Here is a 55,847-nt window from a genome sequence, read left to right as displayed (position 1 = left end):
CCATTGAATCTCTTCAAAAACCTATCAATCGTGGTTTCATGATAAGGGTCGTGAGGTAGGTAAAACAAATCAGTTCTTGCAGTATTTATTTTTGAAATATTCTCACATAGAGCTGGGTGTCTTTTAATTATCTCTCGCACCAACTCATCCACCTCCATAGAGAGGGCGGTTTGGAGTTGGCTTTATCGAGTGAGCGTGAGCGCTGTCAGGGTTGCTCAACTGGCAAACCGTATGTCGGGCAGTGTTCGCAGTGCCTTGAACTGAGACCCTGTACGATCAGGGTATATTTGCGCGCCCTTGTGGAGGTATTCCTGCAGTATCACCATGAATTGTTTTAAATATCACTCGTAATACATTGATTTTTAGGATCAGGTTTCGAGCAATTTACGTTGTAAATATATTTGATATGAAAATTTTATGTTCTTATATAACGATTCATTGAAACGAATTAGTTTAATTCCATTATTCATATCGTTTTTATTGCATTAGGTTCTCCAATACCTCTCGAAATCGTTGATATCATTCCTGCGAAATGACGAATCCATTTCACTTTAGACGATACGCCGTGTCTGCGGATCGGTCGCCAACCAATCTGATATGTAATCGATCGGTACGCCGTCCATTTTCAACCGACACGCCAAATAGTTATTAAGGTAAAGTGCGGAGCTCCGATATATAAAGAAATAGATATATTTATTCATCAGGAAAGCGTAATATTTGTTGCGGCTCTTTTCGTATCATATAGTCATTAATCTTCTTCATCATTATGACTATCTTCGCATTACCCATGCTGGTTCTAGTTAGAATATTTTTCCAACTCGTAACGACAAAAATTAAGAAAGACGAGAAGAAAGTGACCGTGAGGCATGATGTGAGGTAAAAAAGCCGAAGAGCGTGAATTTCTTTACCCCATTTCGTGAACATTAGGCCACCCAAAAAGGCCATGCCAATAGCGCTAAAGGGGAGAAGACTTTTAGCATATATTAGTATCGCAATTCTGATTGCTTTCCCAAGGTTGACAGGAAGTCGCCCCAGACCTGCCAAACCACACACAATATAAGAAAGAATAATTGGTATGAATATGAAGGATAAGCCAATCAAGATAATATATAATTCAGTTTTTACGTCTATGAAAAAAAGTCAATATCAGTAAAAAATAATGTCCGTACACAGAAGCTGGTTTTCCATCCTCTGCAATCCACGACAAAGTCTCTGAAAGAACTAGAAAAAATGCAACCGTATAAAAAGTCATAAAATAAGTGTATACGGTGAATTTTATGGTCTTTGGGCACAAATCGGAAAAGAATTTTATCATGTACGCTATCATACCCAAAACAAAGACCAATACGACGACGCAGTATGGGAAATACACGTAATTAGAAAACTCGCTCTTCATTTAAAGTCCAATTACTTATAGTGAATGGTATTTATCAAATATATTTTATTCCTTACATTACTTCAGGCACATTTGCATGTCAAAATCTTTTTTGGTCACCCGCAAGTGAAAGTTAGTAAAATTTTATCCAGTCTTTTTGCACCATATTTTATCTAAGTTTCAGTTGAATTATCTGCACCCCCGCACACTAAAGCCGGTCTCGGATGCCACTACTTGATGTTATTCAACACCGGGAGCAGATACGTCGGAACTTCAGGAGGACGACAGGGTTGGGGGGTGACCTTTTCCTAACCCTTCCCGTCTCTTGCTGCTTCCAGTCCAAGCTTGATCAGGCGGCGGATGGCTTCGCCTCGGCTACGGATGCGGCTTTCAAAAGACCAGTCATCGATCTCCCTCACTTCCGAGGGGGTCATCATTGTGGTGACGCGTTCTGACTTCAGTTCTTCTGCCATGCAGTAAAACATAAACGATCGACGTCTACACCACAATCCTTGCAAATATTTATAAACTTGTGCCAGTTTATACAGCCAGATCGAGAGATTGAGCCCTCCCGACCTGGCCTAACCTCCAGCAAGGACTTACCCCCATGCCAAAGGCTGACGCCTCCTCTAGCACAACTCGACGTGCTGTTCTCTCCCTTCTTGCCGCCCTGCCCCTTGTCGGGCCTAACGGCGCCCTCTCACCGTCGGCAAAGGCATCCGACAGCGCCGATGCCGTGCTGCTGGCCCAAATCGCGCAGGCCAGCGCCACCTCTCAGCTCCTGCAGGACCACGAGGATGAGCTGAATGATGAGGAGTATCTCGCCCTCACCTGTCATTTCGACGCTCAGTTGGAAGCTTTGACCGAGATCAGGGCGGTCACGTCTGAGGGGCTCGACGCCAAAGCGCGTTTCATCCGGCTCTATCTACCGCCCTATCTGCATAATGCCGAAGCCGATGAGAACAGCCCCCAGATACGCCTCCTGTTCGGTTTCTTCGAAGACGCCAGCCTCTTCGCCCAGCGGAACATTACTTAGGCGGAATACCGAACGCTGTTTTCATCAGCGGCGTTCGCTTATGGCTGTGGCACCGGCCGCAGCCATTAAGGACTAGCCAATCCATAAGCGGGAAACGCACGCAGCTTCTCTCTAGAGGCGCGTGCAGGGAATATCGGCGGAGTGATGATGACCTGAGACCCCTTTCGGGCAGGCAATTTTCAGCTCGTCGCCCTCAGGGTAACGCCACGGCCAGGAAGCCTAAAGATAGAAATCCCCACACCCGACACACCGCCCCTGACGCACCATAAGAGGCACCCTGCCCGTCACACAGCGCGACGCAGCGCTAAATGACACTTCATTTATAAAAATTTTCTGCTCAGCGGAGTGAGAGAGCTGTCTCCACGTCTCGCATCGATACCGCTTTTCTTAAAAAATCCGCAAGAATATGAAATCTTTATTGGCTTAACCTTTCAGCAAACCATTGCGCCGATTGTTAAAGCCGAAGCGTGTTTTCATTGAATAATTTTGACCTTCCAGGCCACGTATCGATGGCGCATTATAATTGAGGAATTAAGCGTGATGAAACATATCCCGGTCACAGGGAAATTCCTGGCCGTCCTCGCGCTTTTTGCTGTCTTCGTGATCGTCACCGCCGTCTTCGTCACAGGCAAGATGCGTGCGATCGATACCACCTATTCCGATCTGACCGATCGTCAGAGCGCTGCCGGTGTCTTTATGACGAGAGGCAGCCGCGCCCTCTCAGACGCAAGTGCCAGCATCGGCGATTTATTGATGTCACGGACCGACGAGGGCAATCAGAAGGCTCTGAAGGACCTGGCGGATAATCGCACCGAATTCACTCAGTTGTTCGATAAAAGCGCCTCGCTGCTTCCCACCCACACGACACAATACGCGGCGCTGGAGAAAAAGGGATTACAGGTGCTCGATCAGACCTGTGCCGAGACGCTCAAGCTTGCCGATAGCACAGACGACAAGACGCTTGTGAGAGCCCAGAATCTCTATCTCACCGTCTGCCGACCGTCCATTGCCGCGTATGAAACCGAAATTCGCACCGTGATCAATGATCTCCTGAAAGAGACCAAAACGATCAACGACGCCACAACAGACGTCACCAACAGCACGATCCACACGACCTGGGCGCTGATCCTTGCCGGCCTTCTGATCGTTGCCACGGGTGCCTTTTTTGCTGTGCAGGCCTGGATCTCCAAGCCTCTTACCGCCCTCGCCTCGACCATGTCCGGCATTGCGGGGGGTGATTTCGCCCGCGTTGTGATCGGCGATGACCGTCGGGACGAGATCGGCACCATTGCCCGCGTCGCGCTGATCTTTAAAGCCACCGGTGCCGAAAAGCTCGCTCTCGAGGCTGAAGCGGCACGGCAACGCGAAGCTGCCGATCTGGCTCGTGAGCGGGACGAACAGGCGCAAAAGGCGCTCCTGGCCAAGCAGGCGCAGGTCGTCGAAGCCCTTGCGACAGGTCTCGAGCGTCTGTCCAACGGCGATCTGGTTTTTCGTCTGAACGATCCGCTTGCCGTGAATTACGAGAAGCTGCGGACCGACTTCAACGCCGCCATGGACAGGCTTCAGGAAACGATTGGCGTCATTGCCGACACGACCTCGAACATCCGGACCGCGACAGTCGAGATCTCGACCGCGTCTGACGACCTCTCACGCCGGACCGAGCAGCAGGCCGCGAGCCTGGAGGAAAGCGCGACCGCGCTTGACGAAATCACCGCGACGGCACGCAAGACCGCCGAGGGCGCCAACCACGCCCGCACTGTGGTGACGAGCGCCAAGGATGTGGCCGATCAGTCGAGCATCGTGGTCGGCCGTGCTGTCGAAGCGATGAGTGGCATCGAGCAGTCATCCAAACAGATCAATCGGATTATCGGCGTGATCGATGAGATTGCGTTCCAGACGAATTTGCTGGCGCTCAACGCCAGTGTCGAAGCCGCGCGAGCGGGAGACGCGGGAAGAGGCTTCTCCGTCGTCGCATCGGAAGTGCGGACCCTGGCCCAGCGCTCGGCTGACGCCGCCAGTGAGATCAAGGGCCTGATTGCCGCCTCGACCGAACATGTCGGCCACGGCGTCGGCCTGGTTGCGGAAACCGGTGAGTCACTGCAGCGCATCGCGTCTCAGGTTGTCGAAATCAACTCAATCATCAGCGTCATCGCCGCCTCGGCTCAGGGGCAGTCCGCCGGGCTCAGTGAGGTGAACACGGCCATCAACCATATGGACAAGGTAACCCAGCAAAACGCCGCCATGGTCGAACAGTCTACTGCGGCCAGCAAGAGCCTCGCACAGGAGACAGAAGAACTCGCAAACCGCATTGCTCGCTTCCGAATTAGCTGAGGCTCACTAAAAAACGTGTTTGGTCGGAAGCAGGTCATAAAGACGTTAGACGGCGCTGGATGAGGTAGAAAGGCCGCCTCAAAGGTAGCCGGTCAATGGAGTTCTAATCATCCCTCCCCCACCGCGCACGGCTGCGCTAGAGCCTGACGGCAGATACTCCACTACGCACTGTCAAAGTGCCCTGAACGACTGCTGACTTCAGCGTGTTGCAGGCGAAATGCACGTGCATTTTGCTGCGGGGCGCGTCGACTGCCAGACCAATACTTGGAGTATATAACTCGTAGGCCACATACTTTCATTGTTCGCGTTCCCATCGGCGCCTAAGATCAAGATTGAATAATAGTGGGATAGAGCATGACCTCTGATGTCTGGACGCAGCCAATCTCGTTTGAGACCCTTCAATTCTCCAAACGACTGGAGCCTTTGGCGCCCAGACTTATGGAAGACTTGCGCAAAGTCGAAACACTGAATGTTTCAGATTTTACGGAAGCTGAGGTTCGTGCCTTCGTCATTGATCCGATCATCAACGCTCTCGGCTATGCAAAGGGCACGAACTTCTCGGTCGATTTAGAGCGCAAGATTGAATTCCTCGGGAGAAAGAAGTTTCCTGACTACAAACTCAATCTCTGGCAAGAAGATTTTTGGTTGATCGAGGCCAAGCGCCCACGAGACAGCAAGGAATTTGGATATAAAGATCTTGCTCAGGCAATTGAATACGCCTGCCATCCAAATATCAACGCCGCCCTCGTTGTCCTCTGCGATGGCATCAAGATTGAGGTCTTTGATCGTGAGATAAGCGTGACCGAGCCTGTTATTCGTTTACCCCGAGAAAGAGTGGCCTCTGAATTCGATAAGCTTCGATATCTACTTGAACCGTGGCAAATATGGTTTTTCCAGAAGCGACGCATCGCACGACTACTCGACAGGGTTTTCGACCATGAATTCAACATGCATCGTGTCGAAGAGTTCAGAAAGTTAATAGGCGCACGTTTGGCTGGCAAACGTATGCTTATCTTAGATAATTTTAGGAAGCAGATATCTTCTGACAGTCAAGATGAACGAGACGCAATCAACGACGCGTCGCTTGAAGACCTGGTCGAAATCCATATGTTCCAGCAACATAGTGTCGTCACAACCAACACGCTTGTGACGACCTTGGCTAGACGAAGTATTCCGTACCCTTTCGAAGTCTTACTCCAAGTCTTTCCTAATGAGGTGCGTGATGTGTCAGATATCTACGTCGGCCACGCGCTTGCCTACTTGATGGAATTGGACCGACAGGGCCTAGAGAAGATTCCCGTCGTGCCGATTTGGTTGGATGCTGGTTCTGGTACGAACACCGATTTGAAAGGCGTAATCGAGAGGTTCATTGGACTTTGCCTCTCATACTTCGAAGACGATGAACCCAGGCGGTTGATCCTTCTCGCGGCCACGGCCTATCGGCGCGTCTTCAAGGTTCTGCTGATGCTAGATGAAACACTATGGGCTGTGGCCGAGGCTCGCCATTTCATTCTACGCTTTGAAACGCCCGAGCTTACGTGGAGGCAAATCGTAAGCTCGCCTACTGGGCACGCCCTCGGTATGCTCAACGCATCTACGATTACGGCTACTTCTCGTTTTGTAACGGGCCTTCAGTCAGGTGGCGGTGCGTTCAAAGTAGAAATCGCAAAGCTGCAATTACAGCAAATCTGGGACATGGAGAAAAAACTTCTCGCAAAAATTCCTGATTACCCGAAGATCAGAGACGAGCGAAACCTCGATGAAATGCTTCCAACAGAATGTTGCTCTGTTGATTTTGATTATTTAGGTCATTTAATTCTTTGTCTTTTGCCTCCTTTCCCAAAATGGGAACGATATATCTTGGATAATCACCTTACAGAGGTTACTAATCTTGCTAAATTACAATCTTGGTCAGCAAAACAGCTATTGGGTATTGAGATTAGTGACGAGCTCCAACCGCTAGATGACGAATTTCTTGCAAACCGATTTTTCCTCGGTGACGTGGAAACGCTTCGGTTCTTACGCGCCAAATATACTGGGAAAATAGTGACCTAAGTTGTTTTGATTTCGAAGTCTCGCGGAAAAATCAAAATTTCGGCACGCAGCCCAATGACCAGGGTGGACATTCAATACCGGTTTCGTCCTAAATTACCAAAGCCGCGCCGTTGAATCTTAAGGACCGGAAGATAAGTTGCTTAGGCCTGCGCGAACGACGGTGTCCGCCATAACCGGACACTCCTGATACCCGACTATCAGCTACCCGCCCATTTAGGGACAAGGAGCCCCATTGCGGGTTCCTAGGAAACCAGCCTGCTCCGGGAGCGCTTGTATTTTCAGATGGTAAAAGACGCTGGATAGGTGGAAAACCCTACAGCAGATCCCTCACACCAGGCTGTGTGCCTTTAATTATATTACTCATCCCGAAATAGTACCGCGATGAGGCACATCATCGACATAGCGATCAAGGGAAGATATTCGCACCAAAACTCTCTTTTTTGTCGATCTAATGTGAGGACTGAGTCGATTACCGTCGCGCCACGTATCTCAGATGTCACCTATATCTTGCTCGGGTCTTATTTGGCTGTACAAATGGAAGCCGCCTGAGATTTCCTCGCCCGGCATATAGATATGCTTCAGAGTTTGTCAGCGTTCCCCTTGGAGCTTATGCGTCTCGCCGAGAGTATCGATACTCTCTATCACGTAATAACTGCGCTCGTGAGGGTGACAACGCCAGCAAGAGTCCGGCGATGTTAGAAAACCATTTAAGCAGAGGGTGAGGGTAAATTCACTTTTTCTAACGCTTTTCTTCTCTTGCTGCTTCCAGTCCGATCTGAATCAGACGGCGCGCGGCTTCTGCTCTCGTTGGCAAATCGGGCTGTCCTCGCCGCCATTGATCAATCTCATCACCAAGTTCCGGAGGGAGGCGCAATTCGAATCTGGAGGGTTTTCTTTCCATGAGTCGTAACTACGCCAGCTACGTAGGAACCGTCAATTTCATTGACTTACCCCGTACGTACCGTATGCTACGTATCGACCGAGCGGAGAGTTCCAGCTCCACCGCTCGGCCTAACCTCCAGCAAGGACATACCTCCATGCCAAAGGCTGACGCCTCCTCTAGCACAACTCGACGTGCTGTCCTCTCCCTTCTTGCCGCCCTGCCCCTTGTCGCGCCGCACGGCACACCTTCATCGTCGGCAAAGGCGTCCGACGACACCGATGCCGCGCTGCTGGCTCGCCTCACGCAGGCCAGCGCCACCTCTCAGCTTCTGCAGGACCACGCGGATGAGCTGAATGATGAGGAGTATCTCGCCCTCACCTGTCATTTCGACGCTCAATTAGCAGCCCTGGCCGAGATCAGGGCCGTCACCCCCGAGGGGCTCGACGCCAAGGCGCGTTTCATCCAGCTCTATCTGCCGCCCTATCTGCATAATGCCGAGGCCGACGAAAACAGCCCCCAGATACGCCTCCTGTTCAGCTTCTTCGAAGACGCTACCCGCTTCGCACAACAACGCATCACCTAAGCGAAACTGTTTTCGCGCTCTTCTCGGAGAGCGCGAAAATAAGTGCGGAAAAACACCTTCGCACGGCTCTTCACCCGTTAAAGAATGTCGGTCGGCGGAGCGTCGCTCCTCCTACCGCGCCGCACGTGCGTCAGGCTGACTGCGTCGGAGGCATTGCCTCCGTCTCACGTGGGGCTAGGCTCATGGGGCCTCACCATCCTTCATCGTGCCAAGGCTCTCCTCCGGCTTCAGCAACCTGTCCAGCACCCGCATCTGCGCGCGCAGATCGCGGCACCGCAAATAATGGCGGATGACGCCCACCAGATGCCAGGTCAGAAACGCCCCCAGCACCGCCAGAACCACGACAACCCTCACGGCCCCCTCGGTCATGCCGCGTCACCTGTCTGAGATACGGACCGCAGCAGACCAGAGGCACAGCGCAGGCCAAGCACCGCGTCAATCGAGCCGGAGACGCGCTCAAGGTCTCTCAACCGCAGGCGTGGCGTCGTCCTGATCGGAAACAGGCCGAACGTCAGGTCGGCTACGAGGCGCATTTCGTCAAGAAGGGCCGGAAGCGTGGTTTCGGCACTGCCATGCCGCGCGACGGGCATAATCCACGCCTTTTGTAAGGGTGCCATCAAGCGTCTCCCTCTTTCCAAGAGGCGTGCAAAATGTGCCTTCAAAGCACATGGGGTCAAGCATGGATGTGCCTATAGGGCACAAAACCTCTCGCTCGGGTCCGGTTTTCGCTGGATCGTGACCATAGGCTGATGGATCTGAGGTTTGCGTTCGCTTTTTGTTCCGAATTCCTTCGCGCAGGAACGCTGAGAGACCCGAAACGAAAAGACCCTACGCCGTGCCGCTATCGATGCCGTCGGTGGGTTTTCCAAGCTTGGTCATGAGAAGATCGAGCGCATCGCGCTCGTCAGCAGACATCGCACGCCATGCCCTGATCAGCCCGATCTCGGTGCTGTCCTCAATCACGCTACAACCCGATTTTGCGACTGGAGCACGCACCCCAAACCGCAGAAAATCGAGGGAAACGCCGTAGAAATCGGCCAGAGCGCACATCTTCTTCCAGGTCGTCGGAAGACTCTTGCTCTCCATTTTGGACAGATAGGAACGCTCAATGCCGGTCGCTGCGGATACGTCGGCCTGACCGAGCCCGGCCTTGTCGCGCAACCTTCTCAGACGAGTGCCCATATCTTCTTCCATGGAAAGATTTTGCCAGATCGTTCAATTCTATGTGTGATCTGAGGGCACTTTTCAACGTGCCGCCGTTTTAAGTCAGCCCGGCAGGCTGGCCTTGTGGGCTGACAATCGGTCTCCGGACTTAGCGTCACTGAAGGTCGGCACATGATATATTTTGTCACGAATCCGATACCAAGCTAGGCTCGTGCTTCAGAATGTGATGGAGCCGTCATGACACTGTCCCGTGGACATCTCTTCTTCGCCGCTCTGTTTGCGGTGCAGATCTCACAAGAGTTCGCAAAGGCCTCCAGAGGCGACACCTTTCTCGGCCATCACGCCCATATCGCCGCCTATGTCGCAGCGCTTTGCGGGTGCGCCATCCTCTATCTGGTCGATTTCTCTACGCGAGGGCTCAAAGCCCGACGACACCGCCTCTGATCCTGATCCCGAACCCGCTCCACGGGCAAGATATCGGGCGACACTCATCGATCATCGGAGGAGAAATGAACGAGACCAGGCTGGATATCTTCAACGGCGCGTTCTTTGGAATTTTGTTCTTCCAGCTGATCGAGCCGCTCACTGCGCCAGGACACTGGCTGGCCTCTTTTCCCTACGGCGCAGTCTTCATCGGCGCATCGGGGGATGGCTGATTGTGACGGCCCTCAATCTCACTCTGACTGGACTGGAATATCTGGGGAAAAAGCCCGGCAGCGAGAGGTCAGAGGCTGACGGGCGCAGGCCTTAGCGTCTCAGTGTTGCAGTGCAGGTTCTTCCTTGAACGCTTGCGCCTGCTCCATAAGCCAAAGCGCAAGCCACTGCTGCCACTGGGAGAGCGTCGTCGCAGGCAGAGTGTGCAGTTGAATGCGAAGGGACATTCTCGCCGCAGCATCCCATTCTGCGTCCGACGCGAAGGAAATGTCATCGTCTTCAGCAACTCTGGGGCGGGGCACCGCGTATTCTAGTTCAACCTGAAATAGATCAAGCCCCGCTTTGGAAATCGAAAGACTTTCAATGTGTAGTCTGGGTTCATTAAGGGTCATCAAATTCATCCTGTGATGAAGGAGGTGGGCGTGTGGCGAAGGGTCGAACTTCGTCGCACGTTAAATATTACTACTCGGTTGTTTGGAGTTGCGGCCGACGGTTGTCGCCTATCAATACAGAAAATTTCCCTCAGCTATGAGAGAACAAGGTGATCGATACGAGAATTACTCAATATTGCAAGAGCAAAACCCAATACCGTACCGATATCGCGAAGTTTTAACGAATTAATCATCAATCCGGATCCGATTTCATCTAATACTCAAAAAAATATTCCAAACGGCATACATTGTCGAAATCCACTGTTATCTCTGAATCGATCAGCGCGATGAGCTTTGGAAGCGATTTGAGTACAGACGAGAAAAAATTATATTTTGTTTCCTCATCACAATAGATTCTTAAATATTGAACGCCGTGCCACTCAGGATCTCTACAGCCTGCCGCACAGTGTTGTCATGGGATCAGCTGAAGACAGACTCACGACCACTTGTTCCAGTTGCGTCTGTTTCGAGCGGGCCTTCTCGGCGAAGGAGGCCGCTTTCAAGGCGTTCTATCCTATAGCGCGGCGATTGTTCGAGTTCCAAGATGTTGAAATTGTCTCTGCACGGGCAGACGGCCCATCATCGCTACAGCTTTTGCGTGATCTTGATCGGCCGTGTCGTGCGGGCAGCACCGACGCCACGTATCACGCAGCACTCAATAAAGTTGATTTGAGCATTACGGGCGTACCCAAAGAAGCTTGATGTGTCAGACCCGGTGGCTAAAGAGCCTATGTCCCTCCATCGGCTCCGGAGCGAAGTAACCCATCGCCCCGGACCCGGTCGCTCTTCAACAAGGTCAGAGACGACCCTCTACTGTGAAACCAAAGGCGCGAGGCTGCCCAACCTGCGCCTGAAGACCGGCCCAGTTCGTCCGACCGCTATACAGGATATGCTCGTTGGTAAGGTTCTTGCTGTAGAATCGAATGGCGTAATGACGTGTCCGATAGCCGATATTGGCATTGAGAACATTATAGTCCCCCCCAACGACCCCCGTTCCACTCTCGACCTGAGACGAATAGCTCCCAACCCGGTTGAAATTGGCGCCCATAAACAGCCCGTTGTGGAAGCGTTTCTCCACACCGATATTCAGCGTCGCTGACGGCGCGTTGCTGAATTTTTTGCCAACAACGGACTGATACGCTGCAGGGGCGTCCAGGATCTTCGTATCCAGAAGGCCCAACCCACCGAAGAACTCCAGGGTCTTCGTCACGTGATAGATCGCTTCAAGTTCGAGACCGAGGCTGCGACCATGGGGAATGTTGACGAACGTATAGTTCAGAAGATCCTGATAGCCGTGATAGTCGTTATAAAAGAGGTTCGTGTTAAGGCTGAGCTTGCGATGCAGAAGCTCCGTATGGCCGCCTAGCTCATAGGTCGTCACGGTCTCCTTGCCGTATTGGTAATATGTGCCCTTATCCCAGTCGATCGCGCCGCCGCCCGGGTTATACCCCCGTCTGACCGTGAAGCTGGCGCTCGTCACGGGTGTGAACGTGTAACTCAGTCCGCCCTTGGGCAAAAACATCGTCGTTCCCGCGTTGAGAGCGACCTTACCCCATGACATGGCAACGTTTCGCTGCTGTTCTTCACGCTCACGCGTGCACCCGCAATCAGGTTCAGCCCCGCAATAAGATGCAGCGTTCCATCCACGTATCCCGCATATGTCCTTTCTGAATCAGGGCCGTTGACGCCCATGTCGGACCGAATATTCTGATCGCGATTGAAGTAGTAAAATCCGGCAACGCCGTTGAACCGACTATGCTCTGGCGCCAGAACCAGACGATCTTCCACCGTATTGTTCTGTTCCGTCAGCCTGAGATGTCCAAGGCTGTTTGCGCTGCCCAGATAATCGGACTGTGTGAACGCTGCATCATACCAGACATGCCCGTAAGTCAGCTCATTGGTCAGCGCAGAAGAAATCTTGTAACTCGCCCGCAGGCTCGCCTGATCGATGCTGGAATCAGACACGCGCGTGTTCATATCCGGGTTATCGAAGCGATATCGAAAAAGATCAGGGCCGTTTGCGGTATAGAGATATTCACCATGCTGCTCGCGATGCCAGCCCATCAGTGTCACGCTTAGCCTGGGTAAAACCTTTGGCGTCCACAGCAATTTACCACGTACGGAAGTCTGGCTGATCTCGGACGGGTCAAAAGGCCACCCTTTGCCGGGATAACGAATATAACTGTCGCCCCGCGTTCCATCGGCTGTCAGGCGAAAGGCAAGTTCATCCTTGATGATTGGCCCCGACACCATCCCCGCGAAGACACCCTTGCTTCCGGCACTCTCATATCCACCACGGACCGCAGCATCCCAGTACTGGGTCGGCGCCTTCGAGTTCAGGGTGATGGCGCCACCAATGGCATTTCGTCCCTGGGTCGTGGCCTGAGGACCCCGCAGAACACTGACCTGATCCATATCCAGGTGCCTGCATCGACATAGCGCTGACCGAAATAGGTCTCGGGCAGACCGTCAATAATCGTCGCTGTCCGAGGGCGACTTCCGGACATCAGGCTAAAAATACCACCAGCTGCCCCGGATCCCGTCATACCGCGGATTGTCGGAATGTCCGCCGCATTGCCGATCATGTTGGGAACACGGTTCACCACATCGTAAAGCGAGCGGTAGTCACTGGCGTCGAGATGACGCAGAACAGTCACGGCAGAGTTTGTATTCTGCAGGCGATCAAGCGTCTGGCCAACAACAACGATACGCTCGATTGACTCACCGTTATTCAACTTGCCCTTCTTGACCTTGTCATCCTTGGAAATTTTCGCCTGCGGATGCGGCTTTAAGGTGCCTTCCGAAGCGACTTCTGACGGCGCGGCAAGTGCGTTCGTAGTCCAGAGAGCGTCCCCGGCACTCCCTGCAAGCGCTGTAAAGGCGTAGAGGAAAAGACACCGCACTCTGAGTGCGGAAGGTTCTGGTCGCGACATTGATGATACTTTTCTCGATGAGCGTCGATGTTTGCGCTTGTTTGTTGATAACGATTCTCAGTTGCATTATCAATACGAATCAAGCGCTCCCGCTCTCATTTCCTAACCGCGAGGATCACGTCGCTGCGTACTCTATTTACCTTGTGCACGGACCGCGTTCGTGGGGAGAGGCACTATGCTGCGTCTCTCGCCGGAAACCTCCTCAACGGTGTTCCCTCGACCCGCTAATCAAATTTCCTCTTTTTTCGGCAGAAAACGCGACTTTGATACGTGCCCAGGACAGTCCGGACCGACCTGATGGAGGGAAAACATGGCTCGTTTGACGCGCAGGCGCCTCTTATTGGGGGGCGTCGGACTAACCGGCGGTTTGGCAACCGTGATGAGAGGACCATCAGCAAGTGCGCAGAACGGCTTTATGAGCGCTTCGGCACCTGAGGGCCCGACGCGGCGTACTCACGCCAGGCCCGGTATTCAGGGTGTTACCACGCTTTGCGAAGTCACAGGGGGCGGTCAGAAAGTTTTCGGCGTTGCAATCGAGTATGACACGTCGATCGATCCCAGAAGCATCACGCCCGAAACATTCGCGCTGAGTGTCGTTCCTGCGGCGAAAGGCTTTTTTCCCGGCATGCCGCAGGAGCCGGACAAGAATGCTTCCGATCAGAAAGCTAGTCCCCGCGCGGTGGTCGCGACCTATACCAACGCCACGTCGACGATGCGCGCCGATGCCAGAAGCGTTCAGGGCCGCTTTGTCATTGCAGAATTCGCTCGCGACCCCGATCTGAGCCTGCCGACAACCGACAGCGATAAGATTGAGGTTGTCCAAAAATTCGCCCTTCGCACCGATACTGGAGCGGCTTATCCACCAAGTCCCAAATCATGGACAAACACCGAAGGAAAACGCACGCATGTGTCCATACGCGGCGTCGATGCCTGGGAGCAGAATCATTGGTGGTGGGACGATGAACGCGCCACTTATCTCGAATACAGTATTTTCCTTCCCAAATCCTTCCTCGAACCCGGCGGGGAGAAAAAAGCCTACCCGCTCCTGCTCGCCGTCACCCATTCGGGAACCAGTCCGGACGGTACCTGTGCCCAGACACTGACCGAGCAATGCATCGCGACGATCTGGAGCTTGCCCGAGAACCAGGCAAAGCATGAATGTGTCATCGTGACCCCGCGCTACGAACGCACCACGATGAATGATTATTGGGAACATACGAACGACGTCGAAAACACATATCGACTTGTCCAGTCCCTCATCGACGGTCATTGGAATTTCGGCAACCCGAACCGTGCCGACCGCAAGGACAAGACGCTCAGGATCGATCGTAACCGCATCTATTGCACAGGCTGGTCCATGGGAGGCATGACCTCACTCTGGCTTATGGCAAAACACCCCGACACTTTTGCCGGTGGACTGGTCATTGCAGGGCAGGAGAGACCTGCCGATATGATATCTCTCGCCCATCAGAACGTGCTCATCATCACCGGAAGCGAGGATGACAAGGCAACCCCCTGGAACGAGAAATGCGTTCCGGTCTGGCAAAAAGCGGGCGGCAAGGTCACGCGCCCAACCGAGCTTCTGGACCCCGCGACGATCTTCCCGATCGACCAACAGCAGGCCTTGTCGCACAAGATCAACGACTATCTCGGTCAGGGTGGCAACATCACGTTTCTGACTTTTGACGGGGTCGATCATCTGGGATCGTGTCGAAAGTTTTTCTACATCGAAGCAGCACGCGACTGGCTGTTTCGTCAGCGAAAGATCTGACACGGAAAAAATCGTCGCTTCCCGACATCGGAAATGAGATCTGGGCCATTCTTCGCTCTTTCACGAGCTCCTGCTCCCTCAGGGAAATGTTCGATACTTCCCTGACAGCAAACGATCTACGCAGCGAAATATTCTGATCAGACCTCAAGGGAACCGCTTATTCGTTGACGTAGATCAAGTTCATGAGCACAAGGGCGTGATCGAACCCAGAATGCCCGCCAAGGCGCAACTCATCTCATGCGCCGGAGGCGCTTGCTTATCATGACCACGACGTTTGACGATCTCGCGCTCGCGCCCACAATCCTGCAGGCGCTCAACGAAGCGGGATACAAGACACCGACGCCCATTCAGGCGCAATCGATCCCTCTGCTTCTGCAGGGGCGTGATTTGCTGGGTATGGCCCAGACGGGAACCGGCAAAACTGCGTCCTTCGCACTGCCGTTGCTTCACCGTCTCGCAGCCGATCCCCGCCCTGCCCCCAAAAACGGTGCGCGCGTGCTCGTGCTGGCACGACGCGCGAGCTGGTCAGCCAGATCGCGGACGGGTTCGAGACCTTCGGCCGTCACCTCAACTTCAACGTCACCACGATCTTCGGCGGTGTCAGCCAGTTTCATCAGGTCAACGCGCTGAAGGAAGGCGTCGATATCATCGTCGCGGCACCGGGCCGTCTGCTCGACCTGATCGAACAGGGCGCGTGTGATCTTTCCACGCTCGAAGCGCTGGTTCTCGACGAAGCCGACCAGATGCTGGACATGGGTTTCGCCAAGCCCATCGAGAAGATCGTCGCCACGACCCCCGCATCCCGTCACACGATCCTTTTCTCGGCCACGATGCCGAAATCCATCGCCGCTCTGGTCGACAGCCTGCTAACTGATCCGGAGAAAGTAGAGATTGCTCCTCCGTCGACCACGGTCGATCGTATCGAGCAAACGGTCATGTTCATGGACGCAGCAAACAAGAAGGCGGCTCTGCTCTCCCTGCTCAACGCTCCGGATGTCGGACAGGCCGTCGTGTTCACGCTTCAGAAGAACATCGCCAACGAAGTCTGCGCGCATATTACAGAGGCTGGCATCACGGCCGAGGCGCTGCACGGTAACAAATCCCAAGGTCAGCGCGAACGCTCACTTGAAGCGTTTCGCGAAGGTCGGGCACGTGTCCTTGTCGCCACCGATATCGCCGCACGTGGCATTGACGTCGATACGGTCACTCATGTCGTCAATCACGATCTTCCGAGCCTTCCTGAAGCCTATGTTCATCGCATCGGTCGCACTGGACGTGCCGGCCGCAGCGGTCAGGCCATCACCCTTTGCGATGCCGAACAGCGCGCCTGGCTGCACGATGTGGAACGCACCATTGGCCGTACGCTGACAGTGCATGAAGATCATGAATGGCATTGTGAAAAAGCACGCCATTCCACAGCGCGCGCGCCCGTTCTTGGCGGCGGTCCCGCAAAGAAGATCAAGGAGCCCAAGGTACGCGAGCGTAAGGTCTGGACCGACGAAGAGAAAGCAGCCGCTCGAGCTGCCGCCCTCGCTGCCCGTGACAATTGAGACTCCGGGTCAGGCGAGCTTGAAGCCTGACCCCATCACCTCGCCTCCCACGCCAGTTACCCCTTAGACGCGACGAACCCTGATGGCTTGCTAGAAGAACTCGATAATGCCCTCGATTTCGAGGTCGAGCTCCGACCTACAAATGTCAGCTCGCATGAAAACAACATTCGTCTCTGCCAGAGCAAAGGCGTTCAGGACAGCAGGCCTGACGTAGTTAAGATCCAAGACGTCTCGATAATAGACTTTCAAAGATTGAATGCTCCATCGTTCGAATTCGTGTTCAGAACGAGCGCGATCGATGATGATTTCAATGTTGTCTTTGGTATTGTCTATCTGCGTCTGCAAATCAGAGACTATCGATTCATGGCCTATAATACTTGCCGTGCCAGAAACATAGAGGATCGCTCGGTCTCGCTGGTGAAGCATTGTAGCACGGGCGAATGACGGTGAACGCGGGCCGTATTGGGTGGGGTATCGAAATGCTGGTATTTGACGGGGATTTTCCAGATTAACCGTCAATGCTTCTTTATGGGCAATCAGAAAAACAGCTAGACCTCCGTCACCGAACCCTATCGCAGTCGCCGCAGGCAGATCGTCAAGAGAATAGCCAAAGTCGCTAAAGGCAATCGCTCGTCCCTGACTGAAATCGCGATATCGCTCCAGACCTTGACTATTTGCTTCGTTTATTTTTCCGATGTAATTCCAAATGCGATATATCGACCTGTAGCCTTGAGCTTCCACGAGCCGCAGAACACCCTCGTAAAGTGCCTGCACCGAATCAGTCAGAATATCCCGATCTTCGAGGTAGGCAGCGATAAAAAGATTGTCGCCGTCTGATGTCCAGGCTCCGTTCGCAAAACGTCCGGATTTTTTGTTGACGGAGTCCGATCGCAAATCACTGCGCCAATATTCAGTGCAATGATTGCCCTGAGACGGAATCGAAAAGACAAGAACGTCATCTTCCAGATTGATGTAGGAATTTTCCGACGAGTACTTGACCAGAGCAAGACAAGGACTCTCCTTAGGGTCACCGAGATTATAATGCGGTAGCAAGACATGATTGGCTGACTGCCACGGCACAGGATGCCCCTTGTCATCGATCATCGGCGATACTCCCTTGCTCGTTCTTGCTGAATAGAACGAGATCGATACATTATATCCCACAGATCATAAACGCGCGAGTATCTTACCACAGCGCAGTACGTCATCGTGATAACGGAAATGGTAAATCCGGTTCACTGTTATTTATGACGAAAGGGACTTTCCTCTTTTTTTGTCAATTCAGTCACTACCGACTTTGCTTGTTCTCTACAGTCATGCCCTATATCCAACGCGGCGTATGAACCAGCTCTTTCGCTTAATTTCGCTCTAGGCTCAGCATCACGAATGAATCTTCTCCGATCTATCCCGCTTTGAACCCGTAAAAATAGCCCACTCGAGCGCTCGTATCGGCCTATCTCATTGTCAACTTGGAGGGATCGAAGAAGCTTTTGTTTATGCAGCTGGATGATGATTGCAGAGTTCCGATGTGTTGATTGGCCGTACTCTGGCCTGATGTCCCCTTGCGCCTGCTTCGCGCACAAATAAGTGTCTTTCGACTGCTACGCTTCAGCACAGATGCGTTTCAGAAATAGGAAACGACGGATTTCATAGTCGATCTCGGTCAGTCAAATCCCTTTCGTGGCCCGAATGACTCCCATTGTTCGGATGAACAGTCACGTTTGTGATTTCTGATCGGCAAAGACGTGCTCAACGCGAGATCGGATTACCGTCTTCACTGTGGTGGAGCGCCGGATGTGGGTTTGAAATGGGGCAGCTTCCTTTAAACCTATAAGCTCTGTTCGGTCTTGATGGGATCTGCGGCGGCTGCGATGCAGCTCTTTGAGAAGGGGGAAGCGGCGGTTTTCTCGTAACGGGTGGCAATGGCCTACGCTCTTTGAGGCGAGCCCATGGATTTTCCACCAGGTGACGATTTTGATAGGCCTATTTGGGGCACGAAAGGGACGGCTCATTTTGTTTGGTCGGAATGACTGGCCGCGAGCCTTTGCTCCACAAATCTTCACGAAACCGGTTTGAGGCATATCCCCGGTCACAGACGACACAGCGCGGCGCAGTCGGCGATGCGTCCAGGAGAGCTATGGCAGACGGCAGTTCGTGCGCCTGCCCCGGGGTCAGGGTAAATGACAGGGCTTTTCCGCGCCCATTGGCCGCTGCGCAGACCTTGCTGCCAAAGCCTCCGCGCGAACGGTCAATTGCCCGACAATTGCTCCAGTTTTTTCGCCCCCCCCTTTTTGACGGGCCCTGCCGCCTTGTGATGCGCCTTGATGTTCGTGCCGTCGAGAAAGACCATGCCCAAGGCTGGATCCCGGTCTTTCACCTGCTCCAAGAGTGCCTCCCACACACCGAGCTTCGCCCAGCGAATGAACAGTTAAGCTGCGGTCCATCAGGGGCCGAACTCCGAAGAAAGAGATCGCCATTTCGCGCCGTTCTGGTGACGCCAGAGCATCGCCGATACCGTCAGGCGCAGGTTGCGTGGCGGTGTTGTTTTGCCTTTGGGTCGCTCCGCCTCGATCAAAGGCTCCCAAACCCGCCACGTATCATCAGAAATCACAGACTGCATCATGCTCATCATAAAAAGCTATGCAGACCTACTGCATCTTCAAGACCTAATAGGCCCTAGTCTGCCAGCCGTGCTGCATAGCAATCCAACAGATGATAGCTCCTGATCTGTTCAAACCGCAGATCAGAAACCATCGTGGTAGACGACTATCAGCACCCCAACGCTCAGAAATCGAACGCCAGGCATCTCAACCGATGGTTCTTCGATTCCTCTAGGTCATTCCATATGAGTGAGGGTCAATGAGAAATTGCCATCCGCTACCAGCCTATCTTTAATTCTCAACGCAGCAGAGAACAATTCTTTTTTCTCCTCATGGTACCTAGAAAGAACGAAAGAATAACGCCCTATAATAAGCAAATAAATTATTGAAATATATTCAAAAGTGTCACTTCCATTTTTATAAGGAGTTTTACCTACTAAGTTTAGTGTCAAGCTTTCCCATTCTTGGAATGAATCTGCAGTTGCATCAACGTTTCCACCAGACTGTTGGTTCTGAAAACAAATAAAATTTTGAGATCCTTGTACTTTTATACCGAAATATGGCCCGTTTTTCACTAGTTCTACAGGCATAATAGCATTATGAACGTCGTCATAACGGACACGTAGAGGTAAAATATTATCGCTATCCGCAGATATGAAATAAACGCTCTCATCGTCTCGAATTTTTAATTCTACAAGATACGCCTTTTTATATTTTTTATCAGAGCATGATTTTAAATAACCACTCCTAGGATCACAATGCACTTCAGTACCGTGAATCGTGGTCATGCTGTAAAAAATTTATGTTCATTCCTATATTTTTTGGGTAAAATCCCATATTAGGAATAGATGTTGAATTTCTTTGGACACAAAATAAGTCAAGTATACTTTCAGAAACAGAATCTACATCGCCCAGAGTTTTGGTTTCTAAATAATTGTGGTCAGGGAAATCAGAATTTCGGATATCTGATATATTGTAATACTCTATTCTTGATTTATTAACTCTATCCATAAGTAGAAAATTAAGAGAGGGTTTGCCTTTTAAATTTATAGCGATTCCTTGTGGAGAGTTCGTAAAGATACTAGTATGAAATGAAGAACCAAGAATTCCAGAAACTATATTTTCATCTCGATATAAAGAAATTTGATCGAATAGTGACAAATTCTGAGGGTGAATAATTTTCACATTTTTCTTTGACAGTTTTTCTTCAAAAGCGGCTTCATTATCTAACTTGATTGTACCGCACATTAATTTCGATCGGGATAAGTAGATATTTTCTTTCTTCATTTTCAGGCTTGATTTTTCATAAGCCTTATCTCCAATCTCATTGCAAAAACGAGCGAAGACGCTCGAACAATGATTATCCTCACCAAAAGAAGGGAAAGGTATCGTCAGCTCTCTAATAACAGAGGGTTCTGATGGTATAATAAAATCTTTCTTTTCGAGATCTAGTAAACCCAAAAAGTCACGAAGCCAGGAACATGAAAAGATATTATCAATAGAAATGTCGCTATGTAACAATATTGGCCTTCCGTTCCTTATTTCTTTTAGGCACCATACTCGCGACAGGAACTCCGTAATGAAGTGTCCGTATTGATAATTTATAAACCCGGTATAAACTGCGGAATCAATTATATTGGTGCAGTTTGCATTCTTTATATTAGAAATAACTGGCTGACCTTTTGACTCCAATGGATTTTGCCAAAAAAAGGCACATTGATTTATCAAAAGGCCATCTCGCGAAAAAACACCGTAAGAATGATCTAGATGTCTAGTAACGGGAACATACAGGGCATCTCTTAAGGTAATCACATCGGGTTCATCATGGAAAATTTTTCCGGAACTCGAGTTGATAGGTGTTGAGTATAGAGCCAATTTATTCTCCAACAACTAAGAAAGTTTTGTAACGCTTGACATACCCTTCGAACCTTTGCAACTCGACAGAAGCTAGCTCCACAAATCGAGCAGGTTTGGTGCTTAGTAAGCGATAGTTTAGTTATTGTTATGCCGTCATTCTGACAGCGGTGCTGTTTGACCCTCTGATCAAGGCAAAACGCGGTAGAACGTCTTAATACGCCTCTTCAAGCGCGAGTTTTGGCTGTGTGGACGAAAGATAGGCACGGTCTGCTTGAGATCAGTGTCACTGCCTGCCAGTGGCATAACGAACAGATAGGACAGGCACGAGGCGATCTGACGGATCAAGAATGGACGATGATTGGTTCACCTCTGCCACCTGGGCGTTGGACCCGTCCGTCTGAGCACAATCTGCCATTTCCGAGTGGCATGCTGTACGTTCCGCTAACGGGTTTTTCCCGGCAGGACATGTATGAGCGCTAGGGCACGTAGAACTCGGGTCTATGTCCGATTCCGGTATTGGGCTGAGCAGGGTGTCTAGGATGCTTCTTTACAGACCTTGGTGAATCTGGAGCCGACTGATGGCTGGCAACGTAAGATAGACAGCACCCTACTTCGTGCCCATTCAGACATCACTTGGGCAAAACGCGGGCTCATTTGGAGTTTTTCGATCGGTCACACGGCGCCTTTACGAGAAAGATCCGTGCCCGATGTGACAATCGGGGACACCCTCTCAGCTTTATTTATATCGGAGGCCAGGTTTGGGGCTATAGCACCAAAGCCACCCTGATGAGTCTGCTTGGTTAAAACCCTAACGCCATACTGGACGACCGGGGCTATGACAGTGAGAGTTTCCGCCAGGATCTACTGGTCCATGGGACCCTGGCAATTATTTCATCAGGAAAGGATCGCAGCACTCCGCAAAAAGCATGCTAGTAGCGTTACAGGGATCGCGATCGCATCAAGCGGATGTTCAACAGCATCATGCAGATGCGCCGCATCGCGCCCCTCTGCGACAAGATCACTCTGTCGTCTATGTGCTTCCTCAATATCGCCGCCGCAAAGATCTGGATCAGATACTTCGTCAACGTGACCTAGACGATACAACTTTTGCACCGGCGCTCTCGTTCCCTTGACGTTGATCAAGTGCGCTAAGATGCCGACATCGATGTACTGGTTGCGTGAATACCGCATCGGGATGATGTTGCCCAATTTGAGGTGAGAATTGCTCCTGCGATGAATTTTAGCGCTCGTGTCAGGATGAGGTTCATGCCCAATGCATCATAGGGCTACGTACGGACCAGGACGTACACGATGTAGGGTGCTGCAAGGGCCATTCTTGCGATGGAAACCGAAATACGGTGGCGATTCGACGATCATAAATTCATAGAAGTCGGCGACTGTCGCGAGGACGCCTTTTAGCAGCCCATCGGTCACGGGTTTTCGGCCGATATTCATTTCAGCTAAATCAATATGGCTTTTGCCTCTTGGTTGCGGACCGAGAAAGCGATAATCTTCTTATCATGTCTTCTCTTTATACCTCTCTGAGCACTGAAGAGGCCAAGTTGGCCACATTGATTGTTACGACCCTGAATCTGGAGATCGATTCAACGGACGTAACACCTGAGACACCTCTTTATGGGGAAGGTCTCGGGCTTGATTCCATCGACATGCTCGAAATCGCACTGGTCGTCTCTCAGGAATACGGTGTGAGGCTGCGGGCCGACGATGAGAATAACGGAAGCATCTTCGAGAATATCAGAAGTCTCTCCGCATATATTCAGGGTGAACAATCGACGATATGAGACCGATGCGTCGTATCCCGCCCGCCTTTTGGGCTGCGTTCGGGCTGATTGGTACGCCTCTAGTCTTCCACATGGTGATCTCCGTCCTTGAACACCATTCCGTCGATTTAAGTCTGTTCGGCATTTGCAAGGTCGGGGTCGTCTTCGCAGCCGCACTGGCTCACTGGCTTCTCTACGCCGGTCTGACGACGACATTTGCAATGACCTTGCGCCCGGAACGGACGCCACTCGTGACCGAGATGGCTCATCGGCTCCATGGACAGCACATCGCCAGGGAGCTTGAGCGGTATACTCGTCATGTGACGATTGCCTGGACTGTTTTCTTCCTGTCTCAGATGGCACTTTCGATCTGCCTTTTCTGCTTTGCGTCGCTCAAGACCTGGTCGTTTTTCGTCAATATTGTCGATCTTCCTTCCGTCGCGGCGTTCTTTGCGTTGGAATACGCCGTCCGCCAGTTCGCTCTGAAAAATCCTCCGAAGCACTCGCTGTCGCAGATCATCACCATGATCAAGGATTGTGCGAGCAGACCCGCCCCAGCAACAAAACCTCGTTCCTCCTGAGCTCACGAGAGGCATCACGCTTGCCGTCATCTACAGAAATGACTTACCCGGTTCTCTCTCACGCACCTGAGCAGGCAGTTGCCGTTCGTCCTGACAGAACGATCAGTGCAAGAGAGTTCTATCGCGATGTCAGCAGTCTGACTGAGCAATTGCCGCGGTCATCCTATGTGATCAATCTCTGCAGCGACCGCTATCGTTTCATGGTTGGTTTTGCTGCGGCCCTCTTGGCCAAACAGGTTACTCTGATGCCGTCGAATACGACATCGGAGACATTGCGGACCTTTTTGCCTCTTATCCCGGTCTTTACGTCCTGACCGATGGCGCGCCGACGGACCTGCCCTATTTTGTGTACCCTGCAGATCTGCCGGAAACCGGCATTCTGAACGTCACGGTGCCTGCCGCGCAGCAAGCTGTCATTCTGTTCACCTCAGGATCTACAGGCCAGCCAAAGCCGGTCCCCAAAAGCTGGGGTGTACTCGTCAAAAGCGCGCGCGCGGCGGGTGCTCACATGACAGATCCCGGGATCGAAGGCGGTTGTCTTGTCGGCACCGTGCCGCATCAGCACAGTTACGGTCTTGAATCGGTCATCATGCTTGCATGGCAACACGGGATGAGCGTGGCAGCCGACACCCCTCTTTTCCCGGAGGATGTGCGTCAGTGCATGCTTCGCATCCCCGCTCCAAGAATTTTGGTCACCACCCCGGTCCATCTTCGTGCGCTCGTTGAATCCGGCATCGATTTGCCCGCTACAACCCTCGTGCTGAGTGCCACAGCGCCGCTTTCGTCCGAGCTGGCCCAGCTGAGCGAAACCCGTTTTTCCGCACCTCTGCTGGAAATTTACGGCTGCAGCGAGGCGGGTCAGGTCGCGACACGTTTCACAACGCGCTGTCTGACCTGGTGCTGTCTCGACGATGTCGTTCTGCATCAGGATGAGCATGGCTGGTGGGCGACGGGCGCCGCAGTCGAAGGTGTTGCCCCTCTTCAGGACGTCCTCGAACCAGCCTCACCGGGTGAGTTCACTCTCGGCCCGCGCCTGGCCGATATGGTCAATATTGCGGGTAAGCGCAGCAGTCTCTCCTATCTCTCTCAAGTGCTCATGAGCATTCCCGGTGTACGGATGGCATGTTCGTAACATCTGACACGGAGAACGAAAGCGTGACGCGCCTGCGCGCCGTGGTCGTTGCTCCGGATCTCACGCGAGGCGACGTCATCGACGCTCTCAGGCACCTGATCGATCCCGCGTTCCTTCCTCGCCCGCTGCTCATGGTCGATGCGTTGCCGCGCAACGCCTTGGGCAAGGTCACCCGGAGCGCCGTCCTGCCTCTATTCGAGCGCGATCAAAAGCATTGAGCGAGACAACGACAATCGAGCTGCTCATACCGCTCGATCATCCAACGGCCGAGCTACATTTTCCTGGCATGCCCATTGTCCCCGGCGCCTTACTGCTTGATGAAATCGTTCAGCAGATAGCACCGGAACAGAGTCTGACATTCATAGACGTCAAATTCATTGCTCCAGCGCCTTTTGGAGAAACACTGCTTCTCGAACAGCACCCGGACGTCACGCATCAGGGCAGGACTCTATTCACCCTTACCCGGAAAGCGACAGGCGCCCCTTTGATGAAAGGGTCATGGCTCCTGCGATGACGCAATCATCCCTCCCTTGTGGCGCAGGCAGCCAGAGCGCGGATCACTCAGGGTAATGATCGTCGCTGCGCGTCTCGCCCTTCTCCTCGGTCAGAGAACTGCTCGGCTCTTCCTGTTACCCGCCTGCCTGTATTTCATGATTGTTGCGCCCAAAGCGAGGACTGCGTCACGGGATTACCTCCGTCGTGTGCTGGAAAGAAACGTCACGTGGCGGGATGTCTGCAGGCATTTCCTCTTTTTCGGGACTTGTCTGCTCGATCGCCTGTATTTTCTTGCGGGCCGATACGACGTACCTGACCTCACCGTCACAAACGAAGAGACCATTATTCACGCCACACGAGACGGCAAAGGATGCCTGCTACTCAGCGCCCATTTTGGCAGTTTTGAGGCCTTACTCGCGCTCGGTCGTGTCAAACACAGTCGCGCCCCGAGCCTGCTCATGTATCAGGAAAACGCCCGGAAAGTTCAGGCACTCTTCAGAGCCATTAATCCAGACCTTGAACTGGACATCATCGATCTGGGACGCCCGGATGCACTGATCCTTGCCGCTGAGCGCATTCGAACGGGACATTGTGTCGGGCTTCTGGCAGATCGTGATCTGAATGGCCGCGATCTCTTGGCCATGCCCTTTCTCGGTGACGATGCCCTGTTCCCACGAGGGCCTTATCGTCTGGCAATGGCTTTGCGTTGCCCGGTTGTCATGGTGGTAGGGCTTCATCAAGGCATGGGTCGATACGAAATTGTGTTTCATTCCCTCTCTTCCGCGCTCTCTGCGCGTCCTTCGGACCCGGAGCTCTGGGTGGAGGAGACAATGAGGTGTTACACCAGAAATCTCGAACAACTTTGCCGCGCAGCACCATTGAACTGGTTCAATTACTTCGATTTCTGGTCAAAAGGATCTCGCTGACATGCGTTTCCCAAAGCTTACGCCCGCTTTTATCGTCTGCACCTCTCTTGCGTGGTCTCTCTCCTGCTCCGGCCCGGCCTCGGCAGGAATGCGCGCGCAATATGGTCTGAACGATCTGATGCAGGATCTTGCCCAGGTGAAAATGGCAGACGGCCAGTTCGAGGAGATCCGACAGAGCAAACTTCTGGCCAGTCCAGTCAAAAGTTCGGGGACACTCCATTACAGCGCCCCTGACTTTATGCAGAAAACGGTCCAAGCTCCCGAGAAGCAGGATTTCATCCTCAAGGGCAATGAGGCGACTTTGGTCATGCAAGGCAAGACTCGGCATTTCTCGACCGGTCAAGCTCCTCAGCTCGCCGGGCTCGTCAATGGTATGCGCGCCACGCTCGCAGGCGACGGATCAACGCTCGACCGCCTCTACGAGACCCGCTTCAGTGGGACGCGGAACGAGTGGCAATTGCTCCTCATCCCGCGTGATGCCAAGCTCAGGCAGTTTCTCTCGTGGATCACTGTAAGCGGTTCAGACGCCATTATTGAAAAAATTGTCTCAGTCAGTGCTTCAGGCGATCTCTCTACCATGACCGTGAAGGAAAACGTGACACTTGCGCGCTGACCGCCGACCTCTGTGGGTTTTTGGCGTTACCATGCTGGTTTGCCTCACCTGCGTCGTCTTCGGCACCTATCGCACCGACATGGCGGCGTTTTTTCCGGCACCCAAAACCCTCGGAGAGACGGCCCTTCTGGCCCAGGTGAGCGGAGATGGGGCGGCGTCACGCCTGATTCTCGTCGCAATCGATCAGGCGCCGGAAACTGTCCTGACTGAATTCAGCGAACAGATCGCTTCCAGATTACGGCGAAATGCTGCGTTCGACGGTGTGCTTAATGGCGATGACGCGTCCATCGCCCCCATACAGCATTTCGTCTGGGATCATCGCTTTCAACTCGACCCCTCCTTGACTCCAGAGCGGCTGAACCGAGATGAAATCGAAAAATCTCTGCGACAGGATGCCTCTCTGCTGAGCTCCGATCTGGGCCCGATGCTGGCACAAAGCCTGCCTGCTGACCCGATCGGATCAGCCATGACGGTTGGTGAGGGATTACAGCAAAGCGGTGGTGCAGGACCGGAAACCCGAAGCGGTGTCTGGATGACCAAAGACGGCAGCAGAGCCATGCTCCTCCTTTACGCCCATGCCTCCGGTTTCGATCTCGACGCCCAGCAGGCAGCCCAGAAAAGCGTATCCGATGCTTTTGATGCCGTGCGGTCCACACTCAAACATCCATCCTCGGTGCGCTTGCGCATGAGCGGCCCCGGCGTCTTTGCCGTGGCATCGAGAGACGCCACAAAACACGATGTCTCGTTTCTGTCCCTTCTGGCAGCAGCAGGCGCGATCCTCTTTCTGCTTCTGGCCTATCGCTCTGTACTCACGCTCGGTCTGGCCTTGCTCCCCGTGATCGGGGCCATCCTCGCTGGCATCACCTTCGTTTTGCTCGGGTTTGGCTATGTCCATGCCATCACGCTCGGCTTTGGGGTTACCTTGCTCGGCGAGGCATTGGACTATTCAATCTATGTTTTGACGCAGAGCGACCCTTCGGAACATGCAACGGGCACCGCACGCAGCTTGTGGCCTACGCTCCGATTAGGGGCACTTGTCTCAATCGCGGGTTTTGGCGCGATGCTCGGCTCCGGTTTCATAGGTTTTGCGCAGCTCGGTCTCTTTTCCATGGTAGGCTTGTCAGTAGCGGTGCTTGTGGCACGGTATGTTCTCCCGAGCTTGGTTCCTTTCGGGTTCCGGGCAAAAGGGGCTCCTCTGATCGGACACCCTCTGCGCTTTATCCGGAGCCACCAACCCGTCATCCGTGGAGCCCTCGGTATCGCAGTGATTGCTGCTTGCGGCGCGCTCCTGACTCACAAGGGAGGTCTATGGCAGACCGATCTTCTGTCGATGAGCCCTCTTCCGCCAGAGACGCAGAAACTGGACACGACATTACGAAACGACCTCGGGCTCGTCAGTCCATCGAAATTTCTGGCATGGCGTGCGCGTAGCCGAGAGGCGGCCCTGGAGACGGGCGAGGACTTACGTCCGACCTTGGAAGCCCTCGTCACCAGAGGAGCGATCAAAGGATATTCGCTACCGAGCCTGATTCTGCCAAGCCGGAAGATGCAGGCTTATCGCCGCAACGTCTGGCCACATGGGGCGACGCTTCACCAACGTTTCGCCGAAGCACTCATCCATCTCCCCTTCAAACCGGACGCCTTCACGCCCTTCTTCGTCGACGTGGAGAAGGCGCGAACCGCGCCTGATCTGAAACCAGAAGATCTACCGCCGTTGCTCGGCCTACGACTGAGTTCCATGTTGTCTCAAAACGAGAAAATGGGCTGGGTCGTCCTAGCGCCGCTCGACGGGCTCTCCGATGAAGCTGGACTAAAAACGCATCTGCCGAGTGGCGTTGACCTCGTCGATCTCGAAAAACAATCCCGGGGGCTCCTGTATCGGTTTCAGCATGAGGCCGTGACGCTTGCGGTCATCGGAAGCATCGCGGTCATCGCGCTGATCCTTAGCTTCCTGCGCAATGTGCGGACAACAGGTCTCGTCATTCTCCCTCTTCTTGGCGCTGTGCTCGTGACAGCAGCGCTCCTGATGGCACATGGTGAAAAACTCTCGATCTTTATGATCGTCGGGTTCATGCTCATCGTCGCCGTGGGATCGAATTACGGATTGTTCTTCGCCAGAAGATACGAAAGCGACGAGAAACGTACGCACGCCCTCGCCTCCATCATGCTGGCAAATTGTTGTACCGTCGCGGCATACGGTGTCCTGTCATTCTCGGAGATCCCTGTGTTGCATGATGTCGGCAAGACCGTCGCAATCGGCACGTTTCTCTGCCTTTTGTTCGGTGCAGCCTTTACTAACGAGGCAAAAGCGTGAGTTCCGACGACCTGACATTCAAGCATTACCCTGCTCCTGCTGGCGACAATCGAGGCCGTATCCTTGTCCTGTTGTGCGGCGTTGGTATTCACCCCGCCGATTTCGAAACCGAGGGCTTTATCGAACAACTGCACGGAGCTGATTCCTTCCTCGACATTTGGGCCATCGCTCCTGCGCCGGACCTCTATTTCGAAAACCGCGTTGGCGAATACCTGCAAGCCACCTTTCTATCTCAGTTTTCGGGGCGGGAACTGCACCTCCTCGGGATATCGCTCGGCGCCATGGGGGCTCTTTGCTGTGCCGCGTGCGATAGTTCTGCTCTCAAGGGTCTCATCCTCCTCGCGCCTTTTCTCGGCACGCAGGGAACGATGGAAGCAATCGCCTCACGAGGCGGACTGGCCACATGGAAGTCGGACGATGTCAAACTGACGCCAATCGAAAAGACGAGCCTCCTCTGGCTTCGTGAGAGGCTGAACAGTGCGACGGGGGTGCCTCTCTATCTAGGGCACGCGCGAGACGACCGTTTCAAGGCTGGGCACCAGCTTCTAGCCCGTGACCTTCCCGAAGACCGGGTCGTCGAAGTCTCCGGCGGTCACGATTGGGATGCGTGGCGAGCCCAACTGGACGGGATACTCACCCGTTGGCCTCGCTGACTCGGTTCAGTCGTCACAACCGTTCGGCCATCATTCGAGAAGCGCACGGATATCGTACTCTCGACAACGCGAGCGGCTCTCTCTAGATTCCGGACTCCAAGACGGGCGCAGGCCTCGCTTGCCGCTATCGGCTGAAACATCGCTTTAGGATTACCTGGCCTCATTCATGTTCTACGAGGACGCTTTTCCCTATTACGTGGAGCTATGCGCCTTTCAGAGCTTCGAAAAAAGCCGGGGTTCGGTATTCCCATACGCAGCGGTATGGGAGGGCACCTGATCTTCTACCTCAATGGCGTCAAAATCCGGCGCGATAGGGGCTACCCCCTGCTGGAGGTCTGCCCGGAAGACGCAGATCCGGCGAGAAAGGGGGCCGCGATCAGCGTCAATTCCCATTTCGTCAATGCAAACTGGGTGCCGGTCGAGCGCAACAGCTTCGTGCTGTCCGGTCTGGTCAAACCCGGCCAGAGACTGGATCGCGCGGCATACGCAGAAACGCAGGAACACGCGCGGCAACAGGGTATTTTTGACGGGATCGATCTGCACACGCGCTATTACCGCGACAAGCCAGCTGGCATGAGCAACGAGGCATTCAAATACGAAATTTCGATCGGAACAGATTACGCGGTCCGTTTCGGTCGGGACACGTATCGGGCAAAGCTCCCCGTCGACAGGGAGGAGATGACGAAGATCGTCTCGTTTCTCAACGACTTGAATGCTCCCTTTCGAGACGGTCACAAAACCTACTCATGGAATCTCATCAATAATAACTGTGTCCACGTCGCGCATAATGCACTCTCGGCAGCTGGCATATGGAAGCCCTGGCCGACTGGCCTGCACCCTGGCCTGGCGGTCTTTCATTTCCCGGTGCCTAAAAACGCCTTCATCGACCTCGCGCTCCGCGCCAACGATCTCAAGCTGGAAAACCCCCGGGCCATCTATGCAGACCTCTCGGCACGCTGTTCCCTGCTCCGCGACGGAACCCTCCCCGTCCGTGCCGGCGCTTTGTGCACCCTGGAACCAGCTCTGGAGCATAACGATCTCTACGATACGAAAGCCTTGAAGCTCATCTTTTACGACAACCCTTTCTGGGGCGCCTATCTGTTCCGTCTGCGTCGAATTTCACGCGATCCGCGATATCTCGATCTCCTGACCAACCTCGATTGGTTCAAACACCGCTACCAAAGCGCCAGAGAGAAACTGGCCGGAGAAAAAGGTCTTTCCGATTGTTTCGAGGGCGCTTATGAGCGCCATATCGATTTCAATCTGGCTCGTCTTGCCCGCATCATGGACCAAAGCGTGTGACCCCCTTGCCCCTGCATGTTACGGCTCTCTCCATCGTCTCCGCACTGGGTGACGGTCTTGAGCCCATGTGGACAGCAATGAGCTTCAACCGGAGCGCCCTCGCAGCCGCCCCCACAGAGCAGCGCCTTCCTCTAAACGCCTGGATCGGGAAAATCAGCGACCTCGATACGCCTCTTCCGGCTCCCTGGCTGACCTATGACTGCCGCAATCACCGCCTCGTCGAGCGTGCCCTGCACGCTGACGGACTTATGGCCGCGATCGAACGCGCCATCGCTGAATACGGGGCTTCCCGGATCGGCCTGATCACGGCAACGAGTACTTCCGGCATCCTTTCAACCGAAATTGCGTATCGCCAACGCGACCCCGGTACAGGCGCCCTGCCCGCAGAGTTCTCTTATGAGTCGACGCATAATACAGATGCCATCGGCTCTTTTCTGAGGGCGCGCCTTGGCCTGAATGGTCCGGCTTTCACGCTTTCCACCGCCTGTGCAGCGACCGCCAAAGCCTTCGCTGCGGCTGCCAGACTGATCGACGCCGGGCTTTGCGATGCCGTGCTTGTCGGGGGAGCAGACAGCCTGTGCGACACGACGCTGTTCGGATTCCATTCTCTGGGCGTTATGGCGGAGGGGCCCTGTCGCCCCTTCGATACCGGGCGCTCGGGAATATCGATTGGCGAGGCTGGCGGCTTCGCCCTGCTCGAAAGAGCACAGAATGATGCGGCTTTGCCCGATTTCTGTCTGCTCGGTTACGGTGAAACCTCGGACGCCTATCATATGTCCTCGCCTGATCCCGAGGGCCTCGGTTCAGAAGCTGCGATGCGTAGGGCGCTCGAACAGGCAGGTCTTGAGCCCGGCGACATCAACTACATCCACATGCATGGAACCGCGACCCTGGCGGGAGACGCGGCAGAGGATCGTGCGGTGACACGTGTCTTTGGCGAGACGGTGCCCCGGGGCTCCACGAAGGCGGCTACCGGACACACATTGGGTGCCACCGGGATGATCGGCGTTGCGACGGCGCTTCTGGCCATTCAAAACAGCTTCCTGCCGGGCAATCAGAACCTGACAGACCTGGAACCGGGTTTCTCATCGGCGCATGTCAGATTTGGGCGCTCTGCGCCGGTCAAGCGCGTCATGTGTAATGCCTTCGGCTTCGGGGGCGTTAATTGCAGCCTGATTTTTGGAAGCAAGGGCTAAGAATGCGGTTCTTTATCGAGCAAGTCGGGCTGTGTGGTCCCGGGCTGACCTCATGGGGCTCCGCACAAAACATTCTTGCAGGAAGAGAGCCCTATTCTGATGGGGAAACGATCATCCCTGCATTGAGCCTGCTCCCCTCAAATGAACGACGTCGTGCGCCAAGATTGGTCAAACTCGCTCTGGCTGCCCTGACCGATGCATTGCCACCGCGCGCGGAGCATCCATGTGACTACGCCTCCGTTTTCGCCTCGTCAGGGGGAGACGGAGAAGCCGTCCATGCCATCATGGAGACTCTTGCTGGAACAGCGCCGGAATTGTCTCCGACCCGCTTCCATCATTCGGTACATAATGTCGCTGCCGGCTACTGGTCGATCGCGACCGGCTCCAGAAAGGCAACGACAAGCCTGTGCGCGCAGAATGGAAGCTTCGTCGCCGGGTTGATGGAGGCAGGCTGTCAGGCCGCAAGCGCCTCTGAGAAGGTGGTGCTCGTCGCCTATGACCTGCCTTATCCGACACCCCTCAGTGAAGTGCGTCCGATCGGAGGCACGTTCGCCGTTTGCTTTCTCCTCTCACCTCATGCCAGCGACGAGACCATCGCCCGCATCGATTTTTCCCTCGCATCGGCAGCGCCCACCCTTTGTCGTCATGCCGCGTTGGAGAAATATCGGCGATCGATCCCTGCAGCGAGAGCCCTTCCCTTGCTCGAGTGTGTCGCGCGAAGAGAAAACAAAACGCTGACATTGGCGTATCGTGAGGACTGCTCAGCCACACTCGACGTGACGCCGGTATCCTGATGTTGACCCGTCATCAGATTTCGGACCTCATCCCCCATAAGGGAGCCTTATGTCTTCTTGATCGGGTAGAAGCGTGGTCGCAGCACGACATCACCTGCATCACAAACCCTCTGGCGCGTGACGACAACCCGCTGAGACGCTGGATGGTGCTATCGGCACCGCAACATTGATCGAAGTCGCGGCGCAGGCCATGGCTCTCCATAGCCGTCTCATCGCTGAAACAGGCACTGCGCCTCGACCGGGTTTTCTTGTCAGTGTCCGTGATATCCGCCTGGATGCGCCAGTCTTGAACCAGAGCGGCGACCTGAAAGTATGTGTACGATGCCTCCGCACGAACGATTTCAGCGCACGCTACGATTTCGATATTCTCCGCGAAGATCTTTCCCTGATCCGTGGCGGCGCAACAGTATTGTTTGAGGTTCCTCAATGAGACGGGCTCTTATTACCGGTGCCAGCGGGGATATCGGCGCTGCGATCGCGCGTCGTCTCGCGGAAGTCGGCATGCATGTCATACTGCACGCCAATAGCCGCAGAGAGAAAACTGACGACCTCGCCACCTCGCTCATTTCCGAAGGGCATTCGGCCGAGGTTATCCAGTTCGACCTGACACACCGCGACAACACAGTGGAGGCGCTCACAGTACTCCTCACACGCGGGCCGATCCAGATTGTGGTCAACAACGCCGGCATTCATGACGACGCAGTTTTGCCCGGAATGAGAGCCGAGCAATGGCACCGCGTCATCGATGTGTCGCTCAACGGTTTCTTCAATGTGACCCAGCCATTGCTTATGCCCATGATCAGGACACGGTGGGGACGTATTATCAACGTCTCCTCAGTCGCTGCGGTGATGGGCAACCGTGGTCAGTCGAATTATGCCGCCGCCAAGGCCGGGCTGCATGGCGCTACGCGTTCGCTAAGCCTGGAACTCGGAAGCCGGGGCATTACGGTCAATACCGTTGCTCCTGGGGTGATCGAAGGCGAAATGGCGGACAAGCAATTCGATAAAGCGCGTATTGCTTCCCTCGTGCCGATGGGCCGAGCCGGCAAGCCCCGGGAAGTGGCCGATCTGGTTGCCTTTCTGGCCTCGGATCAGGCTGCCTATATTACTGGCCAGCTTTTGAACATCAACGGGGGCATGGCCTGAAGGACCGCTTGAACGACGAGAGACCCAGCCTGACAAACATGCGGGCAAGGAGCAGGTTGTCGCGCCCATAGTTGAAATGGGAGATCCCTCCCTCGGATTTGCGGAAATAGCGCACCGGGACACTCAGATTGCGAATGTCGGTCCCAAGCCAGGCCATACGGATGACAGCCTCAGGCTCGAAGTCAAAACCACGCATATGCCGGGTTGCCTGCATGACCTGCCAGAGAGGTTCGATCGGGTAAAGTCGAAAGCCGAACAAACTGTCTCCAATACCCCGCGAGCCAAGTCTTCTTACAAGAAAATTTGCAATTTTTCTGCCCCAGATGCGCTCCAGCGGCGCATCCGGACCAAAGCGTGGTGCCCCCAAGACCATGCTCTCAGGCAGTTCGCGAGAAGAGGAGATGAAAGACATGATGCAGCTCGCATCATGTTGGCCGTCCGCATCCATAATGAGTGCATGGGTGAACTTGGCCTGACGGGCTGCCGCCAGCCCATCGAAGACGGCAGCGCCCTTGCCCCCGTTTTCGGACCGCCTGATGACCCTCAGACCATCATGATACGGAAGATCAAGGTCAGAGCCATCGTCGCTTCCATCGATGACGACCCAGACATCTGACCATACTCGAAGCGCAGACCGAACCGTCTGAGCCAACATTTTTCCGCTATTATAGCTCGGCAGCAGGATCACATAACGTGGGCTCATCACTGACCCATAGACGGCGTTAACCCTGCCTGGGCCCCTTTGTCTTTCCTGCACGTCAGACGCGCGCAGAAATGGATCCCTTTGGTCAAGTAGTAAATGCCCCTGAAGAAATAGAGCCTCGCCTGCACCCGAAAGCGACGGTCGATGCCGCCAGCAAGCAAAAGCAAAACGGCCTCCTCGACCCGGAACATGTTACGGGGCGCCATGAACAGATCACGCATGGCGGGTTGGCGTATCCGATAGATAAACCAGGTAAACGCGTCGGCAGCTTTGACGATATTGCGGTCATAACGCTTCAGCAATTTGTCCTGCCGCTCTGGACGGGCGAGGCAGGCTTTGACCGCCCCAGCGGCCTGAAACGCCCCGCGCATCGCCAGATAGACACCCGTGGAAAACACAGGATCGACGAAGGCTGCCGCATCACCAACCATCAGAAAGTTACGACCGCTCGTCTGCGAACTCAGATAGGAGTAGTTACCGGTCGCCGTCACGCCCCCTTCTCTGACGGCATCTTTCAGACGATCTGACACCTCGGGGCTCGATGCAATCAGTTCATTGAAGAACGCCTCCATGTCACCTTTGCGGCTCTTGAAGACCTCTGGTGCGCAGACAGCGCCGATGCTCGTCGTGCCATCAGCAAGCGGGATGAACCAGAACCACCCTCGGTCAAACCAGATGATGCTGATATTGCCTTCCGCATCCCCTTCCAGGCGACGGGCATTTCTGAAATGCCCGAAGACGGCGGCACTGGCGTTGCGCGGATGGCGTTCTTTCGTCCTGAGCTTATTGGCGATGACCGTGTCACGACCCGAAGCATCCACGACGAAGCGGGCCTTCCAGCTGCGTTTCGAGCCGTCGATCTGCGCCGTCACTGTCGGTGTTGAGCTTCCCTCGAGCTCCACCGCAGTGACACGGCATTTCTCCAGGACTTCAACGCCTTTGCTCTCAGCATTTCGAAGGAGGATTTCGTCGAATTCCGAGCGCCGAACCTGAAAAGCATAAGGGTGACGACGGTCGAGCGCGCGCGCGAAATCGAATCTCACGCTCTTTCCATGAGTGGGAGAGACGAACTCGATGCCTCGCTTCACGATGGACGTGCTCTGAATGTCAGAACGCACGCCCAATTGATCGAGTAACGGCAGATTATGCGGAAGCAGTGACTCTCCAATATGGAAGCGAGGAAACGACTCTTTCTCCGCAATCACAACATTGAGTCCACTCTGGGCAAGAAGTGTTCCCACTGTTGCGCCCGCCGGACCTCCCCCTATAATGAAGACGTCACATTGCTCGCTTCGCATTTTTTCTTCCCGTCTCGTCAAATCAGTCTTCTGGCTCGATGAACGTGCAGACACTATAGACGTCGCGCCCCCTCGAATACCGTCTATTTTTTACCTGAGGCCGCATCAATGTCCACTCCTGAGCGAAGCGATCGCACTCGTGATGCCGTCCACACTGTTGATCGCTATTACAGAAAGCGAGCCGATCTCGGGACCTCGTCGCGTGCTCTCTTCAACAAATTCGCTTCCCATTACAATTTGATCAATCTCTTGTTCTCACTGGGTTCAGGATCCTGGTACCGGCGACGATGTCTCCGGAGGTCAGGTGTCAAATCGGGTACGACGGTGATCGACATCGCTGTGGGTACCGGCCTGCTCGCACGGGAAATCAAGCGGATTATCGAGCCTGACGGTTCGTTGGTCGGCATCGACCTGAGCGAGGCAATGCTTCGCAAGGCGCAAAAGTCTCTTCGCATTCCCTTGATACAAGGCAGCGCAGAGCAATTGCCAATCGCCTCAGCTAGCGCTGATATCCTCACACTTGGCTACGCCTTGCGTCATCTCGACAATATGCACCTCGCTCTGGACGAGGCGCGACGCGTGTTGAAGCCGGGAGGGAAACTGATCCTTATCGAAATGAGCGTTCCTGCAACCGGAATGCTGCGGGCCTTTCACACGATTGCTATCGGCAAGGTTTTGCCTTTCATCTCCTATCTTCTGACGCGGGACAAACGCGCTCGTCGACTGATGAGCTATCATTGGGAAACAATCTCGACTTATCCGTCGCCTGAAACACTCGTTTCCTATATCGCGAGCCATTCCTTTCGCGATGTCCGTCACGAAACTGAGTTCCGTATTTTTCATCTCTTCACCGCACAAAAGCCGGAGAAAGACTGACTTCAGAAACTTGGTGTGAGAGCGATCTCACTCCATCCGGCAAGGATCAGAACACAGAAATATCAAATACAAACTTCAAATAAAATACACATAAATATATAATATCGAAAACATATATTGACGATATATTAATTGCGGATAATGATATCCAATATAATCATAAAGACTCAAATTTTTGGTTTATTTCATCAATGATGTACTGATTATTCATAAATTGAATTATTCCAAAACTTTGCTGAGTTGCCGATTGCGCCTCACGGAGATGTGTTATTAATCTCTTTCCGATCTGTAAGCCTGATAGCTGCCGTGGTGGAGAAGATCGTGCCCCTATTTTCAAAAAAAAGATTCCAAAAGTAATTCAGAACTCAGCGCTGAGCTTGAAGCCCTTAAGGAGCGCTCTGCGCTACTCGACGAGGCATGCGGTGTGGGCCTCTGGGAAGCCGTGCTTTGTAATGGTGACGCCACGCATCCCGAAAGCAGATGGACGTGGTCGCCGGAATTCAGGCGGCTGGCGGGCTACGAAAGCCTGGCCGAGTTCCCGAACCGAATGGAATCCTGGTCTGATCTCCTTCATCCTGATGACGTTGCCCCTACCTTTGCCGAGTTTAACAAGTGCATTCTCGACAAAACCGGAAAAACGCGCCTTAGCGCCAGCTACAGACTTAGAGGCAAAGACAGCACTTATCGTTGGTTTCGTGCGACGGGCGGCTGTATCCATCAAGCTGATGGCAAAACAATCCGCGCCTGCGGTTCGCTGACAAATATCCATGAAGAGATGCTGCTGAAGGAAAATGCGGCACGTGCCGCCGCCGAGGACCAGCAGGCGATTGGAGAACTCGATAAAGGCCTTGCTGCCCTGGCAGCTGGAGACCTCACGCACCGCATCACCGCCGAACTCGCGGTGAAGGCCGATGAGCTGAAAAACAACTTCAACGTTACCGCCGATGCGCTGCAAAACATTATCGGCTCTGTCAGCTCTGCGACCGCGAGCATGCAGAATGGTTCGGCCGATATCAGCACGGCATCCCAGGATCTTTCCAAGAGAACGGAACAGCAGGCCGCGGCGCTCGAAGAAACGACCGCCGCCATCGCAAACATAACGATGACGGTCGAGAAGACAGCCGAGAGTGCGACGCGCGTCAACACCATCACAGCGCACGCACATAAGTCGGCAGAAAGCTCGGGAACGGTCGTCAGCGACGCAGTCAAGGCGATGTCAGAAATCAAGCAGTCGTCCAAGGAAATCGGACATATCATCGGCGTAATTGACGAAATCGCGTTTCAGACGAGCGTTCTCTCCCTCAACGCAAGCATCGAAGCCGCGCGAGCCGGGGATTCTGGCAAAGGCTTTGCCGTTGTTGCCCAGGAGGTCCGAGATCTCGCACAACGCTCTGCTGATGCAGCGAAAAACATCAAGTCGCTTATTTCAGCATCAACCATCCAGGTCGAACAAGGCGTCGCTCTTGTGGACAAAGCGGGCGATGCGCTGCGCGGCATAGCTTTGCAAATCAACGACATCACAAGTGTGGTGGGTGAAATCGCCCTTTCTACGCAACGACAATCCACAGGCATGCGGCAAATCAACACGGCAGTAATCCAGATGGATCGTATGACTCAGCAAAATGCTGCAATGGTCGAAGAAACGGCGGCGTCAAGCCAATCTTTGGCAAAGGACGCGAGCCACCTCGTAACACTCGTCAATCGATTTCGGGTAGCAAGCTGAGACCGCGCTAAAAGGTGCAATCACCTCTATTACTGCATATCATGCCTTTCGTAAGCGTGGTGTGCGTCAACCTTTATCTTGGGCGGAGGGGGCGCACTAAAGCGCTCCCTCCCCCCCTCCTACGTATTTAGGATGAGTGCATATTATCTTTATAGGCACAGATGGTTCACATTATAGCCACCGTCACGCCAGAGCGCGTCAACAGATTGAGGCGAGCCCGTTCAGCTCTGACTAGAGTCTCATAGCGATATTACAACGCTCAAGGCGCCATGAAGAGTTCACTATAAGCTAACTCTGTCGCGTGGGCCGATTACGTTAAAGCACAACCACGTCATCCATATTCTTTATGACTCCAGAGGTAGATGAACGTTCCGCGTGCTACTTGCCCGTCCATTTGCTTTGATCGGAAGCAAGCCCAAGCACAGAAGATCTCGAAACGGCGCCGTCCCCCTCCCAAAACTGCGTTAGATTATCCCACTCGCGACACGCTTCGGTGCCGAGGCGCATCCTAAGAGCACAGAGTTTAGGCCGGTTATTGCCCAAGTTATTCTGGATAGCTTCTAACAGGCCTATGGTAGCCGCCTCCTGCACATAGATATCTCCGTAGATATACCAATCCTCCACAGCGCCAAGAACCGCATCGACTGTAACGACGTCGCCTGATTCCCATAACTTGATCACAAGCCGTGCTAACGAGCCCAGTGCCACATACAATGGCGGATCCGGATCACTATCCCATTCTCGGAGAAAAGACGCCCAACAAGGGTAAAAAGAAGGAGCCGCTACAAGTATGAAATCAAACATACTATTTCTACAGATCGTCGGCTTACTCATTTCAATCTTTCAGGTGCGTTTCAAGTCGTCCTGGAAAAGTGACTGACCACCAGACCTACAGCATCATTACACTCGCGCCTCGCTTCCTCTTAAGCGTAGCCGTTTTCTCACCGATTGAAAATCGGTTTGAGAATGCTCTGATCCGCCTTAAATGAAGGCAGCCCTGCGCCCGGAATTCAGGGCGCAGGACATCACTTCGTTAAGAAACGTTCGTTGCTATCAGAAGTCTTGTAGGGCAACACGCCGCCAGTGATTATCTGCAACGCAAACGTAGTGGTTATGAGCATCATCGGTAAACTGACCGGCTTTGCATGGAGCCGAAGAGGAAGCTGGTGTCGTGAGCTTTTCCGAGTAGGAAACAGCCGAGACGCCTTGAGAAGACTTAATCTGTCCTGAAACGACAACATCCGCTTTGGCCGTGAGCGTTTTCTCAGATGTCAAACCATTGGGAGCTGAAGTTGCTCCATTAGCCTCAACCAGCAGACCGTAATTGATTTTGGTGCCAACGCCGGCACCGATGCCAATACCATAATGGTGACCGACTGGGTTCCAGACGATCTGTCCGCCCGATGTGCATCCATTGCAGCCGACATCCTGACCATTCAGAGCGTTCGCGTCGGACTTTTCCTGTAATCCAAGGTGAAGAGACCCTTCTTCGCCCCAACCTTGCCTGTCGCCTGCCGCTGCTTTGCGGTCATGCGAACCATAAAGGAGCAGAGTTGAAAAATTGCCCGCAAAGTTCATTGACCCCAGCTGTTGCAGAACCTGGCTGTAACCAAGCGGAACGCCGTTCAGGTCGCCGTTAGAGTAAAAATGGAAGCCACCGTCACTCATAGAAAGCGGCTGACCTCCATACATAATGCCGTCAATCAGCATCCCTTTTTTCAGAAGATTGGTCCCTGCAAGTCGCTCCAGATATGAATCGTCAGCTGCGTGATCCATGCCAGTGAGAACGATTGTTTTGCCATGGACCGAGAAACGCTTATCGTGAGCCCACCAGGCTTTATCGAGCAATTGGAGATCCAGCTCCTCACCTTCAGCAGCCAGCGTTGGGCTGTTCGGAACCGTTGCATCCAGCTGGATCATTGAATTGACGACAAACTTTTTACCCACCTGCCCGATGAGGGCTGCTGCATGGGAATAACGAGAAATATAAGTATCAAGACGATCACCGGCATTCTTACCGGGCGCCACTTTTGTATTTAGAGCCGAGAACTGCGACGTGTTATGCGTCCAGCCTGCCGAATTCGTATATGGGTTTGTCGAGACCCGAATTGTTGTGTAACTGCCGTCGGCGTCAGCCCCGTCAGCCCAGTTCCAGATATAACCATACCAAAGTGCCGGGCTATCGGTCGACCCTGTTGCCTGCGTTGAGATCATCCCGTTGTAATAATTGGAATAAACTCGGCTATGCGCGACCAAGAGTGCCTTATCCTTCGGTGCCAGAGCTGGCCGCACCGCGAAACCATCACCGGCAAATGTCACAGAATATCTTGTCCCGCTGGGGGTAGGCGCATCCGAAGCCTCTTCACCCAAAGTGAGGCGGGGTGCCCGGTTTGAGACCTTTTCCATGATCCCGATCGACTCATCATAGCCCGTGCCGCACCGCGAAAACTGTTCGAAAGGCGAGTCATTGACGCTCAAAACGCATCCCCCGAAATCGCTTGGTCCGATCAGTGGAGAGGTGATCTTGGTAGGAGCAAAATCATTATTCCCTACTCCGCCGATGAGGATAGATGTAGGCGCAAGCGCTCCGTCGACGATGGCCGGAACACCTTGCATTATCGCAGGCTGTCCGCTTTGCAAGGAGCCTAGCTGGGTCGAGCCACGCACATACAAATTGCCTGACGTGTCCATCGGTGCGGTTAAATTCCCCGATCCGTTCAATCCGGCGATACCGTTGGGCTGATTCACCTGAGACTGCGTCACGTACTGATTGGACTGCGCAAGCGCTGAACCTGAAATCAGGGATAGTCCTAGGCTCAATGCAGTTATCGCCCTATGATTATTCATGCATTCCTTCCGAAAGTCAGCGCTTGATGCGCAGTTTTATATAAGACAAAATTAGATATTTTTCAATATCTTATATATAATACCCAACATGATTCTATTTTTACCTCTGGATTTTCCATTCTATCATTCACCTATATTTTATTTTCAAAGATTTTAAATAAAATCTCATAACAATAAGGCGGCAATCAAATTCGATAGCTCATAATCTGGAGCCAGTCGCTTGCACTCGGGCTTACCGCTCGTTCGTCGGTGCAGTATGCTGCTCTATCCGACTATCACAGCCCATACCAAGGCCGAACTGACTGCGCTCGCTGCGGAGTTCAAGGCGATCTCAAAGTTAGAAATTGATAATTGGACCGAGGTAAGTCGTTGGATCAGTATTAATATCGGCCCGCGGCGCCAAGTCCACCCATGTAAGAAATGAGCGACGCGCCACTCATCTTCCTTATCCTGCCAGGCAATCGAGAAATTGTTCGTTTCTTATGTGTGGCAACGTCATCATCCTGATGCGGCCGCATATTCGACCAGCGCGGATGGGTGGTGATCCTATGGAGCAAGCCCTCGCCCTCCATGTATCTATTGCAAAATGCAATATTTCTGAATTCGGAATAATCGTCAATACCTCATCTATGACTGCTGCTCCATTTTTTTCCGCGGTTCAGCTTTTTGTAAGTCTCGCGACGCTGAATCTTGCTCCTGCTGTAAGCAACCATCACCAACGAGATACAATATCTAGGCCCCGTGAACACGCCCGCCAGCCAAAACCCAGACCAGCGCATGACCGACGACGATTCGGGATTCTGGATCGGCAACCACGGAAAATCCAAGTGTGTGTCGCAAGTCTCAATTAATTCTAGAGGAATAGTTAACGGAGACTACCGCTACGAACTTAGGATCAAAAACAATGCCAAAAAGCCAGATCCCCGCCCTAATGTTATTCGCCAACTGCTTTGTCATCGTGAGCTTACGGGCGATGGAGGTAGAGATTAAGTATGGCACGGAAGCTATGCTCTATATGTCCGCCTTTCTCCTCGGTCTCGCCTGCATCGTCCAAATGATTTTGCGGTTGTTCGAGGCGCATCGGCCTCGTCGTCGTTATTGACCTGTAAGGACCGCGCGTCGGGAATACCTCGACAGCGCGGCGTGATACCTGTGAAGGGCAAGCGGAATTCGTTGTACCGGGGGGGGCAAGGAGCGGTGCCTTTCAGTTGTCCAGCGGACGCTACCCCGCGCCACGTCGCGCACTAAACCAAATCCGCATCCGCTTAATTCGATTAAGTATATCTTAACGATTATTCGAAAATACTAGATTGAACCGACCGGGAGGGGCATTTGAATATCCGTCGCATTGTTATCCTGACGATTTTCTCCATAGACTTGTCAGCTTGTCATAAAAGAGCGCCCGAAACTACTACGGTGATGATGGACTGGGTTACTTGTCACCTTGAGAGCGGGCAAGAACTCTGTACGAACCTAACTCTTACGAAGAGTTTTCCATTCGACAATCTTCCGGAACCTAAAAAGGACGGCTTTGCTAGAGATTGTGCCAACAGGGGTTTATGCAATGTGCAAGTCTCGGTTCCTGAAGGAGATAAGGAGAAGACGTTCTTCTCCAAAATTTATGATATCAGCTGGAAACGTGCAGAAAGAGACGCGCCAGGCCTTATGCGCCAGGAAATGGGTTTTTTCCACTGAAAAAACCAAATGATTATCAAGATATTAGCTGCAGAATCGATGCCCAATCAATGTCCTATTACAAACTATCGGTCGGATACTGCTCTCCCGTCATGATGGTTTTAAATTTAAATAAGTGTCTAAGCCGCCAATATTTGAAATTGCACCGCGCTTTTTCTGGTGCGGGTTTGATGGCGCCCTGACCACCAAGATCCGCATCGACAGCGCGGGCAAGCGCCTTTTCCGTTCACTGGTCCAGGCTGATACCAGCAACATCGGCAGCCGTCGCAACCCGCGCATGGAGCGACGGATCGACACGGAACATCAAACGCCTCCTCTAGGCCTTTTGAGGCTCGCGGCCTCGTTCCACACATATGGCAAGATAGTCATCGACGGCGTTTTCAAATGCGGCTTTCAGTTCCGAAACGCTCTCACCCTCAAACACAACCTGATCACGGATACCGCTAATGCGGCCTACGAACACCGCGTCATCAGCCTCGAAGGTGACAGCAGCGAAATAGCCTTTGTAAGTCATGGCGCTCATGGGGGTACTCGTGAGAAGGGTAGAATATCAGAACTAAATCGCCAGCACATCCATCGGCACATCGAGCGCAGCAGCAAACTTCTTGATCGCGTCTACGCTGCCTGGTTTCTTACCTTTCTCGATCTCATTCAGGTAGGTCTTAATGATACCCGCCGACACGGCAAGGGCGGCCTGCGTCAGACCCTTTCTTTCACGCAGGATCGTCAGTGCAGGCACTTCGTCCATGACCATTCGTCGCGTTTCCTCTGCGGTGAAAATCACGCGCTCACCCAGGTCTCGCTCTGAGGCTGCGATCGCCTTGCGATCCTGCTGATCATCGAGCTGGTCGAGTAGCCCCTCCTAGTCGCTGCGGCTCACCGTAACTGTGTCTGGCGTCTGGCGTCTGGCGTCTGGCTCAGGATGGTAATCCCGCGCATCGGTAAATCTCCCTCGTTTGTTGACCGCGACAGCCTCGATTGCAACGTCTGTCTGGCGGTAGACGGCCCGCCACATGCCCTTGCGCGCCCGCCAGTATCCCGGATTGCCCTGCATCTCGGTGATGAAGGAAAGGCGTTGCGGGTGAAGATCTGCGACCTGTGATGGCCTTATGGCCTGTCAGATTGGACGATAGGCTTTTGGGTTGAATTCCTATCTTATGGATGCTGGGTTGGAAGGCATCGGGCGCCTTTCGCCAGAAATAGGATCAGATCGATAAGGGACGCGCAACTGCCCAGCACGGCCTTACCAACATACGACACATTTCATCTTTGCAATCAATGAGAGTAGCAAGACGCTGGATAGAGCCCATAGAAAGTTTTTTTGGCTCTTGGAAAACTTTCTAGCATTGGTCTGGGCTGCTATTTTTCTTTGGGGCGGTACGGAGCCCTCGGCATTGGCGGCGGATTCACGGTTGTACGTCGGACCAGAACAGGCGTCATGGAGCCGGAGCCAAGCCTAGACAAATCTGCCATCTGAGAAGATACTTGATCAGCGGGCGCTAGGACGGAGCTCAATTTTTCCTCATAGCTCGAAAGCTTCAGACTTATTTTAGATAACTGTTCCATAATGACTTTGGTGCTTGGAACGTCGATTGTTCCTGGCGTCGCAACTTCAAATTTATAACTATCAACATAAGACTTATAGAGCCCTTTATTGTATAGTTGGTGGACTTCTTTCATCTTATCAGCTAAGAGAGTTATGAATTCTGTCGTAGTATTAAACTCTAAACTTTTTTGATACTGCATATACTGGAATGATCCCAGATCAAATGGAGCTTTAGTTTCACTGTCCATCACTAAAATTGTGGGCTTCTTCGTAGATAGTCTCAAACCAGCTTCGAACATAACGTTTGGGTTAAGGTTACTCAGGTCGCATATAATTATTTCGTTATCATAAAGGTTTTGCAGAATCTTAGACTGAATTATGTCAACTCGGTCGTTATCCCACACCACATTAGGCTCAAAACCAGCTTTTTTCACAGCAATTTCGAGTATTTCCCTGACCTTCTTCCAGTGCTCTGCCGGATATAATTCTGTCATCTGCGATATAGGCATAACTATACCACACACGAGCCGTCCATCATCTCGGACAGATGATTCATTCGCGTTTGGTGATGTATTCTGAGGAGGGCGCGTCATCCTGCTGAAGCCTTTTTTTGGTTCTCGTTCCAATTGAAAGCTTAAAACGAGTGTGTTGCATAGACCAAAAGAGACTTCTTTGAGAAACTCATCAGGCTAATCCGGTATATTAATTCGATTTTTCTCGTACTCTCTCACAAAATTTCCTGTACCGCAGCCCCAATTCTCGCGACAATGCGGGAATGACGACAGCGCCGAAAATTCACGAAAATTCTGCTCAAATGGCGAGGCCGAAGGCGGCCAAACGCCCTGTCGTTCCGCGCCTCGAAACGGCGCTGACAGCCACGCCGGAACGGATCGCAAAGCCGGCTTATAGCAGGCCAGCCAGCAGCAGGAAAAAATGCGACCATCTTCTGAATTTGCGTAAGGCGGGGGACCTGGACGCAGAAGCGGAAACCCTAGCGTGCCGGTGGCGGAACGATTACGAGTTTGGAACCCACGGCTACGGCGATTTTATGCGTGGTCCCCTCCCTGACGATTACATCAAGGGCGATGCAATCACCTTCGCAACGTCGAGAGGCTATGCCTGTGAGCGCATTGGCTTAGTTCGCGACAGCCTTGGGGTTGATGCTCACAACTTGCTCGTTCAGTTGCTCTCCGACGATCTGTCGTTTGCCGAAATCGCGCGGATGATGTTCCCAGATCTCAACAAGACAAATGCTGATAAGGCGGTTCGGCAGCGCGCTGTCATGCTGCTCCAGATCCTGCCGAACGCCTACAAAGCAGCATGCAGGGCTCAATGGGAGAAGAAATCCCTGGTCGACAAATCACGCTGTACGTTGGCCATGCCGCGCAGTAAGATTTGTCAAATCCACAAAATTGCGCAGTCCAAAATTCTCCATCAATCCTGTCGGTTGTTGGTGGGGGATGTCGTGCAATTTGGAGCGGTGCGCTTTGTCGTCAACAGCGCAGCCTCTAACATTGCGGTAATTGGACTGTGATGAACTGGGTCGGCGGTGGAAGGCCGTCATCTGTACACACGTTCTACAGGGCCTACAGGGAAGTGACTTCACGGGTCATCGAAAACGCCTATAAAAATTTTACTTTCTAACTGCGAGATAAGTTATATTGAACATTATATAAAATAAATCATCGTTATGATAATGAAATATACACCCTATGTCCCTGATGCTACCCTCAATCTCGTGATCTAATGCCAGATTGATGCCCCTACGGTTCGCCTTGGGTGATTTCTAACGAAGACTCTGATTCTGTCTTATATGAGAGAATTTGTGCGAGTGTCTTAAATGTTGCCACGATGGGGCGCGTTCATTCCCTACTTCTCGGATCACTACCCACATGGGAAGAGGTCGAACCCGTATGAGAAGGTGCCAGGCCGGTTCGTTCCACTGGCGGTGGAAAAGACGAAGCCTGCTCGACGCAGAAACATGACGATCACCCGCTGATGACGTCAAACCCTGCGCTTTCGTAACAGAGGCGCAGGACATGGCTCGCGGTTGCTTTAGCGTTGAGAGAGCCTTTCAGTCAGAGCTTGACCCCAGAAGAACACGCGCGCCCTCTCTGCCTGTGAAGAGAAATCCGAAGTCCCAGTATACTCGATATGCCGGGTCCCCCTCGCTCAGCCAAAATGACTCAATGGTGCTTGCACCATCAACCAAATGGCCAACTTCACTCTTCAGAACATCTAACAAACCAAGCAACTTTGTGGATCGAAGAGTCTGAGGCGCTGGGCCGCAACCATGATCCCCTTCATAGAGCAGATTATCCCTGATTTCAGTCCAAACGGACGCCTTCTCCACTTCTCTGATCTCGCCAATTACTGCATCAATCCCGAAGGCAGCCTTCATGATCGTGCCTTTGCTGACTGGACCCGGCAAAGGCACTTCGGTGTATTGGAGGAAGACCGTATAGTTCCGGCCATTTCTATTCAGTGTTTCGGCTACATCGTCCAGAACTCTAGGATCCATTCTACCTCCATTATTTTTTACACTCGGGTGAGTCTTATTGAAATGAGTCATAGCCGATATGGCCTGAATTGCTGGATTACGGAATCGCCCAATCAATTCCAAATGCCGCACAGATACCGATCTCTTCGGTCCAGGCACCTGTGAGTGAATACTTAGGCCATGGGCGCACGCTCCGTAGCAGATGAGCCAGACGGGAGCCGTCGCGAGATCCATCGAGCCGAAGCCTTACCGGACAGGTTGATAGTCTATCATCTACGGCAATTCGGAGCTAATGAGGTAGATACAGTCAGGGTAGTACCATATCTCGGGCACAATTGCACTCCACCCCCTCCAAAAAGAAGAAAACATGCGTCGAGTTTTAATCCTCATTTTACCACTGTTCTTCACGTCATGCGCGAGTGCGCCTAAAAAGGAACTTAGGGCCTACTACCCGGAAGATCTGATCAAAAAAAATGAGACTGGGGACGTCACCGTATCCTGTGACATCGCCGTCGATGGACGTCCTCAAAATTGCCGCATCGTATCTTCGACGAACCACCACTTTGATGCGGAGGCTTTAAGATTTCTTGACAAAGCACGCTATGAACCTGCCATGCATGATGGCCATCCCGTAGTCGAACACGGCCACATCTTGCATGTAAACTATCGTCTTGGTGACTGATCTTTGCAGGAGATGGATGAGCACTCCGCCCTCGCGTAGCCGGGTGCCTGCACCCAGCATTCGAAGGGTGCAGGCTCTCACATCAGTTCGTCGGGTTCTCGGGCGCGTCGGAACGACTGTTTTCTCGCGACCGTCTTTGCCGGTAGCGATCGTGTGAACCGCGTCACCAAGCAGCACTATCAGAATGGCCACAGCGACCTTCGGACAATTGATATGCAGGGCATAGGCGGCAAGCCCGATCCCCGCCCGGATGGATGCTCAAGAGGCACGCCTAGCCACACTGGTCGAGCGCTTGGAAACCGCGATGACAGCGTATGATCCGTCCGCAGGCTTCACCACCGATTACCGCCCTATGCGCTTCTTCGTTGAAAACGCCGGGGTGCTGCAAAAAGGCCGAGGCGGCCTCATCCGCAATGTGTCGCGTCGTTGCGTGAACTGGCTGCTCAGGAACGAGCTGGGCGGCAGCATACGGCATAGCAGGGATCAAGAACGGCATTTGTTCCACGTCGACGCCATTCCCCGCTGGATGCATTTTGAAGGCGCAGCGATGATCCGCGCCCACATGGACAAGATGACCGGACAAGGCACCCTTGCTCGAAAAGGGAAGAAAGGCCGGACGGAACTGTCACCACTCCCTTTCTCCCGCCCGAAGGAGATAGCGTCATGAGCGCCCTCACCCAGGGCGAGAACCCACGCATCACGGCTGCTGTCATGTCGGAAGGCCAGATGCTCTGCTTCGACGCGACGGATTACCTGCTTGAACCCGGGGCTCAGGCCGTGGTGATCGGCGCGCGAGGGCGGATCCATGTTGCGACAATCGGCAAGGATCACCCTGACGAAATGAGGCGCAAAGGCATGAACCGGGGTGCGATCATTCCCTACGTATCAGGCTGCTACCCGCCCGGAACGAGGGAGAACCTGTGTGTGAAGGTGCCGGGCCGGTTCGTTCCACTGGCGGTGGACAAGACGACGCCCGTGCAACGCAGAAACATGACGATCACCCGCTGATGACGTCAAACCCTGCACCCTTAATCACAGAGTGCAGGGCATTACCTCAATCAGAACCGTCTGCGACGATCAGAAATCCTGCAGCGCAACTCGACGCCAATGATTGGGTGAAGTGCAGACATAATGATAGTTTTGGTCGTCCTCAGATCGCCCGGGCTCGCAAGATGCAGATGAGCTCGGAGGAGTATCCAGCGTTCCAATCACTGCATCGACCCGGAGGTAGCTCCATCCTCCTTTACTGTTTGTTATGCGCAGCATAGGTGCTTTTTGTACGGGAGAGACATCTCCGTAGGCTAACAACGAGGCCGCACCAGTTGCGGAAGGCTGCAACACGACCGATCTTCCGTTGTTAACATCTAGATTGCCGCCGAATGTTCCTCCGCCGCTGACAGAGATAGATCCCTTCACAACCGCGCCATTATTAGCGGTTATGGTGCCACTCGTAGAAGCATCTCCCCAACTGTCGACCGTAAAGCACGCCGTCCCTGCGAGATCGCTGCCTTGAAACCGGTCTGCGTTGAGCCCGCATAGGGCAACGCCGTTCTTCGACCACGCCGGATTGAATGTGATCGCAGATTCAAATACTCCGTCGACGTTATACCTGCTTGCTGATTGCCTTGGACCGAACCAGTACGAGATATCCGCCGCCGCCGCCGCATCCGCCTGTGTCACCCCATTGTGTTTGTCATTTACACCATCGACCTGAGTCCAAAGTTTAACGCTTTCGAGATAGCCGACATCCTTGCTAGGTTCCTGCCACCATTCGGCGAGTGGCTTTCTTACACCGACCGCAGGGGTGGGACCCATGCGGCTCCCTGTGACATATTCATCGCCGTCGAAGTCGATACCATTCGAGCCCAGCGAGACACGTACCCCTTGGGGCCATCCACCCGCCACAGCCAAACCGTAGCTGTCATCGCTTGGCACATTTCCGGCCAGGCCTATCGTCAATCCGTGCATGGTCGCGCCATAGTCTGGTCCGTAATACCAGTTGTCCAGTTCCTCATCGCACTTGCGCGAAGGACCGAAAGCGGCGGAGCCTGGTCCGTCAGCACCAGGATTACCGTTTACCAGGCAGGTAGTGTTACGGGTAAAGTGCTTCATGTACACGCCGAAAAACAGCGACGTGGATTTCAGCTGACCGTAAATGACCTTGTCCAATGCATCCGTTCGGCCGTTGTTGCTGGCAGATCCCGGGGACGGGACATGACCATTTGGCACAGGAGGACTGCCATTGAAGGGTTGCCACTGACCCGCCATGTCGAATCTTGTAAAGCTGCCCTTCGCGTCAGTACCGCTCTGAGAACTTCTATACGTATTACCGTAAAACTGCTGGTTCTGGTCTCTGTGGGTGTTGACACCTGACAAGCTCGGACCGGTAAAAATAGGCGGCCCTGCGACGATGTTTGTTATAACATGCATATCGGCATGCATTTGCTGCAGATATGACTTGGGAAGTGCAGGCCGGACGATTGCCCCATTTGCTGTTAGTGTCACAGCATGGGTCTTCCCTGTCTCATCAGGTATTTCTGCGCCGGTCATATACCAGGGAGGGTTGTTTGTCGCCAGAACGTACTGAGTGACAGCGTCCCATCCCCCGGCGCCACAATTAACCCCTGTGCCAGGGTCGAGCGTCATTGCAACCGACTGGACGCAACCGCCCTTGTCGCCCACGCCATAAGGCAAGGCGTAGAACTTGGTGAAAACGCTATCATAAAGTTGATGCCCACCAAATGATGCCATATGGTCTGCAACTTGAGCGTTCATGTCTACATGCGGTGTCTCGAGTGTGATGCGTGGCCCAGCCATATGCCCTGCGTCTTCGGCCCACCCAGTCCATGCCCATTTCGGAGAAGCGGGCATATCACCTGCGTCGACTGATTGCGTACCCTGGACCTTGTTAGCTTTGACCGCTGCGCTGATCGCGCCCGATGCATCTAGACCAGCGACACCATTAGGCTGATTGATTTGGTCTTGGGTGACATATTGATTCGATTGAGCTGATGCGCACGCCATCCCTAGAAAGGCTCCAGAACTTAGCATGATTACGATTTTATTTTTGGTCTTCAATTAGAATGCTCCGACTCAAATCTGCGCTTGAGCGCTCATGCTTTATATAATAAAACATGAATATATGCACGATAATTGATAAACTTTATTTGTTTAATATCGAGTATAGCCGGGAAATCGAGGTCTGAATACAGCGTTGGTGGGCGCGAAAAAGCATAGTCGAAAGTTGCGAGATATGTTCGTGCTAGTCATTGACAGCGTCCGAACCTTGGCGCGAGATGCCTTTCATGAGAACACTCTGAGCTATGCTCATGCTCGCAGTACTTCCTCTCCTAGCGTCTGCTACTTCCATAGCCAGAGTCCAGACGAGACCGATGAGAGGTGGCTGATTCGTATGCTCGGAACGACACCCGTCGTCGAGGTCGCGTCGAAATGCGCCTCAGGATTGATGACGGCGAGCGGGCCTCTACTGATCCGAAAACACGGATAGTTTTCGCGCTTACTTTACAACATTGCGGGCTTGATGCCTAATGATCAGGCAGAAATAACAAAGAAGAGACGATGCGGAAACAGATCATTGGGTTATTTATTCTGATGCTTCCGGGGTACGCGTATGGCGTCCCTCAACGGCCGCTGCCTAACCCCAACCACTTCCATAGACGGTATATCGGACCTATCTATCCCGAACCTCTATTGGATAAAAATATACAAGGCAGCGTCATTGCGGTTTGTGATATTTATACGGACGGCCGTGCACATAATTGCCACATAAAATCGTCTACACATCCTCTATTTTCAAAAGCTACTTTGGATTACATTTATAAAGCACGCTATCGGCCCGCCGAAAAGAACGGCCATCCCGTGATCGAGTACGGCCATACGATACACGTAAATTTTTCTGTTGGTGATTGACAGGTGCCGGAAGCGCACTGGCAGAGGTATCGGACAAGCTTCAAATCGTGCAGGGCGCGGCAACGGCGGGCACCAATCTATCGGCCCTGCCGAGTGCCGTGTCGTCAGTAATCGACAGACTGGAAACGGCTGGCAGCGGGTTGATGACGCTAATCGACAAAACGGGGCAAAACCTCGAGGGCATCACTCTGAACAATTTTTCGTCGCTAGCCGCCCTCTCTCTTAACGCTCAACTTACCCGCACTAGCGTCGACGCAGGCGCTGCCGTGAACCGGGTCTCCCTCAATGCAGCGACCGCTACCAACGTTGACACTGCCTTGACTTCCCTCCGCACCCCGGTCGTGCGGTTTTGGCGGACATCACCTCCTGACGGCTCAAAATGGCTGCCTGTTTAACGCGCTCTGAAATGGATCGCCCTGCACGGCAAGGAGAGGCTTCCAGGCGTGAAGCTCTGACTTACGACACCGGCGATCGGGTCGGGATCGATCATTCCCATTGAGAAAGGAAAAACCATGAGTGAATCGCAGACAATTGCAGTCAAAAGGAATGACGCCGTGACGAGCCTCGTGACTTCGGGTGAAAGCGTGTTCAGATCAATCACGGACAAGGATATGTCTGAGAACCAGCAGAAGGTGTCAAACGGCATCACGTCAACGGCTGGCGGCCTCTCTCCCGCGCTCGCAGCGTGTGCTTCGTTCGATCTGGCGGGCGTATTTTCAGGCACCAAACAGGTGTTCAACGGGCAAACGCTAACGATCACCAGCGCCAGGACCGAACCGGTCACAGATTCCGCTGACGCCGCAGACGCATCGTGAACGCTTACGCTGCCCTCGGCGCGCTCGTTCTTGTAACGGGCGGCGTTGGAAGTCTCGTCTGGTTTGCAAACCGGGCGGGGAAAAATGCAGTATCCGTGAGCACGTCGGAAGCTGCCAAGTCCTCAGCCGATGCTCAGACGCGTAAAGCTCAAGCCATGGCACAGGCTCAGGCCGACAAGCCAGCGACGGAAGAGGCAATATTGCAGCGCCTCGGGGATGGCAGTGCATGAGGTGGGTTGCTCTAGTCGCTATCCTCGGTCTCTCTGCCTGCACGTCGGTGCAGTATGTGCCCTGCCCTACCCTTGTGACCTACAGCAAGGCTGATCAGGCCGCGCTTGCTGCTGAGATCAAGGCCAGTCCGAAGCGGGAAACGGTGCGCTGGATTGGGGATTATATCGCTTACGGGACCAGGTACGCGCCTGCCAGAAATAAGAGCTTAAACGCTTCTGGTTCGCCATGATGTCGGAGGCGGGTTCTTCCTGTGCGTGTCTGCGAGCGAGCGGAGCCACTCGGAAATGGTGGCGGGTATTTCTGCCGTTCCTGCTGCCCAACGTCGCGCCTGCCGCTCATCACAGCCTAAGGCCGAAGCAAGCCCGCGCTGTGACCAGCGCAGGGCGTCGAGGCATTCCCTCAGTTCACTGGGGGTCATCCCCCCACCGTCCATCTGACGAGAGCGAATAGGCCGCCCATCAGGCCCGCGCCTGCCGTGAAGGCCAACGCCAGAGCCGAGATCAGGAACTGCCACGGCATGAAAGCGCGCTGCGTGTTCTTGAGGTCGCTATCTGCCTGAAGATTGGCAATCTTGAGGATCTTTTCGATAAGGTCGAGGTCGAGGCGGGCTGTTGATTCACTCATGGGGTATTCCCTCAAAGCTCGGTGGGTCAATTCCCTTCCGATGTCCGCAATATGCGGCCCATTGACTCCGAAGTCAATCGCTATTCGTCATCCTTGTCCCGCTAGGCCATGGAATAATCGATCGTCTCATGTGGCGGCAACGGCTCACCTTGGTGAGGCCACATATTTGACCGGCGCAGGTGGGCGGTGATCCTCTGCGCCAGTCCCCTCGACCTCAGCCCCGGTCATCTTCGCGTTCAAGCGCCTGTGCCTTCCGCTGTCGTCAAGCTTGAGCGCCATGAGGATCACGAAGTGTACGTCTTCTTCGGTAGCTGGGGTCGGGCTCGTCATGGATTAGAACAGAACGCGAACGATGGCTGCGAGTCAATTAAAAGGTTCCGCTCCCTCGACGCGCCTCGTAGATGAACAAGGCAAGAACAAACTGCACGGATTTTGCACAGGTCTAGCCGTGCAGCACTAGACCAAATCAGATCAGTTCAGATTTTGTTTCTTTGGGGAAAGACCCGCAACCACTCAAAAAACGCCTGAATTCTGGGGGTGAGGATGGTGGGTGCGACAGGGATTGAACCTGTGACCCCTGCCGTGTGAAGGCGAAGCGACAACAAGACAAGTCATTGTTATCACTCACCTTCATACGCTCCCAAACTTAGGTGGCCCCGATCTGGCACGAGTAAACGATATCGGGCCAGTCAGTGTTCTCGAGCCAACGAATCACCCCCTCACGATGATGGTCCGGCATCTTCTTGGCGTAACGCGTCACCATCGTGATCGTCTGCCATCCACCATCCTCTTTCAGCTTGAGCAGATCCTTGTGGATGCAATAGTGCCACGTCGCCCAAGTGTGACGCAGGCAATGCGGGGTTAAGTTCGGCACAAATACACGCCTCTCCTTCGCCTCGCCCTTAGGCGTCCAGACCCGTTCACGCCCCGGCAAGCCTGCTCGCTTGCAGGCATAAGCCCAGGCGTTCTTAATCTGCCCCCCGCCGTTCCGCCCTGTATCATAATAGGCGTCTCCCATAACAAGCCCTTGCGGCCCACGCGTCGAGCGCACGGGACGGAAGACCCGTCCCGATCTGTAAGGCAGCCCAGCAAGCGCCAGCACGACGACAGGCGGCAGATCTATGTGGCGTTCCGTGCCCTGCTTTTGCCAAACGACCGCACGCGCCGCAGGAAGATCCACGTCAGACCAATCTAAATCCAACGCCTCGGACATGCGGGCGCCTGTACCGATCAGGAAAACAAGCAACGGCCTGACGTGCGCGGTTGCTTCGTTAACAAGATCCACCGCTTCATCAGGTCGGATAAAAAGCATTTTCGTCTGAGGTACGCGCGGGGGCTGAAACGCGGGCTTATCGCACCATCCCCGAACTGCTGCGAATTCCAGGATCGCCCGAAGCGGGGTCAGAACGCCTCGGATCTTCGTGGCTGGTGAGGCGTCGGCTCCATCCCTTAGGAGCGCCTTACACGCCTCATCTGCGTCACCTTGAGTGATTGAGGTGAGCTTTCGTTTACCAAAATGCTTAAGTAGACGCTCAACGTGGTTTAGTGTCGTCTCGCTCCTCTGCTCCGCCTCAAGATAAGCGGAAACAGCGGCGGCGAATGTTACGACCGCGCGCTTGCCGTAGACGCTCTCTGCCCAGAGTTCCGCCTCACGCTTTGCCCTGTAAGCTTCTGCCTGCTTCGGGTCAGACGTTCCAGAGCTTTCGTATATGCTTTTTCCTCGGACGGTTCCGCGGATGTAAAGGTCGCGCCTTCCTTTTCGGGGACGGATCGTGAGTGACATTCCAGGCTCTCAATAAGGGTCTTGATATCCTCGGGGCTGAACTTGATCCTTGGCCCTATGCGGCGATGTGTAGGCTTACCATTGTGCTCGGGCACTTTCCCCAAGTGTCTGAGCAGCTTTGTCCGGCCTACGATGCCGCGCAAGTCTGTGCCAAGAACGTCAAGCATTGGGCGCAGCTCGGCATTCCTTCACCCATAAGCTCCCTCCCTCTGGTGCTCGGCGAAATCAGCGTAGATCGCCTCAATATCCGAAGGCCCCGCATCCAGCTCGTACATAACGGCTAGCAGCGTCTCGACCTTGACTGCGTGGCCATGCACGATACGCGCTACCGTGTTCACTCCCATGCCAATGGCGAGAGAAATGGCCTCCATGGAGCGCCCGTCTCTCTCGATCAGACGCCGCACGCGCTCGCCTAGGAGGCGGTTGAAGGGGGTTCGG

At 53.5% G+C, this 55,847-nt stretch carries 61 protein-coding genes and 3 pseudogenes; 36 read left to right on the top strand and 28 right to left on the bottom strand.

Annotated elements, in window-relative coordinates; all coding sequences use genetic code 11:
• Nucleotides 1–1,683: 1,683 nt before the first annotated feature.
• Nucleotides 1,684–1,848, bottom strand: a complete 165-nt coding sequence (locus JCM15831_RS21640; RefSeq protein ID WP_156938887.1) for a hypothetical protein — start codon at nt 1,846–1,848, stop codon at nt 1,684–1,686.
• A 134-nt stretch (nt 1,849–1,982) separates the two neighbouring features.
• Between JCM15831_RS21640 and JCM15831_RS12570 the strand changes: the two genes are divergently transcribed.
• The 4 genes from JCM15831_RS12570 (at nt 1,983) to JCM15831_RS12550 (ending at nt 8,263) form a co-directional block, all read left to right on the top strand.
• Nucleotides 1,983–2,411 carry a hypothetical protein gene (locus tag JCM15831_RS12570; protein ID WP_025824543.1) on the top strand — a complete coding sequence of 143 codons (429 nt, stop codon included), beginning with the start codon at nt 1,983–1,985 and terminating at the stop codon, nt 2,409–2,411.
• A gap of 540 nt (nt 2,412–2,951) precedes the next feature.
• Nucleotides 2,952–4,742: a methyl-accepting chemotaxis protein gene (locus JCM15831_RS18900; RefSeq protein WP_051528508.1), complete on the top strand. Its 1,791-nt coding sequence runs from the start codon at nt 2,952–2,954 to the stop codon at nt 4,740–4,742.
• Between the two features lie 354 nt (nt 4,743–5,096).
• On the top strand, nt 5,097–6,797 hold the full coding sequence (locus JCM15831_RS12560) for a type I restriction enzyme HsdR N-terminal domain-containing protein (RefSeq protein ID WP_025824542.1): 1,701 nt from the start codon (nt 5,097–5,099) through the stop codon (nt 6,795–6,797).
• Between the two features lie 1,037 nt (nt 6,798–7,834).
• Nucleotides 7,835–8,263 (top strand): hypothetical protein, encoded by a 429-nt coding sequence (locus JCM15831_RS12550; RefSeq protein ID WP_025824541.1) that lies wholly within the window; start codon nt 7,835–7,837, stop codon nt 8,261–8,263.
• A 180-nt stretch (nt 8,264–8,443) separates the two neighbouring features.
• On the opposite strand, the gene JCM15831_RS12545 is transcribed toward JCM15831_RS12550, so the two are convergent.
• The 3 genes from JCM15831_RS12545 to JCM15831_RS20465 form a co-directional block, all read right to left on the bottom strand.
• Nucleotides 8,444–8,632, bottom strand: a complete 189-nt coding sequence (locus JCM15831_RS12545; RefSeq protein WP_025824540.1) for a hypothetical protein — start codon at nt 8,630–8,632, stop codon at nt 8,444–8,446.
• Nucleotides 8,629–8,880, bottom strand: coding sequence for a hypothetical protein (locus JCM15831_RS12540; RefSeq protein WP_156938886.1), 252 nt, complete (start codon nt 8,878–8,880; stop codon nt 8,629–8,631). Before JCM15831_RS12540 ends, JCM15831_RS12545 begins: the two co-directional genes overlap by 4 nt.
• A gap of 211 nt (nt 8,881–9,091) precedes the next feature.
• On the bottom strand, nt 9,092–9,445 hold the full coding sequence (locus JCM15831_RS20465; protein ID WP_198024329.1) for a helix-turn-helix domain-containing protein: 354 nt from the start codon (nt 9,443–9,445) through the stop codon (nt 9,092–9,094).
• Nucleotides 9,446–9,664: 219 nt separating this feature from the next.
• On the opposite strand from JCM15831_RS20465, the gene JCM15831_RS12530 reads away from it, so the two are divergent.
• Together JCM15831_RS12530 and JCM15831_RS21635 are read left to right on the top strand one after the other, a co-directional pair.
• Nucleotides 9,665–9,871, top strand: a complete 207-nt coding sequence (locus JCM15831_RS12530) for a hypothetical protein (RefSeq protein WP_025824537.1) — start codon at nt 9,665–9,667, stop codon at nt 9,869–9,871.
• A gap of 65 nt (nt 9,872–9,936) precedes the next feature.
• Nucleotides 9,937–10,083 (top strand): hypothetical protein, encoded by a 147-nt coding sequence (locus JCM15831_RS21635; RefSeq protein WP_156938885.1) that lies wholly within the window; start codon nt 9,937–9,939, stop codon nt 10,081–10,083.
• Nucleotides 10,084–10,182: 99 nt separating this feature from the next.
• Here JCM15831_RS21635 and JCM15831_RS12520 read toward each other — a convergent pair whose 3' ends face one another.
• Nucleotides 10,183–10,473 (bottom strand): hypothetical protein, encoded by a 291-nt coding sequence (locus JCM15831_RS12520; protein WP_025824536.1) that lies wholly within the window; start codon nt 10,471–10,473, stop codon nt 10,183–10,185.
• A 453-nt stretch (nt 10,474–10,926) separates the two neighbouring features.
• On the opposite strand from JCM15831_RS12520, the gene JCM15831_RS24060 reads away from it, so the two are divergent.
• Nucleotides 10,927–11,214 (top strand): 4'-phosphopantetheinyl transferase superfamily protein, encoded by a 288-nt coding sequence (locus tag JCM15831_RS24060; RefSeq protein ID WP_373277652.1) that lies wholly within the window; start codon nt 10,927–10,929, stop codon nt 11,212–11,214.
• A gap of 94 nt (nt 11,215–11,308) precedes the next feature.
• On the opposite strand, the gene JCM15831_RS12515 is transcribed toward JCM15831_RS24060, so the two are convergent.
• Genes JCM15831_RS12515 through JCM15831_RS12505 form a run of 3 tightly spaced genes read right to left on the bottom strand, consistent with a single transcriptional unit; the run spans nt 11,309 to nt 13,445 of the window.
• Nucleotides 11,309–12,073, bottom strand: coding sequence for a TonB-dependent receptor (locus JCM15831_RS12515; RefSeq protein ID WP_084490695.1), 765 nt, complete (start codon nt 12,071–12,073; stop codon nt 11,309–11,311).
• Nucleotides 12,010–12,927, bottom strand: coding sequence for a TonB-dependent receptor (locus JCM15831_RS12510; protein ID WP_035774475.1), 918 nt, complete (start codon nt 12,925–12,927; stop codon nt 12,010–12,012). The genes JCM15831_RS12515 and JCM15831_RS12510 overlap by 64 nt, the downstream gene beginning before the upstream one ends.
• Nucleotides 12,849–13,445 (bottom strand): hypothetical protein, encoded by a 597-nt coding sequence (locus JCM15831_RS12505; protein ID WP_035774474.1) that lies wholly within the window; start codon nt 13,443–13,445, stop codon nt 12,849–12,851. Before JCM15831_RS12505 ends, JCM15831_RS12510 begins: the two co-directional genes overlap by 79 nt.
• A 415-nt stretch (nt 13,446–13,860) precedes the next feature.
• On the opposite strand from JCM15831_RS12505, the gene JCM15831_RS12500 reads away from it, so the two are divergent.
• Both JCM15831_RS12500 and JCM15831_RS18890 read left to right on the top strand, forming a co-directional pair.
• Entirely contained in the window at nt 13,861–15,216 is a 1,356-nt protein-coding gene (locus JCM15831_RS12500; protein ID WP_306301851.1) for a prolyl oligopeptidase family serine peptidase, read from the top strand.
• 261 nt (nt 15,217–15,477) lie between these two features.
• A pseudogene (locus JCM15831_RS18890) lies at nt 15,478–16,766 on the top strand (DEAD/DEAH box helicase).
• 90 nt (nt 16,767–16,856) lie between these two features.
• Here the strand turns inward: JCM15831_RS18890 and JCM15831_RS18885 are convergent.
• The 6 genes and pseudogenes from JCM15831_RS18885 to JCM15831_RS21615 all read right to left on the bottom strand — a co-directional run bounded on the left by JCM15831_RS18885 (nt 16,857) and on the right by JCM15831_RS21615 (nt 22,432).
• A complete protein-coding gene (locus tag JCM15831_RS18885; RefSeq protein ID WP_025824531.1) occupies nt 16,857–17,870 on the bottom strand; it encodes a chorismate transformation enzyme, FkbO/Hyg5 family in 1,014 nt (337 codons plus the stop codon).
• 497 nt (nt 17,871–18,367) lie between these two features.
• Nucleotides 18,368–18,577 (bottom strand): annotated as a pseudogene (locus tag JCM15831_RS22950) (IS5/IS1182 family transposase); the annotation flags it as partial.
• 17 nt (nt 18,578–18,594) lie between these two features.
• A pseudogene (locus tag JCM15831_RS22945) lies at nt 18,595–19,377 on the bottom strand (IS5 family transposase).
• 225 nt (nt 19,378–19,602) lie between these two features.
• On the bottom strand, nt 19,603–20,154 hold the full coding sequence (locus JCM15831_RS21620; RefSeq protein WP_156938882.1) for a hypothetical protein: 552 nt from the start codon (nt 20,152–20,154) through the stop codon (nt 19,603–19,605).
• Nucleotides 20,132–21,241 carry a glycosyltransferase family 61 protein gene (locus tag JCM15831_RS21120; protein ID WP_198024327.1) on the bottom strand — a complete coding sequence of 370 codons (1,110 nt, stop codon included), beginning with the start codon at nt 21,239–21,241 and terminating at the stop codon, nt 20,132–20,134. The genes JCM15831_RS21620 and JCM15831_RS21120 overlap by 23 nt, the downstream gene beginning before the upstream one ends.
• An 876-nt stretch (nt 21,242–22,117) precedes the next feature.
• A complete protein-coding gene (locus JCM15831_RS21615; RefSeq protein ID WP_156938881.1) occupies nt 22,118–22,432 on the bottom strand; it encodes a hypothetical protein in 315 nt (104 codons plus the stop codon).
• Between the two features lie 311 nt (nt 22,433–22,743).
• Between JCM15831_RS21615 and JCM15831_RS12475 the strand changes: the two genes are divergently transcribed.
• The 16 genes from JCM15831_RS12475 (at nt 22,744) to fabG (ending at nt 34,156) form a co-directional block, all read left to right on the top strand.
• Nucleotides 22,744–23,025: a phosphopantetheine-binding protein gene (locus tag JCM15831_RS12475; protein WP_025824530.1), complete on the top strand. Its 282-nt coding sequence runs from the start codon at nt 22,744–22,746 to the stop codon at nt 23,023–23,025.
• A 5-nt stretch (nt 23,026–23,030) separates the two neighbouring features.
• Complete coding sequence (locus JCM15831_RS20460; RefSeq protein ID WP_156938880.1) at nt 23,031–23,585, top strand: COG4648 family protein; 555 nt, start codon at nt 23,031–23,033, stop codon at nt 23,583–23,585.
• A gap of 20 nt (nt 23,586–23,605) precedes the next feature.
• Nucleotides 23,606–23,899 carry a hypothetical protein gene (locus JCM15831_RS21990; RefSeq protein WP_198024326.1) on the top strand — a complete coding sequence of 98 codons (294 nt, stop codon included), beginning with the start codon at nt 23,606–23,608 and terminating at the stop codon, nt 23,897–23,899.
• Between the two features lie 32 nt (nt 23,900–23,931).
• On the top strand, nt 23,932–24,717 hold the full coding sequence (locus JCM15831_RS20450) for an AMP-binding protein (RefSeq protein ID WP_051528506.1): 786 nt from the start codon (nt 23,932–23,934) through the stop codon (nt 24,715–24,717).
• The gene (locus JCM15831_RS20445; RefSeq protein ID WP_051528505.1) at nt 24,708–24,935 is read left to right on the top strand and encodes a hypothetical protein; all 228 of its coding nucleotides are present in this window, start codon (nt 24,708–24,710) and stop codon (nt 24,933–24,935) included. Before JCM15831_RS20450 ends, JCM15831_RS20445 begins: the two co-directional genes overlap by 10 nt.
• Complete coding sequence (locus tag JCM15831_RS20440; RefSeq protein WP_051528504.1) at nt 24,932–25,231, top strand: hypothetical protein; 300 nt, start codon at nt 24,932–24,934, stop codon at nt 25,229–25,231. The genes JCM15831_RS20445 and JCM15831_RS20440 overlap by 4 nt, the downstream gene beginning before the upstream one ends.
• 55 nt (nt 25,232–25,286) lie before the next feature.
• Complete coding sequence (locus JCM15831_RS12460; protein ID WP_084490692.1) at nt 25,287–26,138, top strand: LpxL/LpxP family acyltransferase; 852 nt, start codon at nt 25,287–25,289, stop codon at nt 26,136–26,138.
• Between the two features lies 1 nt (nt 26,139).
• Nucleotides 26,140–26,751: a LolA-related protein gene (locus tag JCM15831_RS12455; protein ID WP_025824527.1), complete on the top strand. Its 612-nt coding sequence runs from the start codon at nt 26,140–26,142 to the stop codon at nt 26,749–26,751.
• On the top strand, nt 26,741–29,065 hold the full coding sequence (locus tag JCM15831_RS12450) for an MMPL family transporter (RefSeq protein WP_025824526.1): 2,325 nt from the start codon (nt 26,741–26,743) through the stop codon (nt 29,063–29,065). Before JCM15831_RS12455 ends, JCM15831_RS12450 begins: the two co-directional genes overlap by 11 nt.
• Nucleotides 29,062–29,718 (top strand): alpha/beta hydrolase-fold protein, encoded by a 657-nt coding sequence (locus JCM15831_RS12445; RefSeq protein WP_025824525.1) that lies wholly within the window; start codon nt 29,062–29,064, stop codon nt 29,716–29,718. The genes JCM15831_RS12450 and JCM15831_RS12445 overlap by 4 nt, the downstream gene beginning before the upstream one ends.
• A gap of 204 nt (nt 29,719–29,922) precedes the next feature.
• Entirely contained in the window at nt 29,923–31,020 is a 1,098-nt protein-coding gene (locus JCM15831_RS12440) for a hypothetical protein (RefSeq protein ID WP_025824524.1), read from the top strand.
• On the top strand, nt 31,017–32,216 hold the full coding sequence (locus JCM15831_RS12435; protein ID WP_198024325.1) for a beta-ketoacyl-ACP synthase: 1,200 nt from the start codon (nt 31,017–31,019) through the stop codon (nt 32,214–32,216). The genes JCM15831_RS12440 and JCM15831_RS12435 overlap by 4 nt, the downstream gene beginning before the upstream one ends.
• A gap of 2 nt (nt 32,217–32,218) precedes the next feature.
• Complete coding sequence (locus JCM15831_RS12430; RefSeq protein WP_025824522.1) at nt 32,219–33,010, top strand: beta-ketoacyl synthase chain length factor; 792 nt, start codon at nt 32,219–32,221, stop codon at nt 33,008–33,010.
• On the top strand, nt 33,010–33,180 hold the full coding sequence (locus JCM15831_RS21610) for a hotdog family protein (protein WP_156938879.1): 171 nt from the start codon (nt 33,010–33,012) through the stop codon (nt 33,178–33,180). Before JCM15831_RS12430 ends, JCM15831_RS21610 begins: the two co-directional genes overlap by 1 nt.
• Nucleotides 33,177–33,440 (top strand): hotdog family protein, encoded by a 264-nt coding sequence (locus JCM15831_RS20435; protein ID WP_051528503.1) that lies wholly within the window; start codon nt 33,177–33,179, stop codon nt 33,438–33,440. Before JCM15831_RS21610 ends, JCM15831_RS20435 begins: the two co-directional genes overlap by 4 nt.
• Nucleotides 33,437–34,156 (top strand): 3-oxoacyl-ACP reductase FabG, encoded by a 720-nt coding sequence (gene fabG, locus JCM15831_RS12420; protein ID WP_025824521.1) that lies wholly within the window; start codon nt 33,437–33,439, stop codon nt 34,154–34,156. Before JCM15831_RS20435 ends, fabG begins: the two co-directional genes overlap by 4 nt.
• Here fabG and JCM15831_RS12415 read toward each other — a convergent pair.
• Together JCM15831_RS12415 and JCM15831_RS12410 are read right to left on the bottom strand one after the other, a co-directional pair.
• Complete coding sequence (locus JCM15831_RS12415; protein WP_051528502.1) at nt 34,137–34,859, bottom strand: glycosyltransferase family 2 protein; 723 nt, start codon at nt 34,857–34,859, stop codon at nt 34,137–34,139. The genes fabG and JCM15831_RS12415 overlap by 20 nt on opposite strands.
• Complete coding sequence (locus JCM15831_RS12410) at nt 34,859–36,157, bottom strand: NAD(P)/FAD-dependent oxidoreductase (protein WP_025824519.1); 1,299 nt, start codon at nt 36,155–36,157, stop codon at nt 34,859–34,861. The genes JCM15831_RS12415 and JCM15831_RS12410 overlap by 1 nt, the downstream gene beginning before the upstream one ends.
• A gap of 108 nt (nt 36,158–36,265) precedes the next feature.
• Between JCM15831_RS12410 and JCM15831_RS12405 the strand changes: the two genes are divergently transcribed.
• Both JCM15831_RS12405 and JCM15831_RS18850 read left to right on the top strand, forming a co-directional pair.
• Nucleotides 36,266–37,033: a class I SAM-dependent methyltransferase gene (locus tag JCM15831_RS12405; protein WP_025824518.1), complete on the top strand. Its 768-nt coding sequence runs from the start codon at nt 36,266–36,268 to the stop codon at nt 37,031–37,033.
• Between the two features lie 424 nt (nt 37,034–37,457).
• The gene (locus JCM15831_RS18850; RefSeq protein ID WP_025824517.1) at nt 37,458–38,756 is read left to right on the top strand and encodes a methyl-accepting chemotaxis protein; all 1,299 of its coding nucleotides are present in this window, start codon (nt 37,458–37,460) and stop codon (nt 38,754–38,756) included.
• 378 nt (nt 38,757–39,134) lie between these two features.
• Here JCM15831_RS18850 and JCM15831_RS24205 read toward each other — a convergent pair whose 3' ends face one another.
• On the bottom strand, nt 39,135–39,560 hold the full coding sequence (locus JCM15831_RS24205) for a DUF7674 family protein (RefSeq protein WP_456303434.1): 426 nt from the start codon (nt 39,558–39,560) through the stop codon (nt 39,135–39,137).
• 249 nt (nt 39,561–39,809) lie between these two features.
• Nucleotides 39,810–41,075: a hypothetical protein gene (locus tag JCM15831_RS12390; RefSeq protein ID WP_156938878.1), complete on the bottom strand. Its 1,266-nt coding sequence runs from the start codon at nt 41,073–41,075 to the stop codon at nt 39,810–39,812.
• A 1,860-nt stretch (nt 41,076–42,935) separates the two neighbouring features.
• Between JCM15831_RS12390 and JCM15831_RS12380 the strand changes: the two genes are divergently transcribed.
• Nucleotides 42,936–43,298: a hypothetical protein gene (locus tag JCM15831_RS12380; RefSeq protein ID WP_156938877.1), complete on the top strand. Its 363-nt coding sequence runs from the start codon at nt 42,936–42,938 to the stop codon at nt 43,296–43,298.
• A gap of 316 nt (nt 43,299–43,614) precedes the next feature.
• Here the strand turns inward: JCM15831_RS12380 and JCM15831_RS24055 are convergent, their stop codons facing one another.
• The 4 genes from JCM15831_RS24055 to JCM15831_RS20430 all read right to left on the bottom strand — a co-directional run bounded on the left by JCM15831_RS24055 (nt 43,615) and on the right by JCM15831_RS20430 (nt 45,437).
• Nucleotides 43,615–43,821, bottom strand: a complete 207-nt coding sequence (locus JCM15831_RS24055) for a type II toxin-antitoxin system HicB family antitoxin (RefSeq protein WP_373277648.1) — start codon at nt 43,819–43,821, stop codon at nt 43,615–43,617.
• Between the two features lie 33 nt (nt 43,822–43,854).
• Nucleotides 43,855–44,046: a helix-turn-helix domain-containing protein gene (locus tag JCM15831_RS24050; RefSeq protein WP_373277651.1), complete on the bottom strand. Its 192-nt coding sequence runs from the start codon at nt 44,044–44,046 to the stop codon at nt 43,855–43,857.
• Nucleotides 44,047–44,160: 114 nt separating this feature from the next.
• Nucleotides 44,161–44,352 (bottom strand): hypothetical protein, encoded by a 192-nt coding sequence (locus JCM15831_RS21605; protein ID WP_156938876.1) that lies wholly within the window; start codon nt 44,350–44,352, stop codon nt 44,161–44,163.
• Between the two features lie 305 nt (nt 44,353–44,657).
• Nucleotides 44,658–45,437 carry a hypothetical protein gene (locus tag JCM15831_RS20430; RefSeq protein ID WP_156938875.1) on the bottom strand — a complete coding sequence of 260 codons (780 nt, stop codon included), beginning with the start codon at nt 45,435–45,437 and terminating at the stop codon, nt 44,658–44,660.
• 182 nt (nt 45,438–45,619) lie between these two features.
• On the opposite strand from JCM15831_RS20430, the gene JCM15831_RS20425 reads away from it, so the two are divergent.
• The gene (locus JCM15831_RS20425) at nt 45,620–46,378 is read left to right on the top strand and encodes a hypothetical protein (protein ID WP_025824510.1); all 759 of its coding nucleotides are present in this window, start codon (nt 45,620–45,622) and stop codon (nt 46,376–46,378) included.
• A gap of 540 nt (nt 46,379–46,918) precedes the next feature.
• On the opposite strand, the gene JCM15831_RS12355 is transcribed toward JCM15831_RS20425, so the two are convergent.
• Nucleotides 46,919–47,416 (bottom strand): hypothetical protein, encoded by a 498-nt coding sequence (locus tag JCM15831_RS12355; RefSeq protein ID WP_156938874.1) that lies wholly within the window; start codon nt 47,414–47,416, stop codon nt 46,919–46,921.
• A gap of 295 nt (nt 47,417–47,711) precedes the next feature.
• On the opposite strand from JCM15831_RS12355, the gene JCM15831_RS24045 reads away from it, so the two are divergent.
• A complete protein-coding gene (locus tag JCM15831_RS24045; protein ID WP_084490691.1) occupies nt 47,712–48,026 on the top strand; it encodes an energy transducer TonB in 315 nt (104 codons plus the stop codon).
• On the opposite strand, the gene JCM15831_RS21985 is transcribed toward JCM15831_RS24045, so the two are convergent.
• Complete coding sequence (locus tag JCM15831_RS21985) at nt 47,922–48,218, bottom strand: hypothetical protein (protein ID WP_025824508.1); 297 nt, start codon at nt 48,216–48,218, stop codon at nt 47,922–47,924. The genes JCM15831_RS24045 and JCM15831_RS21985 overlap by 105 nt on opposite strands.
• Before the next feature lie 58 nt (nt 48,219–48,276).
• Between JCM15831_RS21985 and JCM15831_RS12345 the strand changes: the two genes are divergently transcribed.
• Complete coding sequence (locus JCM15831_RS12345; protein ID WP_025824507.1) at nt 48,277–48,693, top strand: hypothetical protein; 417 nt, start codon at nt 48,277–48,279, stop codon at nt 48,691–48,693.
• Entirely contained in the window at nt 48,690–49,034 is a 345-nt protein-coding gene (locus JCM15831_RS12340) for a hypothetical protein (RefSeq protein ID WP_025824506.1), read from the top strand. Before JCM15831_RS12345 ends, JCM15831_RS12340 begins: the two co-directional genes overlap by 4 nt.
• 69 nt (nt 49,035–49,103) lie before the next feature.
• On the opposite strand, the gene JCM15831_RS12335 is transcribed toward JCM15831_RS12340, so the two are convergent.
• Complete coding sequence (locus JCM15831_RS12335; RefSeq protein ID WP_025824505.1) at nt 49,104–51,104, bottom strand: hypothetical protein; 2,001 nt, start codon at nt 51,102–51,104, stop codon at nt 49,104–49,106.
• Between the two features lie 501 nt (nt 51,105–51,605).
• Between JCM15831_RS12335 and JCM15831_RS24040 the strand changes: the two genes are divergently transcribed.
• The 4 genes from JCM15831_RS24040 (at nt 51,606) to JCM15831_RS12320 (ending at nt 53,001) form a co-directional block, all read left to right on the top strand.
• Nucleotides 51,606–51,956: an energy transducer TonB gene (locus tag JCM15831_RS24040; RefSeq protein ID WP_084490690.1), complete on the top strand. Its 351-nt coding sequence runs from the start codon at nt 51,606–51,608 to the stop codon at nt 51,954–51,956.
• Nucleotides 51,953–52,351 carry a hypothetical protein gene (locus tag JCM15831_RS18825; protein ID WP_025824504.1) on the top strand — a complete coding sequence of 133 codons (399 nt, stop codon included), beginning with the start codon at nt 51,953–51,955 and terminating at the stop codon, nt 52,349–52,351. The genes JCM15831_RS24040 and JCM15831_RS18825 overlap by 4 nt, the downstream gene beginning before the upstream one ends.
• A 117-nt stretch (nt 52,352–52,468) precedes the next feature.
• Nucleotides 52,469–52,771: a hypothetical protein gene (locus JCM15831_RS12325; protein WP_025824503.1), complete on the top strand. Its 303-nt coding sequence runs from the start codon at nt 52,469–52,471 to the stop codon at nt 52,769–52,771.
• Nucleotides 52,768–53,001, top strand: coding sequence for a hypothetical protein (locus JCM15831_RS12320; RefSeq protein ID WP_025824502.1), 234 nt, complete (start codon nt 52,768–52,770; stop codon nt 52,999–53,001). Before JCM15831_RS12325 ends, JCM15831_RS12320 begins: the two co-directional genes overlap by 4 nt.
• A gap of 415 nt (nt 53,002–53,416) precedes the next feature.
• Here JCM15831_RS12320 and JCM15831_RS12310 read toward each other — a convergent pair whose 3' ends face one another.
• The 3 genes from JCM15831_RS12310 to JCM15831_RS18820 all read right to left on the bottom strand — a co-directional run.
• A complete protein-coding gene (locus JCM15831_RS12310) occupies nt 53,417–53,626 on the bottom strand; it encodes a hypothetical protein (protein ID WP_025824500.1) in 210 nt (69 codons plus the stop codon).
• Nucleotides 53,627–54,272: 646 nt separating this feature from the next.
• Nucleotides 54,273–54,911 carry a site-specific integrase gene (locus tag JCM15831_RS22935; protein WP_232228181.1) on the bottom strand — a complete coding sequence of 213 codons (639 nt, stop codon included), beginning with the start codon at nt 54,909–54,911 and terminating at the stop codon, nt 54,273–54,275.
• Nucleotides 54,912–55,597: 686 nt separating this feature from the next.
• Nucleotides 55,598–55,847, bottom strand: a 250-nt coding sequence (locus tag JCM15831_RS18820; RefSeq protein ID WP_035774469.1) for a helix-turn-helix domain-containing protein, incomplete at its 5' end; no start/stop codon positions are given.

It is taken from the genome of Asaia astilbis JCM 15831, assembly GCF_000613845.1.
GTDB lineage: Bacteria > Pseudomonadota > Alphaproteobacteria > Acetobacterales > Acetobacteraceae > Asaia > Asaia astilbis.
The sequence above is the reverse complement of the archived record's forward strand: the minus strand, read 5'-3'. Positions and strand labels throughout refer to the sequence as shown.

Excerpts from the sequence above, each read along its gene's own strand:
- JCM15831_RS21640 (WP_156938887.1), bottom strand. The coding sequence starts at position 1,848 with ATGGCAGAAGAACTGAAGTCAGAACGCGTCACCACAATGATGACCCCC.
- JCM15831_RS12570 (WP_025824543.1), top strand. The coding sequence starts at position 1,983 with ATGCCAAAGGCTGACGCCTCCTCTAGCACAACTCGACGTGCTGTTCTC.
- JCM15831_RS18900 (WP_051528508.1), top strand. The coding sequence starts at position 2,952 with ATGAAACATATCCCGGTCACAGGGAAATTCCTGGCCGTCCTCGCGCTT.
- JCM15831_RS12560 (WP_025824542.1), top strand. The coding sequence starts at position 5,097 with ATGACCTCTGATGTCTGGACGCAGCCAATCTCGTTTGAGACCCTTCAA.
- JCM15831_RS12550 (WP_025824541.1), top strand. The coding sequence starts at position 7,835 with ATGCCAAAGGCTGACGCCTCCTCTAGCACAACTCGACGTGCTGTCCTC.
- JCM15831_RS12545 (WP_025824540.1), bottom strand. The coding sequence starts at position 8,632 with ATGACCGAGGGGGCCGTGAGGGTTGTCGTGGTTCTGGCGGTGCTGGGG.
- JCM15831_RS12540 (WP_156938886.1), bottom strand. The coding sequence starts at position 8,880 with ATGGCACCCTTACAAAAGGCGTGGATTATGCCCGTCGCGCGGCATGGC.
- JCM15831_RS20465 (WP_198024329.1), bottom strand. The coding sequence starts at position 9,445 with ATGGGCACTCGTCTGAGAAGGTTGCGCGACAAGGCCGGGCTCGGTCAG.
- JCM15831_RS12530 (WP_025824537.1), top strand. The coding sequence starts at position 9,665 with ATGACACTGTCCCGTGGACATCTCTTCTTCGCCGCTCTGTTTGCGGTG.
- JCM15831_RS21635 (WP_156938885.1), top strand. The coding sequence starts at position 9,937 with ATGAACGAGACCAGGCTGGATATCTTCAACGGCGCGTTCTTTGGAATT.
- JCM15831_RS12520 (WP_025824536.1), bottom strand. The coding sequence starts at position 10,473 with ATGACCCTTAATGAACCCAGACTACACATTGAAAGTCTTTCGATTTCC.
- JCM15831_RS24060 (WP_373277652.1), top strand. The coding sequence starts at position 10,927 with ATGGGATCAGCTGAAGACAGACTCACGACCACTTGTTCCAGTTGCGTC.
- JCM15831_RS12515 (WP_084490695.1), bottom strand. The coding sequence starts at position 12,073 with ATGTCATGGGGTAAGGTCGCTCTCAACGCGGGAACGACGATGTTTTTG.
- JCM15831_RS12510 (WP_035774475.1), bottom strand. The coding sequence starts at position 12,927 with ATGGATCAGGTCAGTGTTCTGCGGGGTCCTCAGGCCACGACCCAGGGA.
- JCM15831_RS12505 (WP_035774474.1), bottom strand. The coding sequence starts at position 13,445 with ATGTCGCGACCAGAACCTTCCGCACTCAGAGTGCGGTGTCTTTTCCTC.
- JCM15831_RS12500 (WP_306301851.1), top strand. The coding sequence starts at position 13,861 with ATGAGCGCTTCGGCACCTGAGGGCCCGACGCGGCGTACTCACGCCAGG.
- JCM15831_RS18885 (WP_025824531.1), bottom strand. The coding sequence starts at position 17,870 with ATGATCGATGACAAGGGGCATCCTGTGCCGTGGCAGTCAGCCAATCAT.
- JCM15831_RS21620 (WP_156938882.1), bottom strand. The coding sequence starts at position 20,154 with ATGACCACGATTCACGGTACTGAAGTGCATTGTGATCCTAGGAGTGGT.
- JCM15831_RS12475 (WP_025824530.1), top strand. The coding sequence starts at position 22,744 with ATGTCTTCTCTTTATACCTCTCTGAGCACTGAAGAGGCCAAGTTGGCC.
- JCM15831_RS20460 (WP_156938880.1), top strand. The coding sequence starts at position 23,031 with ATGCGTCGTATCCCGCCCGCCTTTTGGGCTGCGTTCGGGCTGATTGGT.
- JCM15831_RS20445 (WP_051528505.1), top strand. The coding sequence starts at position 24,708 with ATGTTCGTAACATCTGACACGGAGAACGAAAGCGTGACGCGCCTGCGC.
- JCM15831_RS12460 (WP_084490692.1), top strand. The coding sequence starts at position 25,287 with ATGATCGTCGCTGCGCGTCTCGCCCTTCTCCTCGGTCAGAGAACTGCT.
- JCM15831_RS12455 (WP_025824527.1), top strand. The coding sequence starts at position 26,140 with ATGCGTTTCCCAAAGCTTACGCCCGCTTTTATCGTCTGCACCTCTCTT.
- JCM15831_RS12440 (WP_025824524.1), top strand. The coding sequence starts at position 29,923 with ATGCGCCTTTCAGAGCTTCGAAAAAAGCCGGGGTTCGGTATTCCCATA.
- JCM15831_RS12430 (WP_025824522.1), top strand. The coding sequence starts at position 32,219 with ATGCGGTTCTTTATCGAGCAAGTCGGGCTGTGTGGTCCCGGGCTGACC.
- JCM15831_RS21610 (WP_156938879.1), top strand. The coding sequence starts at position 33,010 with ATGTTGACCCGTCATCAGATTTCGGACCTCATCCCCCATAAGGGAGCC.
- fabG (WP_025824521.1), top strand. The coding sequence starts at position 33,437 with ATGAGACGGGCTCTTATTACCGGTGCCAGCGGGGATATCGGCGCTGCG.
- JCM15831_RS12415 (WP_051528502.1), bottom strand. The coding sequence starts at position 34,859 with ATGAGCCCACGTTATGTGATCCTGCTGCCGAGCTATAATAGCGGAAAA.
- JCM15831_RS12410 (WP_025824519.1), bottom strand. The coding sequence starts at position 36,157 with ATGCGAAGCGAGCAATGTGACGTCTTCATTATAGGGGGAGGTCCGGCG.
- JCM15831_RS12405 (WP_025824518.1), top strand. The coding sequence starts at position 36,266 with ATGTCCACTCCTGAGCGAAGCGATCGCACTCGTGATGCCGTCCACACT.
- JCM15831_RS24205 (WP_456303434.1), bottom strand. The coding sequence starts at position 39,560 with ATGTTTGATTTCATACTTGTAGCGGCTCCTTCTTTTTACCCTTGTTGG.
- JCM15831_RS24055 (WP_373277648.1), bottom strand. The coding sequence starts at position 43,821 with ATGAGCGCCATGACTTACAAAGGCTATTTCGCTGCTGTCACCTTCGAG.
- JCM15831_RS24050 (WP_373277651.1), bottom strand. The coding sequence starts at position 44,046 with ATGGACGAAGTGCCTGCACTGACGATCCTGCGTGAAAGAAAGGGTCTG.
- JCM15831_RS21605 (WP_156938876.1), bottom strand. The coding sequence starts at position 44,352 with ATGCAGGGCAATCCGGGATACTGGCGGGCGCGCAAGGGCATGTGGCGG.
- JCM15831_RS20430 (WP_156938875.1), bottom strand. The coding sequence starts at position 45,437 with ATGACGCGCCCTCCTCAGAATACATCACCAAACGCGAATGAATCATCT.
- JCM15831_RS20425 (WP_025824510.1), top strand. The coding sequence starts at position 45,620 with ATGACGACAGCGCCGAAAATTCACGAAAATTCTGCTCAAATGGCGAGG.
- JCM15831_RS12355 (WP_156938874.1), bottom strand. The coding sequence starts at position 47,416 with ATGACTCATTTCAATAAGACTCACCCGAGTGTAAAAAATAATGGAGGT.
- JCM15831_RS24045 (WP_084490691.1), top strand. The coding sequence starts at position 47,712 with ATGCGTCGAGTTTTAATCCTCATTTTACCACTGTTCTTCACGTCATGC.
- JCM15831_RS12345 (WP_025824507.1), top strand. The coding sequence starts at position 48,277 with ATGGATGCTCAAGAGGCACGCCTAGCCACACTGGTCGAGCGCTTGGAA.
- JCM15831_RS12340 (WP_025824506.1), top strand. The coding sequence starts at position 48,690 with ATGAGCGCCCTCACCCAGGGCGAGAACCCACGCATCACGGCTGCTGTC.
- JCM15831_RS24040 (WP_084490690.1), top strand. The coding sequence starts at position 51,606 with ATGCGGAAACAGATCATTGGGTTATTTATTCTGATGCTTCCGGGGTAC.
- JCM15831_RS12325 (WP_025824503.1), top strand. The coding sequence starts at position 52,469 with ATGAGTGAATCGCAGACAATTGCAGTCAAAAGGAATGACGCCGTGACG.
- JCM15831_RS12310 (WP_025824500.1), bottom strand. The coding sequence starts at position 53,626 with ATGAGTGAATCAACAGCCCGCCTCGACCTCGACCTTATCGAAAAGATC.